The 57,671-nt window shown below is 41.4% G+C and carries 40 protein-coding genes, 1 tRNA gene and 6 pseudogenes (1 of these 47 running past the window's edge); 11 read left to right on the top strand and 36 right to left on the bottom strand.

What is annotated here, in order from left to right:
* Window positions 1–717 carry the 3' portion of an FAD-binding oxidoreductase gene (locus Q0Y52_RS07930; RefSeq protein WP_297820346.1) on the top strand. It extends 573 nt beyond the left edge of the window, so only the last 717 of its 1,290 coding nucleotides appear in the window; the start codon falls outside the window, past its left edge; its stop codon occupies window positions 715–717.
* 76 nt (window positions 718–793) lie between these two features.
* On the opposite strand, the gene Q0Y52_RS07925 is transcribed toward Q0Y52_RS07930, so the two are convergent.
* Window positions 794–997: a hypothetical protein gene (locus Q0Y52_RS07925; protein WP_297820343.1), complete on the bottom strand. Its 204-nt coding sequence runs from the start codon at window positions 995–997 to the stop codon at window positions 794–796.
* Window positions 998–1,163: 166 nt separating this feature from the next.
* Here Q0Y52_RS07925 and Q0Y52_RS07920 point away from each other — a divergent pair, with 166 nt between their 5' ends.
* Both Q0Y52_RS07920 and Q0Y52_RS07915 read left to right on the top strand, forming a co-directional pair.
* Entirely contained in the window at window positions 1,164–2,186 is a 1,023-nt protein-coding gene (locus tag Q0Y52_RS07920; RefSeq protein WP_297820340.1) for a Na+/H+ antiporter NhaC family protein, read from the top strand.
* A gap of 227 nt (window positions 2,187–2,413) precedes the next feature.
* Entirely contained in the window at window positions 2,414–3,277 is an 864-nt protein-coding gene (locus tag Q0Y52_RS07915) for a prohibitin family protein (RefSeq protein ID WP_297820337.1), read from the top strand.
* Window positions 3,278–3,859: 582 nt separating this feature from the next.
* Here Q0Y52_RS07915 and Q0Y52_RS07910 read toward each other — a convergent pair.
* The 8 genes and pseudogenes from Q0Y52_RS07910 to Q0Y52_RS07875 all read right to left on the bottom strand — a co-directional run.
* Window positions 3,860–6,994, bottom strand: coding sequence for an efflux RND transporter permease subunit (locus Q0Y52_RS07910; RefSeq protein ID WP_297820334.1), 3,135 nt, complete (start codon window positions 6,992–6,994; stop codon window positions 3,860–3,862).
* Window positions 6,991–8,115, bottom strand: a complete 1,125-nt coding sequence (locus Q0Y52_RS07905; protein WP_297820331.1) for an efflux RND transporter periplasmic adaptor subunit — start codon at window positions 8,113–8,115, stop codon at window positions 6,991–6,993. The genes Q0Y52_RS07910 and Q0Y52_RS07905 overlap by 4 nt, the downstream gene beginning before the upstream one ends.
* Window positions 8,116–8,579: 464 nt before the next feature.
* Window positions 8,580–9,836, bottom strand: coding sequence for an ABC transporter permease (locus Q0Y52_RS07900; RefSeq protein ID WP_297820328.1), 1,257 nt, complete (start codon window positions 9,834–9,836; stop codon window positions 8,580–8,582).
* Window positions 9,836–11,038, bottom strand: a complete 1,203-nt coding sequence (locus tag Q0Y52_RS07895; RefSeq protein WP_297820326.1) for an efflux RND transporter periplasmic adaptor subunit — start codon at window positions 11,036–11,038, stop codon at window positions 9,836–9,838. Before Q0Y52_RS07895 ends, Q0Y52_RS07900 begins: the two co-directional genes overlap by 1 nt.
* Complete coding sequence (locus Q0Y52_RS07890) at window positions 11,035–12,042, bottom strand: efflux RND transporter periplasmic adaptor subunit (protein WP_297820323.1); 1,008 nt, start codon at window positions 12,040–12,042, stop codon at window positions 11,035–11,037. Before Q0Y52_RS07890 ends, Q0Y52_RS07895 begins: the two co-directional genes overlap by 4 nt.
* Window positions 12,035–13,012, bottom strand: coding sequence for an HlyD family efflux transporter periplasmic adaptor subunit (locus Q0Y52_RS07885; protein WP_297820320.1), 978 nt, complete (start codon window positions 13,010–13,012; stop codon window positions 12,035–12,037). The genes Q0Y52_RS07890 and Q0Y52_RS07885 overlap by 8 nt, the downstream gene beginning before the upstream one ends.
* A complete protein-coding gene (locus tag Q0Y52_RS07880) occupies window positions 13,012–13,680 on the bottom strand; it encodes an ABC transporter ATP-binding protein (protein ID WP_297820318.1) in 669 nt (222 codons plus the stop codon). The genes Q0Y52_RS07885 and Q0Y52_RS07880 overlap by 1 nt, the downstream gene beginning before the upstream one ends.
* Window positions 13,681–14,106: 426 nt before the next feature.
* Window positions 14,107–14,694: pseudogene (locus Q0Y52_RS07875) on the bottom strand (Cys/Met metabolism pyridoxal-phosphate-dependent enzyme); the annotation flags it as partial.
* A 186-nt stretch (window positions 14,695–14,880) separates the two neighbouring features.
* On the opposite strand from Q0Y52_RS07875, the gene Q0Y52_RS07870 reads away from it, so the two are divergent.
* Window positions 14,881–15,813 (top strand): D-2-hydroxyacid dehydrogenase, encoded by a 933-nt coding sequence (locus tag Q0Y52_RS07870; RefSeq protein ID WP_297820315.1) that lies wholly within the window; start codon window positions 14,881–14,883, stop codon window positions 15,811–15,813.
* Between the two features lie 174 nt (window positions 15,814–15,987).
* On the opposite strand, the gene Q0Y52_RS07865 is transcribed toward Q0Y52_RS07870, so the two are convergent.
* Entirely contained in the window at window positions 15,988–16,782 is a 795-nt protein-coding gene (locus Q0Y52_RS07865) for a hypothetical protein (RefSeq protein WP_297820312.1), read from the bottom strand.
* A gap of 134 nt (window positions 16,783–16,916) precedes the next feature.
* On the opposite strand from Q0Y52_RS07865, the gene Q0Y52_RS07860 reads away from it, so the two are divergent.
* A complete protein-coding gene (locus Q0Y52_RS07860) occupies window positions 16,917–18,275 on the top strand; it encodes a glycoside hydrolase family 2 TIM barrel-domain containing protein (protein WP_297820309.1) in 1,359 nt (452 codons plus the stop codon).
* A 99-nt stretch (window positions 18,276–18,374) separates the two neighbouring features.
* Here Q0Y52_RS07860 and Q0Y52_RS07855 read toward each other — a convergent pair whose 3' ends face one another.
* Window positions 18,375–18,779 carry a DUF4826 family protein gene (locus tag Q0Y52_RS07855; protein ID WP_297820306.1) on the bottom strand — a complete coding sequence of 135 codons (405 nt, stop codon included), beginning with the start codon at window positions 18,777–18,779 and terminating at the stop codon, window positions 18,375–18,377.
* Between the two features lie 134 nt (window positions 18,780–18,913).
* Here Q0Y52_RS07855 and Q0Y52_RS07850 point away from each other — a divergent pair, with 134 nt between their 5' ends.
* Window positions 18,914–19,300 carry a DUF2750 domain-containing protein gene (locus tag Q0Y52_RS07850; protein WP_297820303.1) on the top strand — a complete coding sequence of 129 codons (387 nt, stop codon included), beginning with the start codon at window positions 18,914–18,916 and terminating at the stop codon, window positions 19,298–19,300.
* A 168-nt stretch (window positions 19,301–19,468) separates the two neighbouring features.
* Here Q0Y52_RS07850 and Q0Y52_RS07845 read toward each other — a convergent pair whose 3' ends face one another.
* On the bottom strand, window positions 19,469–19,981 hold the full coding sequence (locus Q0Y52_RS07845) for a UPF0149 family protein (protein ID WP_297820301.1): 513 nt from the start codon (window positions 19,979–19,981) through the stop codon (window positions 19,469–19,471).
* A 297-nt stretch (window positions 19,982–20,278) separates the two neighbouring features.
* On the opposite strand from Q0Y52_RS07845, the gene Q0Y52_RS07840 reads away from it, so the two are divergent.
* The gene (locus Q0Y52_RS07840) at window positions 20,279–22,519 is read left to right on the top strand and encodes a TonB-dependent receptor (protein ID WP_297820299.1); all 2,241 of its coding nucleotides are present in this window, start codon (window positions 20,279–20,281) and stop codon (window positions 22,517–22,519) included.
* Window positions 22,520–22,526: 7 nt separating this feature from the next.
* Here the strand turns inward: Q0Y52_RS07840 and Q0Y52_RS07835 are convergent, their stop codons facing one another.
* The 3 genes from Q0Y52_RS07835 to Q0Y52_RS07825 form a co-directional block, all read right to left on the bottom strand.
* Window positions 22,527–23,660 carry a MalY/PatB family protein gene (locus Q0Y52_RS07835; protein ID WP_297820297.1) on the bottom strand — a complete coding sequence of 378 codons (1,134 nt, stop codon included), beginning with the start codon at window positions 23,658–23,660 and terminating at the stop codon, window positions 22,527–22,529.
* 48 nt (window positions 23,661–23,708) lie between these two features.
* Window positions 23,709–24,095, bottom strand: coding sequence for a response regulator (locus Q0Y52_RS07830; RefSeq protein WP_297820294.1), 387 nt, complete (start codon window positions 24,093–24,095; stop codon window positions 23,709–23,711).
* A gap of 374 nt (window positions 24,096–24,469) precedes the next feature.
* On the bottom strand, window positions 24,470–25,090 hold the full coding sequence (locus tag Q0Y52_RS07825; RefSeq protein WP_297820291.1) for an FKBP-type peptidyl-prolyl cis-trans isomerase: 621 nt from the start codon (window positions 25,088–25,090) through the stop codon (window positions 24,470–24,472).
* Between the two features lie 195 nt (window positions 25,091–25,285).
* Between Q0Y52_RS07825 and ppc the strand changes: the two genes are divergently transcribed.
* Both ppc and Q0Y52_RS07815 read left to right on the top strand, forming a co-directional pair.
* Window positions 25,286–27,907, top strand: coding sequence for a phosphoenolpyruvate carboxylase (gene ppc / locus Q0Y52_RS07820; protein WP_297820289.1), 2,622 nt, complete (start codon window positions 25,286–25,288; stop codon window positions 27,905–27,907).
* A gap of 429 nt (window positions 27,908–28,336) precedes the next feature.
* Window positions 28,337–29,242, top strand: coding sequence for a family 16 glycosylhydrolase (locus Q0Y52_RS07815; protein WP_297820286.1), 906 nt, complete (start codon window positions 28,337–28,339; stop codon window positions 29,240–29,242).
* Window positions 29,243–29,833: 591 nt separating this feature from the next.
* Here the strand turns inward: Q0Y52_RS07815 and Q0Y52_RS07810 are convergent.
* The 15 genes and pseudogenes from Q0Y52_RS07810 to Q0Y52_RS07740 all read right to left on the bottom strand — a co-directional run bounded on the left by Q0Y52_RS07810 (window position 29,834) and on the right by Q0Y52_RS07740 (window position 48,518).
* Entirely contained in the window at window positions 29,834–30,214 is a 381-nt protein-coding gene (locus tag Q0Y52_RS07810) for a hotdog domain-containing protein (protein ID WP_297820284.1), read from the bottom strand.
* Window positions 30,215–30,316: 102 nt separating this feature from the next.
* Window positions 30,317–30,604: a DUF4277 domain-containing protein gene (locus Q0Y52_RS07805; protein ID WP_297821475.1), complete on the bottom strand. Its 288-nt coding sequence runs from the start codon at window positions 30,602–30,604 to the stop codon at window positions 30,317–30,319.
* Between the two features lie 848 nt (window positions 30,605–31,452).
* Window positions 31,453–32,633: pseudogene (tuf, locus tag Q0Y52_RS07800) on the bottom strand (elongation factor Tu).
* A gap of 66 nt (window positions 32,634–32,699) precedes the next feature.
* Window positions 32,700–34,802 (bottom strand): annotated as a pseudogene (gene fusA, locus Q0Y52_RS07795) (elongation factor G).
* Window positions 34,803–34,814: 12 nt separating this feature from the next.
* Entirely contained in the window at window positions 34,815–35,285 is a 471-nt protein-coding gene (gene rpsG, locus Q0Y52_RS07790) for a 30S ribosomal protein S7 (RefSeq protein ID WP_297820281.1), read from the bottom strand.
* Between the two features lie 79 nt (window positions 35,286–35,364).
* Window positions 35,365–35,739, bottom strand: a complete 375-nt coding sequence (gene rpsL / locus Q0Y52_RS07785) for a 30S ribosomal protein S12 (protein ID WP_007643204.1) — start codon at window positions 35,737–35,739, stop codon at window positions 35,365–35,367.
* A 223-nt stretch (window positions 35,740–35,962) separates the two neighbouring features.
* Window positions 35,963–40,147: pseudogene (gene rpoC / locus Q0Y52_RS07780) on the bottom strand (DNA-directed RNA polymerase subunit beta').
* Between the two features lie 87 nt (window positions 40,148–40,234).
* A complete protein-coding gene (gene rpoB, locus Q0Y52_RS07775) occupies window positions 40,235–44,263 on the bottom strand; it encodes a DNA-directed RNA polymerase subunit beta (protein ID WP_297820277.1) in 4,029 nt (1,342 codons plus the stop codon).
* Between the two features lie 294 nt (window positions 44,264–44,557).
* A complete protein-coding gene (gene rplL, locus Q0Y52_RS07770; RefSeq protein WP_297820274.1) occupies window positions 44,558–44,929 on the bottom strand; it encodes a 50S ribosomal protein L7/L12 in 372 nt (123 codons plus the stop codon).
* Between the two features lie 53 nt (window positions 44,930–44,982).
* Complete coding sequence (gene rplJ, locus Q0Y52_RS07765; RefSeq protein ID WP_297820272.1) at window positions 44,983–45,501, bottom strand: 50S ribosomal protein L10; 519 nt, start codon at window positions 45,499–45,501, stop codon at window positions 44,983–44,985.
* Between the two features lie 375 nt (window positions 45,502–45,876).
* A complete protein-coding gene (rplA, locus tag Q0Y52_RS07760) occupies window positions 45,877–46,575 on the bottom strand; it encodes a 50S ribosomal protein L1 (protein WP_297820270.1) in 699 nt (232 codons plus the stop codon).
* A 3-nt stretch (window positions 46,576–46,578) separates the two neighbouring features.
* The gene (gene rplK / locus Q0Y52_RS07755) at window positions 46,579–47,007 is read right to left on the bottom strand and encodes a 50S ribosomal protein L11 (RefSeq protein ID WP_297820267.1); all 429 of its coding nucleotides are present in this window, start codon (window positions 47,005–47,007) and stop codon (window positions 46,579–46,581) included.
* A 450-nt stretch (window positions 47,008–47,457) separates the two neighbouring features.
* Window positions 47,458–47,994, bottom strand: a complete 537-nt coding sequence (gene nusG / locus Q0Y52_RS07750; RefSeq protein WP_297820264.1) for a transcription termination/antitermination protein NusG — start codon at window positions 47,992–47,994, stop codon at window positions 47,458–47,460.
* 3 nt (window positions 47,995–47,997) lie between these two features.
* Window positions 47,998–48,375 carry a preprotein translocase subunit SecE gene (gene secE, locus Q0Y52_RS07745; RefSeq protein ID WP_297820261.1) on the bottom strand — a complete coding sequence of 126 codons (378 nt, stop codon included), beginning with the start codon at window positions 48,373–48,375 and terminating at the stop codon, window positions 47,998–48,000.
* Window positions 48,376–48,441: 66 nt separating this feature from the next.
* Window positions 48,442–48,518: transfer RNA gene (locus Q0Y52_RS07740), tRNA-Trp, on the bottom strand.
* 677 nt (window positions 48,519–49,195) lie between these two features.
* Between Q0Y52_RS07740 and Q0Y52_RS07735 the strand changes: the two are divergent.
* Window positions 49,196–49,901 (top strand): annotated as a pseudogene (locus tag Q0Y52_RS07735) (DUF445 domain-containing protein).
* A gap of 5 nt (window positions 49,902–49,906) precedes the next feature.
* Here the strand turns inward: Q0Y52_RS07735 and Q0Y52_RS07730 are convergent.
* The 5 genes and pseudogenes from Q0Y52_RS07730 to Q0Y52_RS07710 form a co-directional block, all read right to left on the bottom strand.
* Window positions 49,907–50,571: pseudogene (locus tag Q0Y52_RS07730) on the bottom strand (RluA family pseudouridine synthase).
* Between the two features lie 22 nt (window positions 50,572–50,593).
* The gene (locus tag Q0Y52_RS07725) at window positions 50,594–51,217 is read right to left on the bottom strand and encodes a LysE/ArgO family amino acid transporter (protein WP_297821473.1); all 624 of its coding nucleotides are present in this window, start codon (window positions 51,215–51,217) and stop codon (window positions 50,594–50,596) included.
* Window positions 51,218–51,256: 39 nt separating this feature from the next.
* Window positions 51,257–53,098, bottom strand: a complete 1,842-nt coding sequence (locus Q0Y52_RS07720; protein ID WP_297820258.1) for an ABC transporter ATP-binding protein — start codon at window positions 53,096–53,098, stop codon at window positions 51,257–51,259.
* A 72-nt stretch (window positions 53,099–53,170) separates the two neighbouring features.
* Complete coding sequence (locus tag Q0Y52_RS07715; protein ID WP_297820255.1) at window positions 53,171–53,797, bottom strand: RraA family protein; 627 nt, start codon at window positions 53,795–53,797, stop codon at window positions 53,171–53,173.
* Window positions 53,798–53,801: 4 nt separating this feature from the next.
* Complete coding sequence (locus Q0Y52_RS07710) at window positions 53,802–54,062, bottom strand: MAPEG family protein (protein ID WP_297821471.1); 261 nt, start codon at window positions 54,060–54,062, stop codon at window positions 53,802–53,804.
* Between the two features lie 771 nt (window positions 54,063–54,833).
* Between Q0Y52_RS07710 and Q0Y52_RS07705 the strand changes: the two genes are divergently transcribed.
* Window positions 54,834–55,715, top strand: coding sequence for a universal stress protein (locus tag Q0Y52_RS07705; RefSeq protein WP_297820253.1), 882 nt, complete (start codon window positions 54,834–54,836; stop codon window positions 55,713–55,715).
* Between the two features lie 275 nt (window positions 55,716–55,990).
* Here Q0Y52_RS07705 and dbpA read toward each other — a convergent pair whose 3' ends face one another.
* A complete protein-coding gene (gene dbpA, locus Q0Y52_RS07700; RefSeq protein WP_297820250.1) occupies window positions 55,991–57,370 on the bottom strand; it encodes an ATP-dependent RNA helicase DbpA in 1,380 nt (459 codons plus the stop codon).
* Window positions 57,371–57,671: the final 301 nt, after the last annotated feature.

Genomic DNA, 57,671 nt, shown 5'->3' with positions numbered 1-57,671 from the left:
CGGGCGATACACCAACAGTTGCCAGACTCTGTGACAGTTTATGAGAATACGCCAGCATTGGAAATCAACAAAACAGGAATCAACTGGGTGGTGAATACACCACAAGGCGAATTGACCTGTTCACAGTTAGTCTTAGCCAATAACTCCTTCGCAAAAAATCTGGGCATTAATCGTTCGCGTCTGGTTGGTGTGTATACCTATGCGGGGTTAACGCCCAGATTAAATGACTCTATGCTTGAAACTCTTGGTAGCAACCCTAACTGGGGCTTATTGCCTGCGCACCGGCTTGGCAGCACGTTGCGGCGCACGGCGGATGGCAGGCTATTAGTTAGGTCACTGCACAGCTATGAGCAAGAAATTACAGGTCAAAAAATTCGCCACGAACTACAGGACCGGATGTGGCGTCGTTTCCCCCAGCTTAGAGGTCAAGATTTCGAACATGTCTGGGGTGGTGCTGTAGGGGTTACCTACAATGGTGCCCCGGTTTGGGGTCAACAGGGCCCTGGACTCTTCGCTTCCACGGGTTGTAATGGCGGAGGCACGGTCAAAGGTACTATGTTAGGCGCTACCCTAGCGGATCTTGCCCATGGGAAAACTGTGCCTGACATTGCCTCGCTATTTGGTTCGCCATCGTGGATGCCACCGGATCCCTTGCGCAGTATTGGCTTTCATTTGACTGCAGCCCTAGAAAGTTGGCAGGGCAGACAAGAGCGATAGTTATACCTCTCAGTGGGATACCTCTGCTGTTAAATTCACGTCAGTTTTAAATGGGATATATTATGGAAGTTACAGACTATATTGGCCCTCTGTCATTAGTGCCTGCCGCTGTTGCAGTTATATTAGCTTTTACTACTCGCAATACGGTGTTTTCGTTGGCAGTAGCCTGTCTTGTAGGCGTTCTTGTGGCAGGCGAGGGTTTGTTGGGATTTCCCAAATTGTTAGTGGGGGCACTGGGTACCGAGAGCTTTTCGTGGATTTTATTGTTGGAGTTTTTCATTGGGATATTGCTTGCGTTTTTTCAGCGCACCGCTGCGATAGCCAATTTTTCCCAATTTATTGAACGCAGGAAGATGAATCGAAAGCGTGTTCAATTAATCTCGTGGTTTATGGGAATGTTTGTTTATTTCAGTGATTATTTCAGCCCGCTGTTTGTGGGTTCTACCATGCGAGGTCTATCGGATCGTTACAAAATCTCTCGAGAAAAGCTGGCCTATATTTGTGACTCTACTTCTGCCCCAATCAGCATTCTGGTGCCTTTTACGGGGTGGGCGGTGTTCGTTGCAGGCCTCACAATAGGCATGGGGCCAGTTGCTGATGCAGGTGACGGAATGATGTTTTTCATGGCCGCTATCCCTTTCAATATTTACCCAATACTCACCGTTATTATGGTGGGTCTGATAGCGTCAGGCACAATACCAGATTTTGGTCCGATGAAAACAGCTGAGCGTCGTGCCATGGAAGAGGGCAAGCCAGTGCGCGATGGCGGGCAGCCCCTTATGGCCGATGAGCTGACAGGCATCAAGCCGATAGAGGGGATCCGCACCAGTCTTTTTTGGAATTTTGTGTTACCCGTATTTCTGGTCATTGGTTTCGCATTAATTTCTGTCATATTGACTTCCAGTGCTAAACCTCTGGAGGCTTTTATGTTGGCAGTCTTTGTCTTGGCGATCATTATGCGTATACAGGGTGTGCCTCTGGAAGAGATCACATCCACGGCGATGTCGGGCATTAAGGGCATTATGCCAGCGGTGGTGATCCTCGCTTTTGCCTATGCTCTTAACGATCTTTCTGCTGCACTCAATACTGCGGATTATATAGTTTCGGTTACTGAAGCATGGTTAACTCCTTCAGTGTTACCGGTACTGGTATTTGTTATTTCTGCCATTGTGGCCTTTTCCACCGGCAGTTCATGGGGTACCTACGCTATTATGATCCCCATATCAGTGCCGCTGGCGTTTAGTTTTTCCTCAGACCAGCTTTCGACATTAGTCTACGCAACTTTGGCGGCAACCGCTGGCGGTGGCGTATTTGGGGACCACTGCTCCCCCTTGTCGGACACCTCAATCTTGGCATCCACTGGCGCCGCCTCGGATCATATCGATCACGTGAAGACTCAGCTCCCCTACTCGCTATTGGTGGGTGTGATAAGTGTACTGGCTTATCTTTGGATGGGCATGAGTCTCTAAATAAGGTCGTGGATTTTTAATTTTTACACACTGCCCTGATGAACCTCTTTCTAGCGCTATGGCAGGGGCCAAGGAAGTGAGCCAGCAGCCAATCTGTACTCTTATTTGGGTAGATAATTATTCTCTCTATGAAAATACAGATAGAAGTTGCTACCCTTATCGTGCGCCAAATAGAATGTTATGGTGATGACATGAATCATTTTTGATAAAAATTAAAAGGGAAATAAATGCAAATTTTTAAAACTCAAATTCCAATAAAAACTATTGTATCTGCAGCGGTAGGTCTTATTTTACTGATGGGGTCTATTTACACAGTAAATGAAGGTCATATAGGTATTGTTAAGCGCTTTAGTGAAGCTAAAGAACAGGTGAACCCGGGTCTTCATTTTAAAGTGCCGTTTATTGATAGCGTAGAAGAGATAGAAGTCAGGACGCGCAAAAACGAAGAAAAAATGGCATCAAGCACAAAAGAACAAATGCCTGTTACCGTTAGTGTCTCGGTTAACTGGACGGTCGATAAAACAGCTGCATTAGAATTGTTTAGGCAATATGGTGGCCTCACACAATTTGAAAGTAGGATTTTAGATCCTAGATTCAGATCAGCAACCAAAGACGTGATACCACAATTTGATGCTGAAAAATTAATCCAAGACCGTGCCAGCGCTATCCAAGCCATTGAAGCGAATTTAATTGAAGAGATGAAAGACTTCCCTGTAACTGTTGACAACATACAAATAGAAAACATTCAGCTACCAGCCAAATACCTCACATCGATTGAGACCAAGCAAACTGAAAAAAATCTAGCCGCGGCAGAAGAGCATAAATTGGCAAGGCAAAATCTTGAAGCTCAACGTGATGTCAATACCGCTAAAGCCAAAGCAGATGGTATTAAATTAGTGGCTATCGCAGAAGCTGAATCAATCAGAATCAAAGGCTTAGCAGAAGCTGAAGCCATTACAGCAAAAGCAAAAGCTTTGGGCGATAACCCGCTAATTGTGAAATTAACTGAAGCTCAAAATTGGGATGGAAAATTACCCACCACAATCTTAGGTGGTCAGAATATGCCTATCTTAGACATGCGCACGAAATAGTTAATTGACTCCTTACACTTTTCTGCGTCTATGCGTCAGTTAATTACGATGGGATCTTCAATAGGCAGAATGAAAATACACGTTGTAATTGAATAAATTATTTCACTTTTATACGGTACCATTCGATGACCACTACTTAAGTGGTCATCAAATGCTCTGATTTTGCCTCTATGCTTTACCTTACTGTCTTCAGTAAAGGTTTAGCATCGGCCGCAACCCTAAATTTACGATCAGTTAACCATACATTTACTCCATCTCAATACGCACGTGAAATAGCTTTTGAGTAAAAGACAATCTAAAACTGACAAGCATGCTTTTTCAAAGAAGTTGATGAATAAGAAAACAGTTCAAAATACATTGCTAAAAAAATATGGCTAAATTGCGACCCAGCATAAGTCGATAAAAAGTATCACTTAAAATACATAGCATGACGTATTATTTGTGTTTGACGTCAGCAAGAAAACACCACACATAACTGACTTTTTTCTATCAAAAAATTCCATTACGATAGTAAGTACGCACTTACTTCATGATGGCTATTCATATATAACATTACATTGTGATATCGCAGCAACCAGCAACCTATGGTGAATGCGCGGGGTGCAGGTTAAGCTTAGTCAGTGAGTTATTTTTACGTTCATCCCGCCTTGCCTTTAACGCCAACATACAAGGAGTAAGCACTAAGGTCAGGACGGTAGCAAAAGCTAAACCACCTGCAACCGCTGTCGCTAATTGTGACCACCACTCTGTGGATGGGCCACCTATATCTACATTGCGGCCGATAAAGTCGATATTGACCTCTGCGACCATAGGCAATAAACCTAAAATAGTCGTGACCGTGGTCATCAATACCGGGCGCAAACGCTGCGCACCAGTACGAAGAATGGCTTCCATGGCAGGCACACCCTCCTTGCGCAAAATATTGTAGGTGTCGATAAGCACAATATTGTTATTCACCACTATGCCCGCTAAAGCAATCACCCCGATACCTGACATCACAATACCAAAGGGTTTTTGAAAAATAAGTAAACCAAGAAATACACCAACAGTCGAAAACAACACTGCACTTAAAATTAAGAATGCCTGATAAAAACTATTAAACTGTGTAACCAGAATAATCGCCATGACAAAAAGAGCGATTAAAAATGCATTTTGAAGAAATGCTGTGGATTCATCTTGTTGTTCATTTTGCCCTTTAACGGATAGATTCACACGAGGATCTAATCCTAAACTGGGTAACATTGCCTGTAATCTTGGCAGCTCAATACTCAATAACTCACCAGGCACTATATTGGCTTCTACAATGATCACTCTTTGACTATCGATATGTCTGATAAGGTCGGTTTTAGGATTTGCGGTACGCTCTACAAAATTAGAGATAGGTACCATGCCTCCTGCCGTTTTCATTCTGAGTTCATCAAGCTTTCCAATAAACCTCGACTCAAGCGGGTAACGCACCAGAATATCTATTTCGTCATCCACATCGTCTGGCCGATAATCGCCAATGTTCAAACCGTTTGTAATTAATTGTACTGTGCTACCCACCAAAGTGGCATCTGCGCCAAACCGCGCTGCATCAGCGCGGTTTACTTTGAGTTGCCATTCAATACCGGGTTTAGATGCGGTGTCACTGACAGAGGTAAATTTTTCATTGTTATCTAATGCTGTACGTATTTTTAGCGCTGCCTCATCTAACAACTCAGGGAAACGGGATGACAACTGAATTTGTAAATCTTTACCTGATTGTGGGCCATTTTGGTCTGGAGTAATTTCGATATCCATACCTGCCATACCTTTGAGCCGAGCCTGCACGTCTTTAAGCACATCGTCAGAATGAGGCCGTAAATGCCAGTCCACCAAATTTAATCTCATATAACCTATTTTATCGCGCCCACCCGTGCGCACATAAAGGGTTTCAATCTCCTGCATATCCAGTAAACGATCTTCGACTGTACGCACCACTTGGTCTTTTTCATAAATCGACATATCACCAGCACTACGCACTGTGACATTGATACCCTGAACGTCAACATTCGGGAAAAATTGTGTACCTAAGCCAGATAATCCATAAGCAGTAAAAGATACAAAGGCGACAACAATTGCAGCTAATAAAATTTTCCATGGATGCTGAATGGCAGCGGCGAGCACACGAATATATTTACCCGTAAACCCATTTAAATTGCGTATATCACCATTTTCGGCTTCAAGCATTTGCTGTTTATCGAACTCAGAAACATACCTAGGCTTGCCAAATACCCCCCCTAACACAGGCACAAAAATCAGCGCCATCAACAATGATGCTGATAACACAGCAATCAAGGTGAATGGCAAATACTTCATAAATTCACCCATCATGCCTGGCCAAAACATCAGTGGCGCAAAAGCAGCTAACGTGGTGGCAGTAGAAGCGATAATAGGCCAAGCCATGCGTTGTGCAGCTTTACTGTAGGCCACTTTTTTGTCCATGCCTTCACTCATACAACGATCGGCATATTCGGTCACCACTATTGCTCCATCCACCAGCATACCCACAGCCATAATCAGTGAAAAAAGCACCACAGTATTTAAGGTGTAACCAAACAAAGAAACGATCAGAATACCTGTCAAAAAAGAACCGGGTATAGACACGCCAACTAAAAGTGCAGTACGTAGGCCTAAAATAGCCAATATCACAATCGCCACCAAAATAACCGCGCTGGATACGTTATTTTGTAAGTCGTTTAGCATCATGTTGACTTCGATGGTTTGATCGCCTGTATAACTTACCCTAATGCTGGCAGGCCAGATGGTTGACTGTTGCGCTGCAGTGACTAACGTTTTCACGTTAGCGACAGTTTCCAACATATTTTCGCCAGGGCGCTTCTTTACTTCGAGTGAAACTGATGGTTCGCCATTTAAACGTGCAAAACTAGTTGGGTCTTTATAAGAACGCCTGACTCGCGCCACATCCTGAAAGGTAATAACACTGTCGCCTTGAATCTTAACAGGTTGCTCCAAAACATCTTTCACTGATTCAAAAACAGAGGGAACTTTAACCGCAAAACTGCCTTTACCATTGTCCATAGTGCCGGCCGGAACCAGCCGGTTGTTAAGGGATAACAAATTCAAGATGTCACCTGAGTCGAGTCCATAAGACTCCATCAACAGTGGATCAACTTCAATCTCAACGATATCTTCGCGATCACCACCAATATCTACTTCCAGCACTTCACTAATGCCTTCGAGCCGACTTTTTAGCTCACGAGCCACTGTTACAAGGGCTCTTTCTGAAACAGGTCCTGATAACACCACCGTTACAGCAGCTTGTTGCCCTGCCATGGTGACTTCATTAATAGTTGGCTCTTCTGTTTCTGAGGGTAATTTTGCTCTGGCTACTGTGACTTTGTCTCTAACATCAGCAAGGGCTGCGTCAGAATCAAGACCAGCAATAAATTCTAATGTGATACTGGCAAAGCCTTCACCAGCCGTGGCTTTCATTTCTTTTACCCCATCAATAGAACGTAACTCGCGCTCCATGGGTTTGACCAACATACGCTCAGCATCTTCGGGGGAAATACCGTCGTGTACGATAGACACATAAATCACGGGGATCGGCACGTCGGGGTTAGACTCTTTGGGGATATTTGAATACGTCACCACACCAGAAACCAGTAACAATACAAATATCATAAGCACTGTTCGGCTGTGGCTTAAGGCCCCAGAAATCATATTGTTCATTGGTTAGCCTTTGAAGAAAGACTATTTGAGGAATTGCGGCCTTCATCAGTTCGCACCACCTCTACCTTGTCACCATCTCGTACAAAACCATGACCTAGGGTAATAATGTCTGCTTGTTGACCCATGCCAGACAACCACACACCTTGACTATCACTCTTAACAATATCGATTGGCACAAATTTCACATGTTCATCTATTACGGTTTTTACGCCTAGATTTCCTTGTTCATCCAGAGCCATCACAGCAGGTGAAATGCGCATGGCCCATGTTGTTTCTAGGGGTAAAGCTAACTCAGTACTCATGCCAGCCATTTGAGTGAAATCTGGATTAGGCACCTCCACTTCTATTTTGAAGGTGTTGGTACCGGGCTCTGAAACACTGGAGATATAACGAATTTTGCCTTGTAACCTATCACCAGACACCATACGCCCAGTTGCCAATTGCTGTGTTTTCAGCCCTTGTACATTTATCTCTGTTACATTAGCGGTGATCACTAAAGGGTCTAAATCGACTAATATGGCGATATTGTCACCTACTTTAAGAAAGTCGCCCACTTCAACAAATCGTTGATTTATGATGCCATCAAAAGGCGCAATTATTTGCGACTTGAATACAGCTAACTGGTACGACACCCTATCCGCTTTTGCCATCTCTAGATTAGCGGTCGCTTGGGCCAAAGCTGTTTGAGATTGATAACCTTGTGCTTTAAGCGATTCTGCGCCTTTGAGCTCCACTTCACGTTGCCTTAATGTCGCTTTTGCAGATTGCAATCGGCTCACAATATCACTTTTTTCAAGGCTAATAATTTTTTGACCTTTGCTAACACGTTCACCTTCTTGAACATGCACTTCTTCAACTAAACCTTTAACCTCGGAGCGTAACGTGGCGATCCTGTCTGGCTCTGTTCTCCCATATAAATTAATTTCTCGGGTAACCTCATCGGCATTAACATGTTCGACCGTGACTTTAACCAATGGTATTGCAGTCCTTTTGGGGTTATCTGAATCATTTTCGTTTTGTGCTTTCAGCATGCCAGAGGCAACCCATAAACAAAGAGCAATAAATATGATCAAGGCAATCCATGCAGGTTGCTGTTTTAGTTTGTTAATGGTGAACGCCATGATTTATCCGAGAAAATTTAATTGAGCGTAATTTAACTTTTTTTTATAGCAAGATCATGGCGAAAAACATCAATTAGGCAGGAAAATTGTTACTAGATGCTTAGAACGTTAAAACACCCCCCCTAAGTGCTACCAAATCATTAAAATTGCATGCCAAAGACTACTTTTTCCCCTAAATATGCTGGATTCTACCCATTTCTTTATAAATAAAATTTAAAAGAAAGTCTGTCTCAAGTTGTCCTTATTCGGCATCCATTTGCTTACGCAAATAAATATGTGATGTTTAATTGAGGGGGTCTTTTAGCTGTGCTGAGAATTCAACTTTAGATATCAAATGTTGTACTCAGAATAAAAAACCGAGTATGACTACAATCATACTCGGCTCATAAGTTGCTCAATAACAATAAAAAAATAGGTCGATAATAGCAGCGCTGATAGAACAGTCCTGTTACCTATTTTTAAGACTAGTCACTGTGCAAAGCATCGATGGGGTTGAGCTTACTGGCTTTTATAGCTGGGAATACCCCAAACCCGACACCCACCAACATGCAAATACTTAAAGACAATATGATAGCAGTACCAGACCAACTTACCGCCCAACCTGAATAAAACCCGATAATCTCAGATAACACCAACCCAAAGAAAATACCTAGTAATCCCCCCAGAACAGATATAGTAAAACTCTCAGCTATAAATTGTTGCCGAATATCGTCTTGAGTGGCCCCCACAGCACGTAGCAAACCAATTTCTTTTGTCCTTTCCATAACGTTTGCAAGCATAATATTCATTATCCCAATACCGCCAACGAGTAAGGAAATACCGGCAACGCAGGCCATGACAATATTAAAAATTTGTTGTGTTTGTTTTTGCTGTTCTAATAATGCAGCAGGAATAATTAAGCTGTAATCATCTAGTCCGCCGTGGCGTAATTTAATTAGGCTATCAATGGCTTTGGCAGCCACAACAGGATCGGTGCCTTTGGCAATATTTAACTTAATACTGTCTAATTCACTGGCGAGTATATCGCTTGAGAATTTTTGTGTACTGACGCTTAAGGGCACAAAAACACGGTAACGGTCACCGCCTATTTGCACACCTTGAAATTCGTTTTTATTACCTGCAGGTGCTTCTAAGACCCCTACAACTTCTAACCAAACATGATTGATTTTAACATACTGACCCAGCATTTCTTCAGCACTGAAATTAGTGCCTGTGAATAACTCATTGGCTGTGTTGGTACCTAAAACAGTCAATTGTGAAATTTTGTCATCATCTTGTTGTGTTAAAAATCTACCAGCGGACAATTGCATATTAGCATTCGTAAAATAACTCACGGTCACGCCCAATGCTTGCGCTTGGCTTTTATTGAAATCGCTGTACATATCATATACGTCAATATTTTTGGAGGCACTATAACCCTCTACAAAAGGTAACGTAGCTAAAGCGGCATTGACATCACCCAAATTCAATCCCAAACTTTCTTCCCGTATTTCAGACAGTTCTTCCTTCTCATAGTCTCTAGCATTCACAATGATGTTATTGACGCCCATAGAGTCTATAAGCTTTAAAGCCTCATTCTCTGCACCCTCGCCAATGTTTAGCATGGCGATGACTGAACCAACACCAAAAATCATGCCCAACATGGTTAAAAATGTACGTAACTTTTGCCCAAGTAACTCTGCAATAGCGTCTTTTATGAGTATTAAATATTTAGCCATCATTAGCTTCCCTGCACTTGTTGTTTTTGCGGCAAGCTTAAGGCGATTACATCGCCATTGCTTAAGCCTTCTGTGATTTCAACAAGATATAAATTTTTTCGTCCGCTAACAACAGCCTGTTTGCTAAATTCATTACCTTCTTGAAGGTATACATAGGTGCTTCCATCTTCAAAGTGCAGCGCTTGTAAAGGCACAACAAGTTGATCGGTAGGCGCCTTTACATGTATTTTGGCAGTTAGTTTTCTACCCGGCTGCATCATGCTTTTATCTTGCTCGAGTAGCGTCACTACAATTTCAAAATAAGTGACTGGATTACCGCGTTCAATGCTTCTTGGAAAACCCGACACATTAGAAATTTCACCGCTAAACACTTTATTTGGAAAAGCGTTTAAGCGGATATCAACTGCTAATCCTTTGGCTAAATCAATCGCATCGTTTGCTTGCACAAATAAAGACGCTTGCATATTGTCTAAATTGGGAATTTGAGCAATAGGTCGGCCCGGAAATACAGATTGTCCGATGGCCGGTTTTTCTCCGCGCCTGTCTTTTTCATATACTAACAAACCCGAAAAAGGCGAGACGACTTCTAAACTGGATAAAGCCTGCTGATGTCTATTAAACATTGTTTCCACACCGGTTTTTCGGATATCCAGCACCGCATTCTCATTTGAATGCTGTTCAACAATACTGGTTTCTTTCCATTCTAAGAAATCATCTTTTGCTTCTAAAAAGTCTCTATTAGCCAGCGTATCTATTATCTCTAGTTGTGAATAAACACGCAGGTCATCAATGGCAAAGCGATCTGTGAAATCAAACTCATATTTCACGAAGCTTTGGTCTGAGTCTATGTCTTGTTTGGTCTGGTTTTGTTGCGCGTTACTTTTAACAATGTCCTGCGCAAGTAACATTAATTGGAGCTCTTCATCGCGACTGTCTTTGAGTATTTGCTGGGCATCAAATCTGGCAATGACCTCGCCTTTTTCAACATAAGTATTTTCGTCTTTCAGCCAAGCAATTGTCATTGCTCTGCGCCCTGGTGTCATAATTTTTTGCGATTGCGCGGCTTCAATTTCACCAAATCCTTCTACTTCAATTGAAAAAGGGGTTTGAATGACCTTATAAAGTGGGATCGAGCTTTGTTCTTGTGAGCCGCATCCGCTTAGGAACATAACGGCTAATACCAAGCTCGGTGTTAAAAATTTCATATTGTTCCCTCTAAAGTATCAACGGTCGCTTTCATTCCCGGCCGCATAATACTAAGCTCGAGCTCATTAAGTGTTACCCAAGCGTCGAACACCCTTTTTTGGTTATTCGTTGACTTGGTGCGGTATGACTGTCCGAGCTCTGTGATTTTTCCGGTAAAAGGACGCTCAGGAAATGCATCTAAAGTAACGCGTACGGAAGCGCCCAGCACGATGTTAGATGTAAACGATTCGTCAAACTCGACCTTTACCGCTATCTTATCTAATGCCGGCAAAGACATTAAACGGCTGCCCCTGTAGACAGTGTCCCCCACTGCTGGCTTTTCATCGTCACCATTTGGTATTAACACGACCATACCTTCTTTGGGCGCCATAATTTTAAGCCTCTCCATACTAAGTTTGAGCTCGTCGACTTCAGATTTAGCTTTGGATATTTTAGCTTGTTGAACCTGCTCATTAATTTGCATGGATTTTTTGTGTTGTGCTAAGCGCTGAAGGGCTTGTTTATGAAGTTCTGTCGTAATACCGAATTCTGATTGTTGCTTTCGTCTTTCAATATCTGAGCGTGAAATATCTGTTATCTCCACTTTTCGTTCGGCGATATTCATGTTTTTTTTGGCTTCAGCTAAATCAAGGTTGAATTCTTCAAATTTTTCCTCATTCGCTAACTTCTTCTGTTCGGCCTCTTTGACTGCGGCATCAAAGTCACTTCGGCGAGTTACCATATTAGTGCGTAAGCTCTGGCCATCAAATTTTAGCAATACGTCACCTTTTTTTACCAGCGCATTTTCTCGGGCAATATATTCTATTTTATATTGCCACATACTTTGAATACTCGGCGCTGAAATAGAAATATTTTGTAATGAAACCAATTCAGCAGGGGCCGAAATAATATTACTATTTGGCTGTTGACTGCCTTGCACTTGAACATCACTGACTTGCTCACCACACGCGCTTAGTAAAAATACACCTGTTGCTAAGGCTAATAAACGTGCTGCTTTAAACATTGCTTGCACTCCCTTTAATTATCGACAGACGAACACTCATACCAGGTAGCAGGCTAATTTCTGGCGCTTTGTCAAAAGTGACGATGGCGGGGAAATATGCACTTTTACCCCACAACGCTTTACGTTCACTTTGCTTCGACAAGCTTGAAATGACACCGCTATATGTTTTATTTGGATAAGCATCTAACACAATTTCAACTTCTATGTTCTCATCTAGTCCAACTGCATCTATCTCATGCACCCAGGTTTCTATTTGAAAATCGCTGGTAGATTGCACGTCTAAGACTTTCCAACTGGCTCTAACATTCATACCAGCACTTAACTTGGTGCCAAACCAAGGATGGGTAGCATAGGTTACCGGACCTGTGACCTGCGCAATGACATTAAGATTGGCTAAAATATCTGTCAAGTAGACAAGCTCTTCTTTGACCCTTAGAATGTTGACTTCTTTTTTTGTGAGTTCAGCACGTCGCTCTTTTAACGCGCGCTGCAATGCTTCTTCTGCCTTAATTTCTTCTACTACATTACGTTGCAAAGCGAGTTCAAATTGGCCTTTTTCAAATGCGGCTACTTGGGCAATAGGCACTGACGCCTCAATCTTAGCTTTTTCTACGCGCATTTTAGCCACTTTTAAGCGGCCGCTTGCATCAATTACGCTTTGCTCTTGCTGAACTTTTAATTCTTCGAATTCAAGTAACAAACGGGCTAAATTTTCTTCATTTGCTATAAGTTGCGCTTGCGAAGCAGCACCGTCAAACAATACAACAGTTTCGCCTTTCTCTGCTGTCTTACCTTCTTCCTCCATCCACTGAATTTGCAACTGCCGGCTACCTGTTGGCGCATTGACAACTTGTTTAGCCGACGAACCTATTTGCCCGGTTAATAATAATTTTTCTGCATGAACCTTTGTGCTGATTAGTACACATGTGACCATCATGCCAAATATAACCATACCGAATATAGCCTTCATTATCTTTCTCCTACTACTTCGCCGTCTTTCATTATAATGACACGTTGTGCGTACTCTGCAATTTCGTCTTCGTGGGTTACCATGATTATGGTTTGTCCTTGCTGGTGTAATTCGGTCAGCAAATCCATGATTTCTTTGGAGGTTTTTGAATCTAAGTTACCGGTAGGTTCATCTGCTAAGATAACGCTCGGTTTGTTAATTAATGCTCTGGCAATCGCCACTCGCTGGCGTTGTCCGCCCGACATTTCAAACGGCTTATGGTTTTTACGATTAGTCAGGCCGACCCTTTCAATTAACTTTAGGGCGCGTTCTTCACCCTCTGCTTCACCTGTATCAGAATACCGCAGCGGGAGTTTGACGTTTTCCACAGCATCCAATTTGGACAATAAATGGAAAGTCTGAAAAATAAAACCAATATGTTTATTGCGTACTTGCGATAGTTCGTCATCGGTCATACTAGCTACGTCTTGACCGTTAAGCTTGTAAACACCGCTATTGGGCGTATCTAAGCAACCCAGTACGTTCATTAATGTTGATTTACCTGAACCCGAACTGCCCATAATAGCCACAAATTCATTTTCTTTTATTTCAATGCTAACGTCGTTTAGGGCGGTGACAACTTCTTCACCGTTTTGAAATGTTTTGTGGATATTAGTCAGTGATAGCATGTCTATTATATTTCTTTATTGATATTGCCCTTTTACGTTCTTTTTGGAGATAAAGATGTCTTTGAGCATGATTAAAAGTAAACGGTACGCAGTATTAAAAATGATAATAAACCATTGAACTTGAATTCAGTACATTAGTTAATTTAGTTTCGTTACAAATTGTTTAGGTTCCAATTTGACACAGCTTTGTTTAAAAAAGGTTAGCTAACTTCAGCCCATTTAAAATTTATCCTATCTTAGATACTCATGCCTCCTTAAAATAATTAGTCGATTAGCATACAGCTTGAAATTTATCTGGGTAACGTTGTGTCCATTGGAGCACCCAACGTGTTAAACAATCTGCGAAGAAAAGGTTATAAACCACATCGAAATGATAAAAACAAAGCTTCTAAAGCACAAGTAATGGCTTGTAATGCTCACTTATCTGGCCATGCCTGAATTAAAATTCCATGCTAAATAATCAGCAGCATAAGGCCCCGCTTCCAAGTCGACTATGGCATTAGCCAATGAAATATTAGTGGGGTTAAGTAAACGTGAATATATCTGATGGGTCGGTTCTTTGCCTTGAAAAGCATCATCCACCCATTCAGTGCATGCATAAACATAAGTCGCAGTTCTAAACACCACTGGCGTGGCTGAAAACAAAGCAGTGACATTATCAAACAAGGGATAATGACTTTTACTCACTTGGGAGCCTGATTGTTTACTTAAACTTTGATAAGTATCACGAAACGGGTTTTGTAAAGTATCAAGAATTTTAGCTATCTGAAAAGACAAAAACTTTTTAGCGTTAAAATAGGCCACTTTGTTTTCTTTACTCAGGCCTTCAAAGGTATCACTGGTGATCTGCCAAAGTTGCTGCATGTTGGCTTGTGTATAATACAAATATTGTGCCGTATTAAACAAAGCTTGACCATACTCACTCTCTTTTTCGATACCAAAGTGAGCCAATTGTTCGTCTGTTAGTTCATCGATTGTGGTAGCTTGTGTAGTGTTTCTTTTTGGCGATAGAATTTTTGCCTGTTACATGACTTCAAGGTCAGTTATATTTTTGGCACTCATGCCTATATCTCTATGGATAATAATCTGCAATAACCAAGAATAACCGAATTTAATTCAATCTTAACGCCTTATTGACAAATATAATTCATTTAAAAAACAAATCAGTAACTTAATCTTTACATGGTATCTATTTAACTTATGCATAACGTAGCCATTTTGAGTCGTGATTCAGCACTCTACCTTACATTACTGAAAGCTGAGCAGTTGCCGCACCTAAAACTAGTATTAGTTGATAATAACGCGGCTGATTTTGATTATTCACAGGTGGACATTTTATTGGGCGATCCTGATATAACTGCGCAAGTTATTAGCCAATGCACTGGATTAAAATGGCTACAATCTACTTGGGCTGGTAACACTCCCCTTTTTGCCTTAGATAAAATCGATTATCAACTGTGTGGGGTGAAAGATGTCTTTCAGCAAGCCATGCAAGAATATGTATTTGCTTACCTGCTGTATTTTTCTCGTAATGTGGCTGGTTTTAATCAGGCGCAGATAAACAAGACATGGGCAGCACCGACTTATGGTTCGTTAGCGGGGAAAACCTTAGGCATAATGGGTGTAGGCAACATTGGTCAAGCTGTTGCCAAGATGGCTAAACACTTTTCGATGAAGACCCGTGGTTATACTAGAACTAGCAATGGCTGTGAATATATTGATCAATATTACACTTGCAACGATGCACAAAATTTTGCTGCTAATCTAGATTACCTGGTGTGCCTGTTACCTCAAAGTAACGCGACGACAGGACTAATCGACAGCACATTTTTATCTTACTTACCCACACATTGTGTAATGATCAATGCTGGACGTGGTGCAACAATAGTGGATACCGCACTAATCGAAGCGCTAAAAAATAACACACTTCAAGGCGCGGTGTTAGATGTGTTTGAGCAAGAGCCATTGCCTCAACAGCATCCATACTGGGAGTTAGACAACCTCTTCGTCACACAACACACCGCTGCAGAGTCATTGCCTGAAGATATTTTTCCACTATTTAGTAACAATTATCGTAGATATATCAAGGGGGAAACACTTCAAAACGTTTTAGATTTTGCCAAAGGATATTAAAAAACTGCCTTCGAAGGACAAAATTATCATCACTATATTGACAAAATTTACAGCTTAGATGTTGGAGTGGAGTTAACTTATCGCCAACACATAGATGTCAGCGATATTCAAAGTACTGCAAACCAAAAGAAGCTAGTTGTAATTGAGGCTGTATTTCAGCTTAGTGCCGCTTGTCTAATCCAATAAGCTTGCTGAAAAATCTGCCATGTCGTCTGGCAACATAGGGTTAGTTAAAGTCAGTATCTGTCTATTTCGCAAGTTGAGTCGCTGAGCAACATTACCATGATGCTGACTAAAGAGTGTTGCATGTTCGCCACTCAAGCTTATCAATTTAAGCCCCTTGCCTATGCGTTCTGCCAAGACAGGTTTGCGGGGGTTAACATAAAAAACCAATGGAAAAGGGTAATAGAACATCAGAGATGGCTCAATACTAATACCACCGATGGGAACAGCGCGATGCTTAAATATCTCCTCGATTTCATTCACCCCTAAGGCCACATAATCGAACGTACCATTGTGTAATAACGTAAATAAATTCTCTAGGGATCCCTGTTCAATAACCTTGTATCGATTGTGACGAAACAGGTCAGCATCAGCCCAAGTGTGAGGAATACCGATAGATAAGGCTTGGAGCTGTTGGGGTTGTTTAATCCGAGCGAACTTAGCTAGAGACTCGTCTTTAACTAAAAGCAATCGGTAACCCAGTAATCCCTTGGTAAGCGGTTGATGGATCACTAACTTTTTTTTATCTTTAAATTTCACATTTCCGGCTACAGTGACCAGAATATCGGCGCCCTCATTAAAAATATTAGCTTCGTCATCAGCGCTAGGATAATCCGTGTTATGCACTTGCACGTCCACTGAACCATATTCTTGCTCAGTAGCTTTTAGACATGCTTGAAGCAAAGCTGTTTCGTAACTCTGCCTTGCTGGGGATTTATTACCATTCCAAAAAACTACGTTTTGCATCCGCTTAGTCCTAACAATGACCCGATTGGCCGATTTACGCTTTGTTTGTCTACGCAATGCTCAAGACGTAGAATACAATTTATTCATCAAAAAAATTTATTTAATAATATTTTTTATCAATTTATGGACACATTATGCAACTTCATGTCGTTATGATCTCACGTTTACTTTCTTCAATGTTATTTTTGGCCCTGAGCAGTTTACTATTATCATGTACCAATGCTACTAAAACCCCTTCAGTGGTAAAAATAGTCAAACACAACAATCAATATTCTATTACTGTAAATGGCCAACCTTATGATGTAAAAGGAGTGGGGCTGGGCTACAAAGATGATGAAACAGTCATAGCCTTAAAAGATGCAGGAGGTAATTCTTTTAGAACTTGGGAATTAACTCATATCGAGCAAGAATTAGCCATAGCAGAAAAACTGGGGCTGATGGTTGCAGTAGGCATACCAACAGGTAAAGAATTACTAGGCTTTGATTACAACGACAAAGAAGCTGTGGAAAAGCAGTTTCGACGTGTTATCACTGCCGTCGAAAAATACAAAAATCACCCCAACATATTGTTGTGGGTGATTAACAACGAGCCTAATTTATTATATGACGAACAAGGACAATTAAAAAACGTTAACCCTAAGGTTTATGCTGCTATGGGTGACATCATTGATCATATTCATAAAATTGATCCCAATCATCCTGTTACTTTTAGTCTAGCGGGAAACAATCCAAAAGATATCGCGCTGGTACTAAAGCATGCACCAAATATCGATATTTTGTCTGTGCAGAGTTATGGCTCCTTAGTCACATTACCTGACAGTATCGTCCAAAGTAACGTAGATAAACCTTATATGGTGACCGAGTTTGGCCCTATGGGACATTGGGAATTACCCTCCACACAATGGGGTCGAGAAATTGAAGAACCTAGTGCAGTCAAAGCTGCAGGTATGGCCAAACGGATGCAAGATGTCATCCTTGATGATAAAACAGGTAAAATCATTGGTTCATTCGTATTTTTCTGGGGGCAAAAGCAAGAGCGTACACCTACTTGGTATGGCATGTTTAATGAGTCGGGTGAACAAACTGCAAGCATAGATGAACTGACTCGTATCTGGACTGGGCAATACCCAGCCAATCGCGCGCCACAATCTAAGTCTATCACCATCAATAATATTCAAGCTGTTGAAAGTATTAAATTAAAACCTGAACAACCTGCCACAGTCAAAGTACAAGTTTCCGATACACAAGGCGACCTACTAACGCATCAATGGGTATTGATGAATGAAGTAGAAACTCGCAGCCAAGGGGGGCACTTTGAAGCAAAACCTGCAGCATTGTCATTGCAAATACTCGCATCTGACGTTCAACCAGATCATGTTGAAATGACATTTAATCCACCAAGTGAAAATGGGGAATATCGTTTATTCCACTACGCTTATGACGGAAAAAATAAAGTGGGTAATGCAAACATTCCGTTTATGGTTGAAAATTAGTTAAATAACCTGAACTCATGATGAATAACTGTCCCTTGTAATATACATCCTATCAAGGGACTGGCTATTAAATTACCGCCAATTCAGGACAGTCATCACTTATTGCCAATTTTTGGGGTTCGCAAAAAGGGCATATATCATTTCTGCTTTGGTTATTAATAAGGCTGCAAAATCTTTGCGTAACGGGTCGTTAGTATTGTTTTGCAAAATTTGTTCAGCTTGAAGCTGCCAACGCATTGAAAACGCTCTAAGCGTATCTTTAGCATTTTTTTCTGATGCATAAGGTATGGCGTCAGCAGGCAGATCACCACTTATTACCCAATAATATTTTCCTTCAGTGGATTTTATTTTCCAAACAGCAACATAGGGAGCCAAGTAGCGACTTTCCTCTGTCACAACACTGTCGAACAACACACCTTGTTCTGCCAAGTGTTTATTAGCTCTTTGATATTGCTCTCTAACCCATTCGGATAATTGCTCTTGGCTGAGTTCTTCTGACGCCATAAATACTAAACCTTTGATAATAAAGCTTAGATTTTATCATATACTCAGAGGTTGGGTTAATAAGTCAAAGATTAATTGGAAACTTTCCATTATCCTTGAATAAACCAACACCACTTTACTATTTTGGATCTCATATGTCAGACTCTCAGGGGATGAATACCCCAAACGATATTGCTCAGTTCACGCCAGAACAACGTCTTTCTTATCTAGTAAAAGAATGCATCTCACATAAACAAGTATGGATACTAACCGACCAAGACGGTTGCGTGATGCTGAATACAGAAGATGAAGATTGCACCCCCGTATGGCCAAGTGAAACATTTGCCCAAGCTTGGGCTACCGGAGAGTGGTCAGCATGCGAACCTAAGGCGATTGATTTAAAAACATGGCATAGTCGCTGGACCCAAGGGTTAGAAGACGATGATGTGGCCATTGCGGTTTTCCCTAGCGAAAATGAAGAAGGATTAGTGATTTCTGCCCAAGAATTTGATTTTGAATTAAAGACAAAAGCAAAAAATTAACCCGTTCTTTGCTTATTACTATGCTTCAAGAAAAAGCCACAGTCTAGACAAAAATATCCACCACAGAGTGCCCACTTTCACAAAGAAATAGAAATTTCATTAGGTTATTTTTTTTTGTGTCCTTTTTCCTCTGTGGTTCAGATCTTTCGCTGTTTTACTTTAGCTACTTTATTTTTGCTCAAACGTCTCAAACTGGTTGGGTAAATAGTCAACCAATCTGCCAGACAACCCAACGTAGATTTTTAGCGTTTGTGGGAAAGATAAAAATATTTTTGGCAGTATATTAAGCAACTGGTCATTACCTCTATTTTCAGCTTGCTTTACCGCTAGTGGGATATCTGCGAAAGTAGAAAACATATATAAGCAATGGCTTAAATCTTTTTGAAGTGGCTGCATCTGTGTTGCGTCACTCACTTGCATTTTATTCCAAGCATGTTGCCAGACTGATTCAAGTTGACTGTGCCCAAATAGCATACCTTGGCACCATGTGGCTACTGAACTTTGCTTTTGACCGTCCTGATTAAATGTCACCCCCATGGGTAAGAATATCTTTTCTTCACTCATACTTTTCAGCTGTATTTGCAATATTTTCATCAAGATATCGGTGAGGTTATCTGCTTGTTCAATGCTAGTCAGTTGATGACTCGTTTTCATCACCCAAGGTAACCATTTTTCGGGCATAGGAATTTCAGGTGCTGCCGCGACCGCGAAAACAACGCCTTGAATAAAGGCATAAGGATGCAGTACACCGAGTAATTCTTCGGACTCACATAATTAATGCAGAGAGGCATGTGTGGATGATTCATATTTTTGCATAATCTAAAATGATTAACCTTTTGCCTTGTTGTGCTCAAAATATATTGATCTCGTTCTATGGGTCCAGATTAACAATTGATACTATTTATTCAAAAAAATGATTGCATACCGCTTTAATTGTTATAATATAACATTACTTTATAATTTTACCTTTAGTGACATATGCCGTTTAATCTATCAAAAATCTCCCTACTTGTTTTAGCCGTTATAGCCAGTCGACCTGCTTTGTCAGAAGATAAACTAACTCAAAAAGATGAAAATGATATTGAAAAATTGATTATCACGTCCTCTCCACTTGGACGTTCAATTTTACAGTCCTCCACCCCTGTTTCTATTTTAAGTGGCGATGAATTAGAAAAAAATCAAAGCGCCACCTTAGGCGAAACACTCAAGTCTGTGCCGGGAGTAAATAGTACTTACTTTGGCCCTGTGGCTAGCAGCCCAATTATTCGTGGTTTGGATGGACCAAGGGTAAAGGTCCTTCAAAACGGCATGGACAGTTCTGATGCATCCCGTGTTGGCCCTGATCACATAGCCACAACAGAAACCTCTACTGCCACTCAAATAGAAGTATTACGCGGCCCTTCAACATTATTGTATGGTAGCGGTGCAATTGGTGGCGTAGTCAATGTGGTAGATAATCGCTTACCTAAAACTCGTCAAGAAGGACTAAGCGGAAGAGTCAGTGCTTTGCATGACACCGTTTCAAACGAACGCACAATATCGACAGATCTCAACAGCGGAAAAGACAATTTCGCATGGCATCTAGATGCATATAGCCGTAAGACGGATGATTATGATGTACCTGAGTTCACACTTGATGACGGTGATGTAGTGGACACATTAGAAAACTCTGACATAGACTCCCAAGGCTTTACCATAGGCGCAGGCTGGATTGGTGATGATGTATCCTTATCATTTGCATATGGAAGATTAGAGACAGATTACGGTATTCCAGGTCATGCTCATGGAGACCATGAGGAAGAAGAAGAGGAGCACCATGATGATGAAGAACACACAGAAGAAGAACATGATGAAGAAGAATCAGTCTTTGCTCGCATGCAACAAGACCGCTTCCAGTCAATAGTTGATTGGAAAAATCTAACTGGCTGGTTCACAGAAGCTCACTGGCATAACGCCTATACGGATTATCAACACAGCGAAATCGAAGAGGGAGAAATAGGTACAACCTTCGAGAATGACTCCTTAGAATCACGTCTGTGGGCAAAACATGCACCTATTAACGGATGGGCAGGGGTGGTAGGTTTACACTACACAAACGCAGATTTTTCTGCAGTAGGTGAAGAAGCTTTTACTCCCTCAACCGAAAGCACCAGCAGCGCATTATTCGTATTGGAAGAAAAAACAATTGGCAACTTCTTGTGGCAATTGGGAGCAAGGTTAGAGCATGTTACACATAATCCTGACAATGTCTTTTTCAGCGATAGTGAAGTGGACGCTAATTTTGAGGACTTAAGTTATACCGCAAATAGCCTCTCGGCAGGTTTTGTTTACCAACTAGCAGAGAATCAATCTTTGGCGGTTAATCTAGCTCACTCTGAACGTGCACCTTCATCGGCTGAAATATTTTCAAATGGCATTCATATAAGCACCTCAACCTATGAAGTGGGTGCGGGTTTTAATTTAGTCATCGATGACTCAGATCCTGATGATATAGAGTTTAGCCTTGTTCAATCAAATCAGTCGGTAAAGAAGGAAGTATCTAACAATCTAGATATTACTTACCGTATACAAACTGAACACCTGCATGCCAACGTGAGTGTGTTCTATAACCAAATTGATGACTATTTGTTTCAGCAAAACACCGGCTTAGAATTTCACGACGAACATGATGAGCATGACGAAGACCATGATGATGATGACCATGGTGACGAGCACGAAGAGGAAGAACATGAGTCTGACGAACACGAAGAGGAAGGTTTGCCCGTATATGTTTTTAATCAACAAGATGCTGACCTATATGGTTTTGAAGCAGATATCGATTGGCACTTAAATGATAACCTGCGTGTTAGTGCTTTTACTGACTATATCCGAGCAAAATTAAGTCATAGTGATGATAAAAATACTAACTTACCTAGAATTCCATCTATGCGTTTTGGTGCAGAGTTGCATTGGGAACAAGACAACTGGCATGCTGAGCTTGGCGCCACACATTATTCAAAGCAAAGTAAAATTGCCGAATTTGAGACACAAACCGATGGTTACACCTTAATCTCAGCAGCGTTTAATTATTATATAAGCTTGAATAGTGCAGACATGACGTTATACCTCAGGGCTAATAATCTAACCAACGAACTAGCAAGAGTACACAGCTCGTTTCTTAAAGATGATGCTCCCTTGCCTGCTCGTTCGTTCATACTAGGTGCTAAAGTGAGTTTTTAATATCGGGCTAGCACCCAGCTTTAATTAATTCAATGGCGCGCTCTAGTTCTGAGCGCGGGCAACCAAAATTAATACGCACACAGTTTTTATCGCCAAAATCTGCCCCAGGAGACGGGCCGACACCTAAATCCTCAAAGTGTTTTTGAGGATTTTCAACGCCTAAACCACTGGCATCAATCCAAGCTAAGAATGTTGCTTGTGGGGGGAGTAACTTCAGTGCACTAATTTTAGCGATTTCAGTAGCCAGATAATCTCTATTACCACGCAGGTAACGTAAAAAGGCCTGATGCCAATCATCACATTGTGTAAAAGCTGCTTGAGTGGCGGTTAAACCTAACACGGTTACCCATGGCACCATCGCTTTAGCAGCAAGGTTAAATTTATGCCTAGTAGCGGGATCCTCAATAATCGCAAAAGACGTGCCTAAACCTGCCACATTAAACGTTTTGCTAGCTGCCATAAGTGTAATGGCTTCACCTTTAAAGCCTGCTAATTTCCCAGCTGGAATATGTTTAGCATTCTCGTCTAAAATGATATCGCAATGAATTTCGTCTGAACACAACATCACATTATTGCTAATACAAATATCAGCGATACGTTCTAGTTCTTGTGACGTGAGGACTGAACCAATCGGATTCATTGGGTTACACATTATAAACAACTTGCATGCAGGATCGGCAGCTTGTTTTTCAAGCTCATCAAGGTCGATTGTCCAACGACCATCGACCTCCACTGAACCAATGTCGACCTTAATCAAATTATTGAGTTTAGGCGCAGCAATAAGTGGTGGATAGTTTGGCGTTTGAATCAATACTTTATCACCCGGCTGGCAAAGTGCTTTGCAGGCCACATTAAATGCTGGCACCACACCCGGTGTCCAAACAATCCAGTCAGGTGAAATACTCCAATCATATTGGCGCCCTAACCAATCTACTACGGCTTGATTTGCCATTACATGGTCATTGGGCAGTGTATACCCCATCAAACCATGCTCGGTACGCTCTTTAAGGGCATCTAAAATAGGCTCCGCACACCTAAATTCTGTATCCGCTATCCACATGGGCAAAATATCGCGGCCTTTATATCTTTCCCACTTGAGTGAATAACTGGGTGTTCTATCAATAATATTGTCAAACTGCATGTAAGATGTCACTTAAATTGAAAAAGTTAAAAATGAAAAGTAACTTTATTAGCCGTTAGCGTCACGGATAAGTCGCTCGACTTTAGTTAGTAGTTGATGAGTATGAAAAGGCTTTACAATAAAGTCGGTTGCGCCCAACCGCATAGAATCAACCACTAACTGTTTTGTAGCATTAGCAGTGATCATCAAAAATGGGCATTGTGAATTGATCTTGCGAAGCGCTGCGAGTATCTCTAAACCACTGACTTGAGGCATTAACCAGTCACATATCACCAGTGAAATATTTTCTATACTGGCACTTTTCACATACTCTAACGCATGTTTGCTGTCAGAAAAAACGTAAATTTCTCCCGATGTCACTTCTTCAAGAATGGTCTGAACCAATTCTAGCGTTATCTTGTCATCGTCGATGACTAAGATGTCAAAGTCGTACATCGATTACTCCTTAATAAAATAACTTCCATGTAATAATCCCTTAACGTAACAAACAACATTCTGCTTAATAAAAAATTAATACTAAACCAATACTTAAACGCTTTCCAGAAGAAGCTTTATCTGAGCAATATCAAGCCAATAAAACTGAAGTAGATAATAAACTTACCCTAGTATAGTCAATGACCTTGGTTTGTTCACTAAGGGCAAAAAATCTTAAATGAATTTAAATATCTACTGAGCTTGCTTGCAAACATTTGTCGTAGTTTACCCCTCATAACAAAATTAAAATTTAATTATTAAAGGTTAATTAGGCATAAAAAAGGCCGGAAAACCGGCCTTAATACTTATAAACTTATAAACTTATAAACTTATAGCTAAGAAATGATATCGAGTAACTCAACGTCAAAAATTAATGTACTGTGGGGGCTAATAGCACCGCCTGCACCTTGTTCGCCATAGGCTAGCTCGGCTGGAACATGTAGTTTTAACTTAGTCCCTGCTTTCATAAACTGAAGTGCTTCAGTCCAACCTTTAATCACGCCATTTACGGGGAATTCAGCTGGCTGACCGCGGTCGTAAGAACTATCAAACACGCTTCCGTCTAACAAAGTACCGTGATAATGAACCCGTACTGTTGAATTCAAGGTTGGTACTTCGCCGTCGCCTTGAGTGTGCACTTCATACTGAAGACCACTTTCGGTAACTGTAATTTCTTCACGCTTAGCATTATCAGCTAAATACGCTTCACCTTGGGCAATCACGTCTGCAAATTCAGCTGATTTAGCTGCTTGCATAATCTCATGAATTTCATTAAACGCAACACGTAAGGTATCGTTATCAACTTGAGCGGGTTGATTATTATATGCATCAGCAAGACCTTCTTGCACTGCTTCAACGTCCAATCCCTCAAATGGGTTGGCGCGTAATTGCTCGCCCATTTGTAGACCAATACCGTAACTTGCTTGTGTTTCTATGCTGGAAAATTTATCTGACACTTTGGCTCCTAACTTGCCTCCTTCTTTTATATTTAAAAAAAGGTTCTAGGCACTATTGCTTTAAAAGTGCGCATTATATAGATAAACGTTGCCAAAAAACACATTTAGGAATGATTAATAGCTCTTATTACTTAGACAAATAGTTTACATAAAAGTATCGTACATTTAGATTATTACTAATTTTGGAGAGCGTATATGTCACAAGTTTTGGATTCCCAGTTAACAGGGACGGTACGTAATTTGGGAGCCGTATTAGGTGACACCATACGAGATCAGTTGGGCGAACAATGGTTACAGAGAATTGAAGCAGTCAGAAAAGATGGGCGAAAGGCACATCAAGGTGACGAAGATTGCGCAAAGCGCGTAAAGTTACTTTTTTCTGAATTAAAAAACGATGAATTACTCACTGTAGGTAGAGCGTTCTCACAATTTCTAAATTTGGCCAATATTGCCGAGCAGGAATTTAATAGCAATAACGATCAAGACGATCCTATCGATACATTATTTAATCATTTGGATGAAGCGGGTATAAAAGCAGACACGTTTGAAAAGGCTTTAGAGCACCTTAATATTGAACTGGTCTTAACCGCTCACCCAACAGAAGTGACACGTAGAACACTTATTCATAAACACAGCGAGCTTGCTAAATGCCTGAGCAAAGCACATGCCTCGGACATTAATGAATCAGATCGAGACAAAATTGAAACTCGTATTGCTGAAATCATCAGTCAAGCATGGCACACCGAAGAAATTCGTACTATACGCCCTACCCCGGTTGACGAAGCCCGTTGGGGATTTTCTGTCATTGAAAACTCACTGTGGGAAGCCGTCCCTGAGTTTATTCGTGAATTAGATAAACGTTTCGTAGACAAATTTGGTTTGTCTATCCCTTTAGATGTCTCACCTGTGAAATTTGGTTCATGGATGGGCGGCGATAGAGACGGCAATCCTTTTGTTACCTCAAAGGTAACAGAACAAGTATTGCTATTAGCACGTAAACGCGCAGCAAAATTATTTGCAAAAGATATTGATATTTTGCAAACCGAATTATCCATGAGCGATTGCGACGATACTCTTAGACAGCAAGTAGGCGATGTACTAGAGCCCTATCGTGCTGTTCTAAGACCTCTTTTAGATAAATTAGTTAAAACCCAAAAAGGTATCGTCGAAAAGCTCAAAGGTGTACCTGTAGATATGACCGATTGGGTAGACGATAAAGAACAATTACTTGATCCTTTGATGACGTGTTACCACTCATTACAATCATGCGGCATGTCTGTTATCGCCAAAGGACATCTTCAAAACACGATCCGCAGAGTCCACTGCTTTGGTGTGCACTTACTTAAATTAGATGTACGTCAAGACTCAGAACGACATGCAGATGTATTTTCTGAACTGACCCGTTACTTAGGATTAGGTGATTATGGGCATTGGAGTGAAGATGACAAACAAGCTTTTTTACTTAAAGAGTTAGGCTCAAAACGTCCATTGTTTCCGCCAGCATGGCAGCCCAGTCAAGATGTACAGGAAGTTTTAGACACCTGTAAAGTAATTGCTCAAAACGGCAAAGACGGATTTGGTATCTATATCATCTCCATGGCTAGCCTCCCTTCAGACGTATTAAGTGTGAATTTATTACTTAAAGAACTGGGCGTCACTTGGCCGATGCCAGTGGCACCTCTGTTTGAGACATTAGACGATTTAAACGCAGCGGCAAGTGTGACTGAAAAACTGTTTTCTATTGATTGGTATCGCGGTTATATCCAAGGCCATCAACATGTGATGATTGGATATTCAGACTCAGCGAAGGACGCAGGTGCCATGGCCGCTGGTTGGGCGCAGTATGAATCTCAAGAAGCCTTAGTCGCCTTGGCCAAAGAAAACGATATTGGACTCACTTTATTTCACGGACGTGGTGGCACCATTGGCCGCGGCGGTTTACCCGCTCACGCAGCGATACTGTCACAACCACCGGGTTCGTTAACCGGTGGTTTCAGAGTCACCGAACAAGGCGAAACCATCCGTTATAAATTTGGTATGCCTATTTTAGCGCAGCGCAGCTTAGCGATGTACGCCAGTGCAATACTTGAAGCATTAATTTTACCCCCACCGGCACCCAAACAAGCATGGCGCGAAGCAATGATAAAAATGGCGGCAGACGGACGAGACAACTATCGCCAAATCGTCAGACATGATGAAAACTTTGTACCTTACTTCCGCGTAGCCACGCCAGAACAAGAACTCGGTAAACTACCATTAGGCAGTCGCCCCGCTAAACGCAAACCCACAGGGGGCATTGAAAGTTTACGTGCTATTCCATGGATTTTTGCATGGGCACAAACTCGCATGGTGTTACCTTCTTGGTTAGGTGTAATGAAGGCAGTACAAAGCTCGTTGGACGCAGGCAAAGAAGACACCATTCAAGACATGTTAGCTAATTGGCCATTTTTCTATTCACGCTTATCTATGTTAGACATGGTTTTCGCCAAGGCCGACCCAAAAATAAGCCAAGAATACGACCAAAGCTTAGTACCTGAACAGCTTAGGCACTTCGGTGATGCATTGCGCACGGAACTACAACAAAGTATAGACTTGTTGCTCAAATTGCTTAACCAAAAAACAGTAATGGAAAGCGATCCAAAAGGCACAACATCAATGAATATAAGGGCAAGTTACCTTCAACCACTGCACTACCTGCAAATCGAATTGCTTAAAAGAATAAGGCAGCTAGATGATAATGAGCACGATGCAACACTAGAACGCGCCATGATGGTCACTATTGCAGGGATAGCTGTCGGAATGAGGAATACAGGCTAGATATACTCGGCTATTCTAATACCCGCCAAGGAAGGCAATATTGTGTACGGAACATGGTTTCAGTCTGCTTAACAGTCCAGCTCGAATATTGAGCATTGGTGTTGGATATACTGGTTGAACATATCGATTTCTCAAATAAATGCAGAGACACGTTTTTTCTGTTTCAACACCTTATGGTTACCTGAATATACACACAATATCGATAAGCCTCTGTCTTGGATAATGATGTTCGCTGAATTTTTATTCCAGTAACATGCTCTTTATTTCACCACAAGACATTGAAAAATAACTATTATTTGTACATGGTTGGCAGATATAATCTTTATTCTTAATTAATAATATTACCTAAGCAGGCTAGCCAAATGCCCAAGTTACTCAATGAGGTCAAATGTGACATCTGTTAGACAAAGAATAAACCTAGTTATCGTTATGATGATACTAAGCAGTGGTGTCGGTGATGCTCTAGCTCAAGATCTCAAAAGTATGCATAATTTACCTACAGCCTATGCAGGTTATACTGGTAATTACAGCGATTTCACTCTGGTTTTAGATGAACGTTTTAACGTCTTCGATACACAGATGTGGGAAATAGGCGACGGGGCTGTAGGCGGTGAAGCAGCCTGTCGTTTTCAACCACAAGGAGTAAAAGTTGACAATGGACTGCTCAATTTAATTATTCGAAAAGAGCCAATAGCACCAGGATGGTCTAATGATCATCAGATGCAAAAATCAGCCTATGAGTTTTCTTGTGGGGAGCTAAGGACGACTGAAAGCAAAAAAATAAGATATGGCCGCTATGAAACCCGCATGAAAGCCCCTGCTAGGACTGTCGCATCCGGTTATATATCGTCTCTGTTCACCTATACCAATGAAGGTGAGCCCCGTGAATGGGAAGAAATCGATGTGGAGTTGGAGGGAGGGAGACCTGACAAATTTCAAGCCAATTTAATATATGGAAGGAATACGTGGCAATGGTGGGCGACACGAAAATGGGGCGCGTGGGAGGATAAAATTAATATTGCCCCCGTTGATGAGTGGCGAGTTTATGCAATCGAATGGATACCCACAGAAATCAACTGGTATGTCGATGGTGTATTAACAAAATCCCTTAAACAGGAAGCGTTGAATTGTGAACCTAACTGCGTCCCCCCTCAGATTCACCCCACCCCTATCCCTAATAATCTCAGTCAATTAATGATTAATTTTTGGATACCGAAGGATGAAATTCAAAATGATTTTGGTGGTAACAAAAAACGCAATGTTTACCCTATGTATACGCAATACGACTGGATCCGATTTTATGAGTTGGATGCAGAACCTCTTGCACAATGGTAAAAATCTAACTGAATATTAATACAATAATCTACATCTTAAGAACGCTTGGTAATTAAGATACGACAAAGTCACTAGGTGTTAACACTCTCAAGTCTGGTATTAAATCTCCGACTTACGGTTTGAGCTGATGGAGACCGCTCTATCCTGTCAGTCGGCTTAGAGCGAATTGCAGACGGTGGCGCAATTAGCTTTTCAATCGGTTAAATACCTCTTATACGCTGGAAGCAGGTATCTAACGGCGAAAATCGAGCACCGCCTCAGATAAGTCTGCTTGAATAAAAGAAGTTCATCATCATAAACAAAAGCAATATACAAAACTGGTTTGCACAACAGTGGGAGAGGCTTGTTTTGAATTCTGAATTACGTGAAAACAGTTGATTAATAGACGATAAATAACCGACTTCCACTCCTTCAAGAATATAAAAAAGACGTAAATATGGAAAAGATGAGGCATCATATATTTTCATCTAATGAAAAATGACGTCTTATCTTACCTATAAACATTCTACAGAGTTCCAACACTGGTCTTTTTTTAATCAGATTTTAAGTCTCGGTCGGTCAAAAAAAGTTCTATTTTTCTCCCACGATTGCTTAAGGATCTAGTTCCTCAATACGAGTTACGCCATGCGGGTTTGGTTTGCCGTCAGCACCGAGGCTGACAAAAACCATACTATCAATAGAGATAATAGTGGCCTTATTGAGCTTGTTTCGTACTTTGGCACATAAGGTAATTGAGCTGCGTCCTAAGGACACTAATTCAACACCCATTTCAATAACATCGCCCTGTTTAGCAGAGCTTACAAAATTAATTTCAGACATGAATTTCGTAACGAGGTGTTTATCTTTCCCCAGCTGGCACATGGCAAAAATGGCGGCTTCTTCGTCGATCCAGCTAAGCAGTTTGCCGCCGAATAAGCTGCCGTTTGGGTTTAAGTCCTCAGGTTTGATCCATTTACGGGAGTAGAATTGCATAGTGTTTTCTGTCGGCCTGTGATTTAGAAAATGTGGATTTATGAATATTAGGTTTACGAAATGCGAAAAGTTAGCAGTTCTAAATTATATCATGCAAGCAGGTTAGCGAGCAATATTCAAAGCTGGTTTGCACAACAGCGCAAGCGCTTGTTTTAAATTCTGAATTATGATGAACAGTCGATTAATAGACGATAAGTAACGGACATCATCATTCAAATGTTGCGCAGTCCCTTCACCAAGCAGTGCATAAACATCTTTACCTTCAAAGAAGGTCAGTGACAAATAAATAGAATTTTGAGTAAAGCCAATTCTATTAGTGTTCATGGCTTTAATGCTCTGGCCATAGGTGACTACTGTATCGTGCGTTCTAGAATTGGCATTGTGGCGTATATTCTCTCTAATAGCTTGGGCTTATCGACCAGCTCGGCAACTATCCCTAAACACACAAAATTACAACCTGAACAACGTCAATTATTTCTTTTTGTTCGATGATTTTAGCTTGTAGCAAAGGGAAAGCCTTGGTTATGAGAAACTATTAGCAGCCATTTTTCACAATGAAATTGCAAAATCTGTAAGCTATCGGCTTATATACTGTGATCTATCGACCCTTAAAGTTCGATTAGGTGTTTCTGTGATTAATAAATGATTTGCTAGGGATTGGAGCTGAATGTCGGTAATACGCATCAACTTCTCTGTTTAGACCCATTAAAGCATCCTTTTTCTTATATACCCACAGCCTAATGGTCCGTCCAAATCTGCGTGGTCGTAGCCGATGAACAGACCTCAGTAGCATCAGAACATCTTCAGCAACGAACCGCTACATTCAACTAGTGATGGCATTACCAAAATAACATTTGTGTAATGTTCCTTTTTGAGCAAGTTTATTATTTACAATAGTAAACCGTGTCGTTCCAATTTTTGCTACTGATGCCGGTCAATGTATAAATGGCAAAGGACCGGTTGTGGCACATGGCTCTCTATCAGGTTTGGTTAGACACAAATCAATGGGGCCTGAGACGTTGAAACGGTAAACAGAAAGAACCACAGATAAATGTGGTTAAGAAGCTTTTGCAGTTATCTATTTATTATACAATCGGCTGGTGCTTTCTGAGTGGGCAATTACTTATGGTGATTGGTATTAGTTTATGTCTACTGTTTTTAATGTTGAAGCCATAATTTTCTACAGCTAATAAAAAAGGCCACCTAAGTGACCTTTTTTGCATAAGTAAACGGGTTACTTATATGATTTTAGACACCACACCAGCACCTACAGTACGGCCACCTTCACGGATTGCGAAGCGTAAACCTTCGTCCATCGCGATGGGGTGAATCAAATCAACTACGAATTTCAAGTTGTCACCAGGCATAACCATTTCTACGCCTTCAGGAAGCTCTACAGCCCCTGTTACGTCAGTTGTACGGAAGTAAAACTGTGGACGGTATCCTTTGAAGAATGGAGTATGACGGCCACCTTCGTCTTTACTGAGTACGTATACTTCAGCTTCAAACTTAGTGTGTGGATTAATTGAACCAGGCTTAGCCAATACTTGACCACGCTCTACGTCTTCACGCTTAGTACCACGTAATAAGGCACCCACGTTCTCGCCAGCACGACCTTCGTCAAGAACTTACGGAACATCTCAACACCCGTACAAGTAGACTTGGTAGTATCTTTGATACCAACGATTTCTACTTCATCACCCGTCTTAACGATACCGCGCTCAACACGACCTGTAACAACTGTTCCACGACCTGAAATTGAGAAAACATCTTCAATTGGAAGAGGAAAGGCTTATCAATATCACGCTCTGGAAGAGGGATATAGGTGTCTAGTGCTTCAGCTAGCTCTATGATTTTTGCTTCCCAAGCTGGGTCGCCTTCAAGCGCTTTAAGGGCTGAGCCTTGGATTACCGGTAAATCATCACCTGGGAATTCGTATTCTGTTAGAAGTTCACGCACTTCCATTTCAACCAATTCTAGTAATTCTTCATCATCAACCATATCGCATTTGTTCATGAATACAACCATGAAAGGTACGCCAACCTGACGACCCAACAAGATGTGCTCACGTGTTTGCGGCATAGGACCATCTGTTGCAGCAACTACTAAAATAGCACCATCCATTTGAGCAGCACCGGTGATCATGTTTTTGACATAATCGGCGTGACCAGGACAATCTACGTGTGCATAGTGACGTGTAGGTGTGTCATATTCAACGTGAGACGTTGAAATAGTGATACCACGCTCGCGCTCTTCTGGAGCGTTATCGATTTGATCGAATGCTTGATGCATCGCCACCGTAAGTCTTTGCTAATACAGTAGTGATTGCGGCTGTTAATGTTGTTTTACCGTGGTCAACGTGGCCGATAGTACCGACGTTTACATGCGGTTTAGTACGTTCAAACTTTGCTTTTGCCATTTTACTGGTTTCCTAAGTTAAAAATCCGCCCTCTATTTAGAGTGCCGATAAGACCTTCATTAAAATTTAAGTGCGCGCGTTGGTTATGATTTTAGTGACATTACTAGGCGCTTCTGTGTATTTAAAAAATTCCATTGAATATGACGCTCGCCCTTGGGTTGCACTGCGCAAGTCAGTAGCGTAGCCAAACATTTCTGATAACGGTACTTTAGCATGTATTATTTTAATACCTGCCACACCGTCATCCATGCCTTCAATCATACCCCGACGCCGGTTAAGGTCGCCGACTACGTCACCCATCCAGTCTTCTGGAGTGGTAACTTCAACTTTCATAGTTGGCTCAAGTAAAACGGGATTTGCTTCTGCAGCCCCTTTTCTGAAGCCCATTGACCCAGCAATTTTAAACGCCATTTCTGAAGAGTCAACATCATGATAAGAACCATCAAACAAGGTCACTTTTACATCAAGCACCGGGTATCCAGCTACTACACCATTTTGCATCTGTTCTTCGATACCTTTATCAACTGAAGAGATAAATTCTTTTGGAACAGACCCCCTACAATTTTGTTGATAAATTCGTATCCAGCGCCTTCTTCATTGGGTTCGATAGTTAACCAAACGTGACCATACTGGCCTTTACCGCCTGATTGACGAACAAACTTACCTTCAACATCAACTTTATTGCGGATAGTTTCGCGATAAGCAACCTGTGGTTTACCTACATTACACTCAACACTAAACTCACGTTTCATTCGATCAACAATAATATCAAGATGTAATTCACCCATACCCGATATAATAGTTTGACCAGACTCTGCGTCAGTATGTACCTTAAAAGACGGGTCTTCTGCTGCTAGTTTCCCTAAAGCAACGCCCATTTTTACTTGGTCCGGTTGAGACCGTGGCTCTACCGCGATAGAAATAACCGGTTCCGGAAACTCCATTTTCTCAAGGGTAATGATGTGGTTAGGGTCACACAATGTATCACCTGTAGTCACGTCTTTTAGCCCTATTGCCGCAGCAATATCGCCAGCACGTACTTGTTTAAGTTCTTCTCGATCCTTGGCATGCATTTGAACAATTCGTCCAAATCGCTCACGCTTAGCTTTTACTGGGTTGTAAACAGCGTCGCCGGTGTTCACTACACCAGAATAACAACGGAAGAAAGTTAACGTCCCAACAAAGGGGTCAGTAGCAATTTTAAATGCCAATGCAGCAAAGGGCGCAGCATCATCTGCTGGACGCTCTGCTTCTGTCTCATCTTTGTCGCTGAGTACACCTTTTATCGCAGGTACATCAATAGGTGCAGGTAGATATTCGATAACTGAATCGAGCACAGCCTGTACACCTTTATTCTTGAATGCTGAACCGCATGTCGCGAGTACGATTTCATTCGCCAATGTGCGTTTACGCAAACCAAATTTAATTTCGTCTTCGGTAAGGTCAATGCCTTCCAAATATTTATTCATCAATTCATCAGTAGCTTCCGCCGCTGCTTCGATGAGATCTGTACGCAATGCTTGCGCTCGGACCATCAAATCAGCTGGAACCTCTTCATAAGTGAAGGTCATGCCTAAGTCAGAATCATTCCAATTAATGGCTTTCATCTTGAGAAGGTCAACCACACCTTTAAAAGTTTCTTCAGCACCGATATTTAAATGAATAGGAACACAATTGGCACCTAAACGAGTTTCAATTTGTTGAATAACACGTTCAAAGTCTGCTCCAGTTCTGTCCATCTTATTGACAAATACTATACGTGGAACGCTAGTATTTATCAGCTTGACGCCAAACTGTTTCAGATTGAGGCTCTACACCTGACGAACCGCAAAACACAACGACTGCACCATCAAGCACACGCAGAGAACGCTCGACTTCAATGGTGAAGTCAACATGCCCAGGGGTGTCGATGATATTAATTCGATGTTGTTCGAATTGTTTGTCCATGCCCGACCAAAAACAAGTCGTCGCTGCCGAAGTAATCGTAATGCCGCGCTCTTGCTCTTGCTCCATCCAGTCCATGGTAGCTGCGCCATCATGGACTTCACCGATCTTGTGTGACAAGCCAGTGTAGAAAAGAACACGCTCAGTGGTCGTGGTTTTACCCGCGTCCACATGGGCGACAATACCAATATTCCGATAACGCTCAAGGGGCGTTGTTCGAGCCATAACTTTCTCTTATTACCAGCGGTAGTGAGCGAAAGCTTTGTTAGCTTCGGCCATACGGTGAACGTCTTCACGTTTCTTAACCGCAGATCCTTTATTTTCAGCAGCGTCGAGCATTTCAGCTGCAAGGCGTTGAGCCATTGATTTTTCGCCACGTTTACGAGCAGCGTCCACTAACCAACGCATACCTAGAGCATTTCGACGAACAGGACGAACTTCTACTGGAACTTGATAAGTAGAACCACCAACACGACGAGATTTAACCTCGACCGTAGGGCGAATATTGTCCAATGCGCTTTCAAATATTTCTAAGTGCGTTTTGTCAGCTTTAGTAGCAACAATTTCTAGTGCACCGTAAACGATTTTTTCTGCAGTCGATTTTTTGCCGTCTAACATGACGACATTCATAAATTTAGCAAGTAACTCTGATCCGAACTTAGGATCGGGTAGGATTTTACGTTGACCTACGACTCTTCTTCTTGGCATTTCAAATTCTCCGTAGAATTTTCAGGGTATTCCCAAAACTCAATTAATACTTTAGTTTGGCCTTACTAACGGAGAACCGTTAAGACTTAGGCCTTTTTGTACCGTATTTAGAACGGCCAGCTCTTCGATCACTTACGCCTGCACAATCTAATGTACCGCGAACAGTGTGATAACGAACACCTGGTAAATCTTTAACACGACCACCACGAATTAGAACAACACTGTGCTCTTGTAAGTTGTGACCTTCACCACCGATATATGAAGAAACTTCAAAACCATTGGTCAAACGAACACGACATACTTTACGTAATGCAGAGTTCGGCTTTTTGGGTGTGGTGGTATATACACGTGTACATACTCCACGACGTTGTGGACAGGCTTGCAAAGCCGCGACGTTGCTCTTCGTCGCAGGTTGTTTGCGTGGCTTGCGCACTAACTGGTTAACTGTTGCCATTAACTAGCTCCTGTTTAAGTTACGACTGATTGCCCTTATTTAAGGGCGTAAAACGCGAAAAATCCGCGAGCCCTAAATTAATGACGATAAAGCCATCAATTTTCGGGTCGCGGAAGTCTAATGATCAATGTGTGAACTGTCAAGTAAGACTGCTGCTAAACTGCATTAAATATGGGTTTAGTCAGCAATCGTTAAAATCCAGATCACGTTGCGATCTTATTTTTTACTCGTCAGCAGGTGTTTCACTTACTTCGGCATTGAGTGCCTCTGAAAGTGCCAATTCTGCTTCAGATGCAGAAACGGAAGGTTCTTCCCGTTCCTGATGTTCTGCCAATTTCCTAGCAGTACGTTTTTGGTGATGTGTAAAGCCTGTTCCAGCTGGTATCAATCGTCCAACAATAACGTTTTCTTTCAAGCCACGTAACTCATCTTCTTTACCTTGCACTGCTGCTTCAGTAAGAACACGGGTTGTTTCTTGGAAAGATGCCGCCGAGATAAATGACTCAGTAGACAATGACGCCTTAGTGATACCCAGTAACACGGTTTGGTATTCAGCAGGGATTTTACCCTGTCTTTCCAACTCACGATTAGCGATTTTCACGTTAGACACTTCAACCTGCTCGCCTTCTAAGAACCGACTGTCACCTGAATAAGTGATCAAACACTTACGCAACATCTGACGAATCACTACTTCGATGTGCTTATCATTAATTTTCACCCCTTGCAGGCGGTAAACTTCTTGTACTTCATTAACGATATAGTTTGAAACAGCGCTGATACCACGCAATCTAAGAATATCATGAGGAGACTCAGCACCATCCGCAATCACTTCACCTTTTTCAACGTTTTCACCTTCAAAGACATTCAGGTTACGCCATTTGGGGATCATCTCTTCGTAATGATCTGCACCTTTAGGGGTAATAGTTAAGCGTTTCTTGCCTTTAGTCTCTTTACCAAATCCAATCATACCTGATACTTCAGCTAGGATGGCTGGCTCTTTAGGCTTACGAGCTTCGAACAAGTCAGCTACGCGAGGAAGACCACCGGTAATATCTCGAGTCTTCGAACTTTCTTGTGGTATACGAGCAAGCACATCACCAGGCTTAGCTTCCATACCATCAGTTGCTTCGATAGTAGTAAAGCTTGGAAGACGAATTTCTTGTATACCAAACTCTTCACTTTCAAGTATAAGCTTAGGTTCTTTTGCATTTGCTTTAGACAAGTCGTTAACAACGATACGAGTTAGACCCGTCAAGTCATCTTGCTGCATCTCAGTGTTACTGTCATCAACGTCAGAGAAGCTGATTTTCGCTGCTCGTTCAGTCACGATGGGATGTGAATGCGGGTCCCAATTGGCGACAACTTCACCAGAGGACACTTTAGCACCATCATCAACCGTTAATATTGCACCGTAAGGTACTTTATAACGTTCTTTCTCACGACCTTGATCATCAATAATAGTGATTTCAGTTGAACGAGAAACAATGACCACTTTATCGTCAGAATTACGTACAAATTTGGCATTATGTAATTTCAGGCTACCAGCAGTTTTCAACTGAACGTTGTTTTCTGCTGATGCTCGTGATGCCGCACCACCGATGTGGAATGTACGCATCGTAAGCTGTGTACCAGGTTCACCGATTGACTGAGCGGCAATAACACCAACAGCTTCACCATGACCAACCATATGTCCACGAGCCAAATCACGACCGTAACATCTAGCACATACACCAAAGTCATTTTCACAGGTAATTACAGAACGTACTTGAATTTGGTCAACTGAGTTGAGCCTCAAGCATGTCTACTAAGGCTTCGTCTAGAAGAACGTTACGCTCAACTAAGACTTCCTTAGTACCTGGTTTAATACATCTTCAGCAACAGTACGACCTAGTACACGTTCACGAAGTGGCTCAACAACGTCACCACCTTCGATTAGAGGTGTCATTTTAACACCTTCAAACGTGCCACAGTCATCGTTGTTGATGATCAAATCCTGCGCAACATCAACTAAACGTCGTGTTAGATAACCTGAGTTAGCAGTTTTAAGAGCTGTATCGGCCAAACCTTTCCGGGCTCCGTGAGTAGAGATGAAGTACTGAAGTACGTTCAAACCTTCACGGAAGTTAGCGGTAATAGGTGTTTCGATGATTGAACCATCTGGTTTCGCCATCAGACCACGCATACCAGCTAGCTGACGTATTTGCGCGGGGCTACCACGAGCACCAGAATCAGCCATCATAAATACTGAATTGAAAGACTTTTGTTCTTCCATCTCACCATCACGATTTTTAACTGTTTCAATCGACAAATTATCCATCATGGCTTTCGCCACTTTTTCGTTGGCATTTGACCAAATATCGATAACTTTGTTGTAACGTTCACCGGCGGTGACGAGACCAGATTGGAATTGCTCCTGGATTTCACGGACTTCTGCTTCAGCATCTTCGATGATATCTTTCTTAGCATCTGGGATAACCATGTCATCTATACCAACAGATGCACCAGCGATCATCGCGTAGTGGAAACCTGTATACATGATTTGGTCAGCAGCTATTACTGTATCTTTCAAACCTAAGGTACGGTAACAAACATTCAACAATTTAGAGATTTGCTTTTTACCCATCGCTATATTGATGATTTCAAAAGGTATACCTTTTGGCAAAACTGAAGATAAAATCGCTCGACCAACCGTAGTGTCAGTTAAAGTGACCTTTTCAGTCTTATTGCCTTGTGCATCTGTTTCGTATTCTGTGATGCGTACTTTTACACGTGCATGTAATTCTGCTGTGTCAGTACGATAAGCTTTTTCAGCTTCCAGGGGGCTGGTAAACATCATGCCTTCACCTTTACCATTAACACGTTCTCGCGTCATATAGTACAAGCCCATTACCACATCCTGTGAAGGTACAATAATTGGCTCACCATTGGCTGGTGAAAGGATGTTGTTGGTAGACATCATCAATGCGCGAGATTCAAGCTGAGCTTCAATCGTCAACGGCACGTGAACAGCCATTTGGTCACCATCGAAATCGGCATTGTATGCAGCACACACCAATGGGTGTAACTGAATCGCTTTACCTTCGATTAGGATGGGTTCAAATGCTTGAATACCTAGTCTATGCAGTGTGGGTGCACGGTTAAGTAGCACTGGGTGTTCACGAATAACTTCGTCTAACACATCCCATACTTCTGGATCTTCACGCTCTACTAATTTCTTAGCGGCTTTGATGGTAGTAGCTAGACCACGACCTTCTAATTTTCCATAAATAAATGGTTTAAATAACTCAAGCGCCATTTTTTTAGGTAAACCACATTGGTGCAAACGTAATGTAGGACCAACTGTAATGACAGAACGGCCAGAATAGTCAACGCGTTTACCCAGTAAGTTCTGACGAAAACGACCTTGCTTACCTTTGATCATATCAGCCAAAGATTTAAGAGGACGTTTATTAGATCCTGTAATTGCACGACCACGACGACCATTGTCTAACAAGGCATCAACTGCTTCTTGCAACATACGCTTTTCGTTACGAACAATTATATCTGGGGCGGCTAGATCTAGAAGGCGCTTTAATCGGTTGTTACGGTTGATAACACGACGATATAAATCGTTCAGATCAGACGTCGCAAAACGACCACCGTCTAGTGGCACCAAAGGACGTAAGTCAGGTGGTAACACAGGTAGTATTGTTAAAATCATCCATTCAGGTTTGTTACCTGACAATTGGAAAGATTCCAATAACTTCAAACGTTTAGTGATTTTTTTACGCTTTGTTTCAGAGTTAATAGTGGGTAACTCTTCACGCATTGCAACAACATCGGCATCAACGTCCAGCGCTTTAAGCAATTCAAATACTGCTTCGGCACCCATTTTTGCTTCAAATTCGTCGCCATGTTCTTCAAGGGCATCCAAATATTCTTCTTCGGTTAGAAGTTGGCTACGCTCAAGCGTTGTCATACCTGGCTCTGATACCACATATGATTCAAAATAAAGTACACGTTCGATATCACGTAAAGTCATATCTAACATTAAACCAATACGAGATGGTAATGATTTTAAGAACCAAATGTGTGCAACTGGACTAGCCAAATCAATGTGACCCATACGCTCACGACGTACTTTAGTTAAGGTAACTTCTACCCCACATTTTTCACAAATTACACCACGGTGTTTAAGGCGCTTGTATTTACCACACAAACATTCGTAATCTTTTACCGGACCAAAAATACGTGCACAGAACAAACCGTCACGTTCTGGCTTAAAGGTACGGTAGTTAATTGTTTCTGGTTTCTTAACTTCACCAAATGACCACGAGCGGATCATATCCGGCGAGGCTAGACCAATTCGTATATTATCGAATTCTTCGGTCTTATGTTGTTGCTTAAGAAACTTTAATAAATCTTTCACATTTCTCTCCCAGCGGAGTCAATTGCAAAGGTGTAACACTTGCACTGACAAGTGTTACACCATCCTGTCATAAGCTCTAAGAGCAGCTTACTGCTCTTCTAGTTCGATGTTGATACCTAGCGAACGGATTTCTTTCAACAATACGTTGAAGGATTCCGGCATACCAGGTTCCATACGATGATCACCATCCACAATGTTTTTATACATTTTGGTACGGCCATTCACGTCATCAGACTTAACGGTTAACATTTCTTGCAAGGTGTAGGCAGCACCATAAGCTTCTAGTGCCCATACTTCCATCTCTCCGAAACGCTGACCACCGAACTGTGCTTTACCACCTAACGGTTGCTGTGTAACCAAGCTGTATGAACCAGTTGAACGAGCGTGCATTTTATCGTCGACTAAATGGTTCAGTTTCAACATGTACATATAACCCACGGTGACAGGGCGCTCAAATGGGCGTCCGGTACGACCGTCGAACAATGTAATTTGTCCGCTTTCTGGGATATCTGCCAAGGTCAACATATGCTTGATTTCAGCTTCAGTTGCACCATCGAAAACAGGTGTTGCCATAGGCAAACCTTTACGAAGGTTGCCGGCTAAACGTGTCACTTCATCGTCACTGAAGGTACTTAAATCAACTGCCTGATGAGATTTACCGGCGCTGTATACTTCTTTTAGGAAGCTTCGCAGTTTGGCCATCTCTTCGTGTTCTTTAAGCATACGATCGATTTTGTCACCGATACCGCTAGCAGCCATACCCAAGTGGGTTTCAAGTACCTGACCGATGTTCATACGCGAAGGTACGCCCAATGGATTCAGTACGATGTCGACCGGCGTGCCATGTTCATCATAAGGCATGTCTTCAACTGGCTTGATAGTCGATATAACACCCTTGTTACCATGACGACCGGCCATTTTATCACCAGGCTGTATATGACGTTTAACTGCAAGGTAAACCTTAACAATTTTAAGCACGCCTGGTGCTAGGTCATCACCTTGAGTGATTTTACGACGTTTAACTTCAAACTTAGTATCAAAGTCAGCTTTGATTTCGACGTGCTGATCAGCAATTTGATCTAGCTCTGATTGCGCATCTTCATCATCGAGTGTTAAATCAAACCACTTATCACGTGGCATGCTGTCAAGTCTTGCTTGCTCAACTCCAGACTTAAGCAACAAATTTCCTGCACGAGCAAAGATGCCGTCAGCTAAAATGTTGAATTCGTCAGATAAGTCTTTTTTCACTTCACGTAATTGCATATCCTCAATTTCGCGAGCACGTTTGTCTTTTTCAACACCATCACGAGTGAAGACCTGAACGTCAATAACTGTTCCATGTACGCTGTTAGGTACTCGTAACGACGTATCTTTAACGTCAGACGCTTTTTCACCGAAAATAGCCCTTAGAAGTTTCTCTTCTGGAGTCAGCTGAGTTTCACCTTTAGGTGTGACTTTACCTACCAGAATATCGCCGCCTTTTACTTCAGCCCCGATATAAACCACACCAGATTCATCTAGTTTACCTAGCGCAGACTCACCCACATTAGGGATATCAGCACTGATTTCTTCTGGACCAAGCTTTGTATCACGAGCAATACAGCTTAATTCTTGAATGTGGATTGAAGTGAATCTGTCTTCCATCGCTACGCGCTCTGAAATCAAGATTGAATCTTCGAAGTTGTAACCGTTCCATGGCATGAACGCGATACGCATATTTTGGCCTAACGCCAATTCACCCATATCAGTTGATGGTCCATCTGCCAAAACATCACCCGCTACAACCGGTTCGCCAACATTACAAGTAGGCTTTTGGTTGATACACGTGTTTTGGTTAGAACGCGTATATTTAGTCAAGTTGTAGATATCGATCCCAGCTTCACCCGCTGTCATCTCGTCTTCATTTACTTTGATAACAATTCGACTTGCATCAACGTAATCAACTGAACCACTGCGTTTAGCGATAATGGTTACACCAGAATCTACAGCAACTGTTTTCTCCATTCCTGTACCAACTAATGGCTTTTCAGCTATTAATGTAGGAACGGCTTGACGTTGCATGTTGGCACCCATTAGGGCTCGGTTAGCATCATCATGCTCTAGGAAGGGGATAATACTCGCTGCAACAGAAACGATTTGTTGCGGTGACACATCCATATAAGTGATATCAGAAACCGACATTAACGTGGTTTCACCACGGAAACGACAAGGGATCAAATCTTCAGTCAACTTACCTTTTGCATCCAGTACTACGTTTGCTTGCGCAATCGCGTATTGCCCCTCTTCAATCGCAGATAAGTAATCAATTTCGTCAGTCACGACGCCGTCAGCTATTTTACGATAAGGGGTTTCTAAGAAACCGTAATCGTTAGTTCGGGCATAGCTTGCAAGCGAGTTGATCAAACCAATGTTTGGGCCTTCAGGTGTTTCAATAGGACATACACGACCATAGTGAGTCGGATGTACATCTCGTACTTCAAAGCCTGCACGTTCACGTGTCAAACCACCCGGACCTAAGGCAGAAATACGACGTTTGTGCGTCACTTCAGACAATGGATTGTTTTGATCCATAAACTGAGATAATTGACTTGAACCAAAGAATTCTTTAACGGCAGCAGAGATCGGTTTAGCATTGATTAAGTCTTGAGGCATGATTGCATCAAGGTCACCTAGGCTCAAACGTTCTTTAACTGCACGTTCAACACGCACAAGACCAACTCGGAATTGGTTTTCAGCCATTTCACCAACAGAACGAATACGTCTGTTACCTAAATGGTCGATATCATCCACTTCATCTTTACCGTCACGGATAGTGATCAGCTGTTTCATTACAGCTACGATATCGTCTTTATCTAATACACCTTTACCAGTTGATACGTCACGACCTAAACGGCGATTGAACTTCATTCGTCCAACAGCAGATAAATCATAACGGTCTTCAGAGAAGAACAAGTTATTAAACAAAGTCTCAGCCGCGTCTTTAGTCGGTGGCTCACCTGGACGCATCATGCGATAAATTTCAACCAAAGCTTCTAGCTTATTAGTTGAACCATCGATACGTAAGGTATCTGAGATGTAAGCACCATGATCAAGTTCATTGATATAAAGCGTATCAAATGCTTTGATACCTGCTGCAGTGATTTCAACAAGGTTTTCTAGGGTTAATTCATCATTGGCAGCAACGATAACTTCACCAGTTTCTTCATTGACATAATCACGAGCAAATACACGACCCACTAAATATTCTGCAGGTACTTCGAGCTCTGTTATTTTTGCTTTTTCTAGCGCGCGAGTATGACGTGCTGAAATACGACGACCTGTTTCAACAACCACTTTGCCTTTATTATCAAGGATATCGAACTGTGCTGTTTCACCACGAAGGCGATCCGGCACAATATCTGACAAATATTTCTCACCGTCGATGCGTACTTGGTTTGTTTCAAAGAACAAAGCAAGGATCTCTTCGGTTGGCATTTCCAATGCACGTAACATAATAGTAGCCGGCAATTTACGGCGTCTATCTATACGTACAAATAAATTATCTTTAGGGTCAAATTCAAAGTCTAACCACGAACCACGGTAAGGAATAACACGTGCGTTATATAACACTTTACCAGATGAGTGAGTTTTCCCTTTGTCGTGATCGAAGAACACGCCTGGTGAACGGTGTAATTGTGACACAATGACACGCTCAGTCCCGTTGATAACAAATGTACCGTTATCAGTCATGAGTGGAATTTCACCCATGTAGACTTCTTGCTCTTTTATGTCTTTTACTGTGCCAGGTGCTGCTTCTCTATCGAACAACACCAAACGCAATTTCACACGTAATGGAGCAGAATATGTCACACCACGGATTTGACATTCTTTCACATCAAATACTGGCGCACCTAAACGGTAACTAACATATTGCAACTCAGCGTTACCAGAGTAACTTTTTATTGGGAAAACTGATCGAAATGCTGCTTCCAGTCCATGTTGACCATCTACATCTAGGTCAATAAATTTCTTAAAAGAATCTAACTGGATTGAAAGTAGATACGGTATTTCCAATACCTGTGGACGTTTGCCAAAATCCTTACGGATACGTTTCTTTTCGCTATAAGAGTAAACCATGGGTTCCTCAGCCTGCCGATTTTTGACCCAACTTGCTTAACTAGACGTCATGACAGACATAAAGTAAAACAAACTTCCGCTACCCTTTAAGTTGTAGAAAAACGTTTACCAAAGTCATTAAGAGGCTTACTTAACTTATTGGTTTTATTTAGTTTTATCTACAATTTGCACTTCTTAAACTAGGACTAATATCAAAGGATGAAAATAGTAAATCCTACAGCGCAAAAAGGCTGGTGACTAAAAAGTCACCAGCCTATGCCATTTCAGGCTAACAATCTGTGTTTAGACAGATTATTATTTAAGCTCAACTTCAGCGCCAGCTTCTTCAAGCGTCTTCTTAAGTTCTTCAGCATCTTCTTTAGAAACGCCTTCTTTTACAGGTGTTGGAGCAGCTTCAACTAAAGTTTTCGCTTCTTTCAATCCAAGACCTGTAGCAGTACGTACCGCTTTGATTACTGAAACTTTATTTGCACCAAAAGATGTCATAACCACATCAAATTCAGTCTGCTCTTCTACAGCTTCAGCAGCTGCAGCAGGACCAGCAACAGCAACAGCTGCTGCAGCAGAAACGTTGAATTTTTCTTCAGCCGCTTCAATAAGTTCCACAAGTTCCATTACTGGCATTTCAGCAATAGCATTTAATATATCATCTTTAGTTAGAGCCATTTCTCTAAACTCCTGGGTTTAATGTTAAAAATTTATAATGCCAAAGACGAAAACTATTTTTCGTCTTTGATCGCCGCCAATACACGCACAAACTTGCCTGGAACTTCGTTGATAGTACGAACGAATTTCTCGACAGGTGCTTTGAAGGTAGCAAGTAATCTTGCCAACGCTTCGTCGCGGGTAGGAAGTGACGCTACTGCATCCAGTTTTTCTGGACCCAACAAACCACTACCAATAGAAAGTGCAGTTACGTTTAACTTGTTGTTCGTTTTTGCATAGTCTTTAAAAAGACGTGCAGCACTACCAGGTGCTTCTATGGAAAAACCATAGATTAACGGACCAGTTAAAGCACTGTCCATGTCAGAAAACTTACTTTCAGCTAAAGCACGTTTTGCAAGTGTGTTACGAACTACTCGTAAGTAAACACCTTGTTCACGGGCTTTAATTCGAAGGTCAGTTAACTCTGCCACTTCCATCCCACGGTATTCAGCGACGGCAACAGATAGAGCTCGAGACGCAACATCGTTTATCTCTGCTACGATCTCTTTTTTTGCTGCTAAGCCTAATGCCACTGAGTTCACCTCTTAAAGTCTGAAACATCATTTCTTTTGAAATATCCGTTTCAGGATTCACAGATTGATATCATTGCTTCTAATCTTTGGGAAAAGAATACAAATCCACCGCTCTACGGTGTTCGTTAATCCCAGAGAGTCTGAGTCGAAACCACCGTCTGCGCAGGCTCGCTTTTTAAGTAAGTTGTTTGCGACAAGTGATATTTATGACCACTGTCTAGGCGAATGCTCTCTTACTTCATTCACCAACTTACGCCTGCGGTCTTGGACGGGAGTCTGTCGTTTAGCTAATTTTACAAAAAGTTAAACTCAGACTCCAACCCACAACCTTTATAGAGAAACAGGTAACCTACTCGCTACCTGCTAAAACCAAACTTACTTAGCGTCTAAGCTAGCTTGATCTAGAGAAACACCCGCACCCATTGTTGTACTAAGGCTAATTTTCTTAATGAAAGTGCCTTTTGCTGAAGAAGGCTTAGCTTTGTTAAGCGCTTCTAGCAATGCTGCCAAGTTTTCTTTAATCTGGTTTGCTTCAAAAGCGATTTTACCAATGCTTGCATGGATAATACCGTTTTTATCGTTACGATAACGTACCTGACCTGCTTTAGCATTCTTAACTGCCGTAGCAACATCGGGTGTAACCGTACCGGTTTTAGGATTAGGCATAAGACCACGTGGACCCAATATTTGTCCTAACTGACCAACAACGCGCATCGCATCTGGTGATGCAACAACAACGTCAAAATTCATTTCGCCTTTTTTCACTAGTTCTGCTAAATCTTCCATACCAACAATGTCAGCACCGGCAGCTTTTGCAGCTTCAACGTTTGCACCCTGTGTAAACACTGCAACACGTACGTCTTTACCTGTGCCATTTGGTAATACAGTGGCGCCACGAACATTTTGGTCAGATTTACGTGCATCTATGCCAAGGTTAACGGCGACATCAACACTTTCTGCAAATTTAGCAGTAGCTAATTCTTTTAATAAAGTAACCGCTTCGTTAAATTCGTATTCTTTAGTCGCATCAACTTTTTCTGAAACTAAGCGAGCGCGTTTTGATAATTTAGCCATGTCTTATCCCTCTACCACTAAGCCCATGCTGCGTGCAGAGCCAGCGATGGTGTTTACTGCTGCATCTAAACTTGCTGCAGTCAAATCAGGTTCTTTGGTTTTAGCAATTTCTTCTAATTGCTCGCGCGTCACTTGACCCACTTTTTCAGTGTTAGGACGGCCAGAACCACTTTTTATGCCAGCAGCTTTCTTTAGTAAGAAAGAAGCAGGAGGTGTTTTAGTTAGGAATGTGAAAGAACGATCTTCGTAAACAGTAATTTCTACTGGTACAGGAGAGCCTTTTTCAAGAGATTCTGTTTTTGCGTTAAACGCTTTACAGAACTCCATGATGTTTACACCATGTTGACCTAGTGCAGGACCAACTGGAGGACTAGGGTTCGCAGCACCAGCCGCAACCTGTAGCTTAATTAAGCCTGTGACTTTCTTCGCCATGATAATACTCTCTAATTTGGGTATAACGCCTTGTAAACACTGAGAATGCTTACTCTATAGGCTTCCCGTTCTAATAAAAATCGGTCGCGAATTGTAGATTAAACGGCGTCTTCGCACAAGTCTTATTGTTAACAATCTTTAATTTTATGCACTAAATATTACATTACGAGCATCTATGAGCACATTATCCACCATAAAGTAACAATAAACATTGCTGCATTCACAAATTCATTAATCTGACCATGAAGATATTCAAGATATTAACTGTTTTAAGCTAATTCACTTATTGTTTAATTACCTCAGCATTATCTTTTTTAATGGATATGCAGGTTGGGTAAAACAGCAATTTAGTTGGTGGCGGTTGTCTAAGCTGATATAGAAACGTGTGTTTTTCAGTAATAAAAAAAGATGCAATTTGCATCTTTTTTTATTACTGATTTGTAGCTAAATTTAGCCTTTTTCTACCTGACCAAACTCTAGCTCTACCGGTGTAGAACGACCAAAGATTAATACTGATACTTTTAAGCGGCTCTTTTCGTAATCGACTTCCTCGACAACACCATTGAAATCTGCAAACGGTCCATCGGTAACACGTACTACTTCGCCTGGTTCGAACAACGTTTTTGGTTTAGGTTTATCAACGCCTTCTTGAAGTCGGTTTAAAATAGCATCGGCTTCTTTATTGGTAATAGGTGCTGGGCGGTCTGACGTACCACCAATGAATCCTAGGACACGAGGCACACTTTTAACCAAATGCCATGAATCTTCATTCATATCCATTTGAACTAATACGTAACCTGGAAAGAATTTACGTTCACTTTTTCTTTGTTGCCCTGCACGCATTTCGACCACTTCTTCGGTTGGCACTAAGATTTCGCCAAAGTAGTCTTCCATCTCGTTCATTTTAATATGTTCTAACAATGTTTTTTGAACACGGCCTTCATAACCAGAAAAAGCTTGAACTACGTACCATTTTTTATCAGACATACCTTAAATCCCTAATCCAGTTATAAACGAGACAATCTCAACGATGATCCCGTCTAGTCCCCACAAAATAAGTGCCACCACAACAGTCGCGGCTAAGACGATCATAGTCGTCGTCGTCGTTTCTTGACGAGTGGGCCATACGACCTTGCGTACTTCAATACGTGATTCTTTTGCAAAAGTAATGAAAGTGCTGCCTTTCACTGTGGTAGAAGCTATAAAACCTGACATTCCCACAACAGCGACGGCTATTAGGGCAATATACAGAACGGAAAGTTCTGGAAAAAAGTGATTAACAGCAACTACGCCCCCTAACAAACCAAATATAACCAGCCACTTCAACATGTCTAAAGGGTTGGAATTGTTTTCTGTATTTTCACTCATGCTAAACCCTAACTCTCTTATTCGTTATGTCGTCACCTGAAAATGGGACATTTTTTGCCAATAAAATGGCAGGGGTGGAGGGATTCGAACCCCCAACCATCGGTTTTGGAGACCGCTGTTCTACCAATTGGAACTACACCCCTAAAACTCATAGCGATTATCGGATACTAAATTTCTACCCAACAACGCAAATTTTAGTTACATCAACCTTGTAGAATCATTTATTTTTCGGGAAAAATTCTGAATCACTATCAAGGAGGGAGCCGTATTATACTTATTGACATCGGGTATTCAAGAAGAAAGATGAAAGAAGACAAGTGAGCAGTATATAAATCTAGTTAATAAATATTATATTCATTAACTTTTCTGTTTCTTAAATGCTTATATTTTAGCTTTAAATAAGCTCTTAAGGGTACCGGGAAGTTTTATTGATATTATTTACCTTGCTCTTAGATTTTATATGCAAAGTAACTTTATTAATATTCAAACCACGTAATATTGTTGTTTAAAATTCTCATTTACACAAATTATTTGAATATAACTTTAAGTTTCAAAATGAGTATTTTTGACTGCTTATATAATGATTTTAAAGAAAAAGAGAACCGAATATGATGCTCAATGTTGATGGCAACAATATTAGTTTAACCTCAATTATTGAGAGCATCTTTTAATTTGTAAATTGGCAAATAATTTGCAAGTTATATGCAAATTATTCTAAGAATAACCAATCTAAAGTTGAGTATTCCAGTTTAACTATGTTGACAGGTTCCATATTACTGATATAACCCCTTTCTAATTTAAACGTCTTGGAGTCATTTCTTTGAACAAGAGCATTATCACCAATGGGTTAGCCCTCGCCATAGTTTTGCTGGGTTTTATGTTAGACAACGTCATCATTAAAACTGTCGGGCTATTTGCTATATCAGGTGCGTTAACCAATTGGATCGCAGTACATATGTTATTTGAAAAAGTACCCGGATTGTATGGCTCCGGGGTAATACCAGAACGCTTCGAAGATTTTAAAAGCGGGATCCGCACGCTGGTGATGGCGCAGTTTTTTAGTAAAGAAAACATACAACGTTTTTTAACTGACAACAAACAACCTGTACACGTGGACTTTGCGCCTATTATTAAAAAGGTGGATTTGGCACCCACATTTGATTCATTGGTTGAAGTTATCAAAGATTCTTCATTTGGACAGATGCTCGGAATGTTTGGGGGTGTTGAAGCCTTAGAGCCGATGCGACAACCTTTTGTGAATAAAATGGGCGCGGCCCTTAGAAGATATTACTCAAGATCCTAAATTCACATTACTATTGCAACAAGAATTAACACAGCCAGATATACAGCAAGACCTGCACGAAAAAATCAATACAATTGTTGAACAACGACTGGACGAACTGACGCCCAAAATGGTCAAAGACATTATTCAGAGTATGATCAGGGAACATTTGGGTTGGCTAGTGGTGTGGGGCGGAGTTTTTGGGGGATTAATTGGGCTGTTGGCTGCCTCGCTCAATATATAGATAGTCTAAAACGGACAAGGGCTGGTCAAGGTCATCCGCTTTTGAGATTGCGGGTGGCTGAAAGGTGAAGTCGAGGGCGTGCAACAACAGCCTAGCTTGCCATGGCTTGGGTAGCTTGCTGTGCCATACAAGATCACACCCTATAGATGGGATGCCCAATGGCCTGGCTGTGAAGTCGCAACTGATGTGTTCTCCCAGTCAAAGGCGTAAAAATCACTCTAGTACGAACAGGATCATTCAACCTTTCAATGACTTGAAAGTGACTCTGAGCAGACTTGCCATCTTGATGGCAAATTTTAAGCCGTGGGAATAACAATTTGTCCTTGGCTATGGGTAAATCAATCAGCCCTTCATCATCTAACACTTCGCCAGCCAAAATACTCAGATACCGTTTTATCACACTGCGAGCTTGGAATTGCTTGGTCAGGTTTGCATTAACCACTTTATTTTTAGCTAATAACATCACACCTGAAGTACCAAAATCCAAGCGATGGGCCAAAGTAATGTCGCCATATTGTTGTGTTAAACGATAGTGTACCGAATCTTTATTCAGCGGGTTTTTACCGGACAAACTCAATAATCCACTGGGCTTGTTGATAGCCAACAGATATTCATCCTCAAACAATATTTCGATTTTCTCGAGACAAATAGGAGCAATAAAATCGTCTATAGGACCTGACTTAAAATCGAAGTTATGCAAGTTGATTCTGATAAAAAAACATGATTAAACCTGTGGCTATCCAGCACATTATTATGCCAATTATAAAGTCTAACACCACCCATGTTCTGCTACTTTCAAAAAATGGGATGAGCTTTTTCGATGCGTAACCTAAACCAAAGAACCAAATAAAGGAAGCCATCACTGAACCCAGTAAGAACCAAGGTTTTTCTTCGCTACTCAAGGTGCCACCAATCCCACCGATGATCACTAAAGTGTCTATATACACGTGAGGATTAAGCAAGGTAATGGCCAGTGTAGTTAACATTAATTTGCCAATTGACTGCTGTTTGCTGGCTGTATCTTCAATACGTAAGTGGCTATTTCCTCGATAGGCTTTTATAAATGAATTCAGACCATACCAATACAAAAATGACGCCCCGAGTATTGCTAGTATATTCAAGAAAAAAGGCCATTTTTGTAATACAGTTCCTACTCCAAGTATGCCTAGGGTGATTAAAATCGCATCACAGAGAAAACACACTGCACAGGCATAAAACACTCTTTGTTTGAGTAAACCTTGGCGCAAAACAAAGGCGTTTTGAGCACCTATTGCGATAATTAGCCCGCCAGAAATCAGAACACCCTGTACTACCATGTCTATCAATCGAAATTCCTAGCCATTGCGTTTATGCCTCTATTCCAACCCTATAAACCCACCGGTTTGATGCTCCCACAACTTGGCATAAATCCCGTGTTTGCGAATTAATTCCGCATGTGTACCCGATTCAACTATCTTTCCTTCGTCGAGCACCAACAACCTATCCATTTGCGCAATAGTTGAAAGTCTGTGGGCAATAGCAAGTACTGTTTTATTCTCCATGACTTTATCTAAACAATGTTGAATTGCCGCCTCCACTTCAGAGTCCAGTGCCGACGTGGCTTCATCTAAAATTAAAATCGGCGCGTCTTTTAACATCACACGGGCTATGGCAATACGCTGACGTTGACCACCGGAGAGTTTCACACCACGTTCACCTACATGGGCGTCATACCCTACTCGTCCTTTTAAGTCAGACAATGTCTGGATGAACTCATGAGATTCAGCTTGACTGGCCGCCAGAAGCATATCTTCTTCACTGGCGTCTAACTTGCCGTATAAAATATTGTCTCTTACTGAGCGATGTAACAAAGACGTGTCTTGAGTGACCATACTAATATTGGCCCGCAACGAACTTTGTTGAACCTGGCTGATATCCTGGCCATCAATCTTGATTGTGCCACTTTGAATATCATAAAAACGTAATAATAAATTAACCAAAGTAGATTTCCCGGCACCTGAGCGCCCAACTAAACCCACTTTTTCACCCGCTTTTATGTTGATATCTAAGTCTCTAAATACTGAAATAGGGATATCATTAGCGCCCTTGTAGCCAAAATTCACCTTATTAAAGTGAATGGCACCGCCGTTCATTTTAAGTATTTTCGCTTCATCAATATCCTTGATATCAACAGGCACAGACAAGCTATTAATGCCATCTTGCACCGTACCTATATTTTCAAATAATGATGATACTTCCCACATGATCCATTGAGACATACCGTTGAGACGCAGACTTAAACTGATAGTAATGGCTATTTCGCCAGGCGTTACCAATTCAAGCGTCCATAAATAAATGGCCAGGGCACTAATACTGAACACTAATAGTGCATTACTAAACCACACACAACCATAAAGCACGGTAACCAAACGCATTTGTGGATAGACACTTTTTAGAAAACCAGACATGCCCTCTTTTGCATACTCTTCTTCTCTGCTGGTGTGGGCAAAAAGTTTTACTGTGGCAATGTTCGTATAACTATCCACAATGCGCCCTGTCATCATAGAACGGGCATCAGCCTGTTTTTGTGACACGCGTTTCAACTTAGGTATCAAAGTGCTTAGTATCACCACATAGACAACAAACCATATAATAAGTGGCATACTCAAACGCCAGTCTGCCGACATAACTAAATATAAGATACTGAAAAAATACACACCTACATAGACAAAAATATCTAAGGTTTTCATCACGGCTTCACGCACTGACAAAGCCGTTTGCATGACCTTGGTTGCTATTCGTCCAGCAAACTCATTTTGAAAAAAACCTAAGCTTTGACCAATAATATATCTGTGAGCTTGCCAACGAATTTGCATAGGGTAATTTCCCATCAAACCTTGGTGCGACAAAAAAGATTGGGTGATAACTAATATTGGTAAAATAACTAAAATCAGTACCCCCATCCAAATCAAACTGCCCGCTTCTCTTTCAAGAAAAGTGTCAGGATCACTTTCAGCCAACCAATCAACTAGTTGACCAAGAAATCCAAATAAAGACACTTCTAATATGGCGATGGCTGCCGACAGCAATGACACAGCAAAGATCACCGGCCACATTCCTTTAGTGTAATAACAACAAAAAGCAAAAATGGTATTTGGTGGTTGTGAAGGATGTTCAACAGGAAACGGATTGGTTAACCGTTCAAAAAATGAAAACATGGAGATTATTGACCTTGGAATAACATGGCTTGATGGCGTTAAAAACTCAGCAAACCTTAATCTTAAATTAGGCTAATCAGAATACCCTAATTGTTGCAGCTTCGATTCAATTTTTTTCGAATGTTGCGCTTTCCATTCAGCTAAATCCATCGCCGCATCTTTATCGGTTCGAGCTTTAGCAAGGTTATAAACCTCTGCTAGCTTAACTTGCGGAATAACCGCAATACCATCTTCATCGGCCACAATGTAATCACCGGCATTTACTGTGACACCACCACATTGAATAGGTTGATTAAGAGGAAATATTTGTTCTTTAGCCCCGGGCTTAGGCATCAAGCCACGGGCGTAAACCGGAAACTGCGCATCACGTATTTCGCCAATATCACGAATAAATCCATCAATAATCATAGCCACAATGCCTCGCTGCTTAGCGATTGCGCAAACATTGCCACCGGTATTAGCATAATCAGGGCCTGCTTCAACTACAATCACATCACCTGCTTTAGCACGGTAAATTGCTGCATGTAAGCTTAGGTGATCACCCTTTGCACACTTCACAGTAAAAGCAGGGCCAGCAATGCGAGGCATTGGCGACCACATTTGATGAATGCCAGGCTGGATAAACTGCTCTATTGGTAAACCTTCCGCATATTCGCAAGGGGAGACCCCAAGCAACTGTTCAATTGTCGGTTTTGACATACTGCTAGGCTCCAATAAATTTTGTGGCAAATAGCACCACCCAATAAAAACAAATACCAATCTGTGCCAAGAAAAAAAGAAAACGAATTTGCACCGCCAATACACTAGTCGATATCAAGTGCGTAATAGACTGCCCTAAACGCGCTACCAACAACGGTAACGCTAATCCATTGGTGATTGCAGCCGAATCAGTCGCCAGTGCCAACAACATCAAACCACCCATAAACGCAAAACTCTCAACACAATTACTTTGAGCTCTGGTTATCCGTTCACCAAAGGCTGGTGAGTCAGAACCATCAGGCTTAAAGCCATAATTGCCTGCTTTTTTTTAGCAACTAGCAGAGTACGGTAAGTGGCTAAGCAAACTAATAAAATCAGTATCCAAGTGATATATCCTAAAAGTGAAATAATCGTGTCGTTCAGGAATGTTCAATTTATAAATTAAAATGTTGAAACACTTTATCCCACACTTTGATTTAGACCAACATCAAATTTTCATCAACAAGTTAGTTAAACTCAGTCAACAGCCCGCAGACTGAAAAAAAGAATGAAAATAAAACGATCCTAATAATTTATTCACTACAGCCACATTGTCTTGCAAGTTTTTGTATGCTGGATATTTATTGGGGATGTGAAACAAGATGTCACAGCTTATAAATAATATGACTATCAAGTCCAGCCTCTTATTGCTAATGGTGATATGTCACCGATTAAATATAAATATATTTAAAGAAAAGGTCTGACTGGAGTGGACCGGAACACCTCATCATTTCTCTAATATACTTATTTAGCCCAGATTTTATTACTTAATGGCGCTGTGGGGCAGCGGCTGCCTTAATTGTTATCTGCGACGAATGACGAGGGTGTAACTTAGGATAAAGTAAACTTGTGCATCGAAAGTAACACCGTCGTTGATTTCCCCAATCAAAAAGAGTTTGTTTTTTTGTGGCTTCACCACTGCTATTTATTGTTGTAGATCAAATACATTTCTGCTTAAAAGGATAAAATACATTTGAGTAACGTTAAGGAAACACAGATGAAAATTGATAATATCTTAGTCATTTCAGATCAACAAGACAAGCAACAAAGTGCGCTAGCGCATGCAAAGTCATTGGTTGACCGCTATGGGGCGAAACTTCATATTGTGGCTTTTAATTATGAGCATTTTGCTACCCTAGAAACCAAATTAAACAATGAACAGCAGCTCGAGGTTCAGAATAAAATTCTTTCATCAGGTAAAAATTGGCTTGATGGCCAAATGACTAAATTAAGTCTGCAAGCAAAATCAACAAGTGAAGTGTTATGGGCAAAAGATATTGTAGGTTGGGTTAAAAAGCATTGTGCCTCCCAATCCTACGATTTAATCATTAAGACAGGACACCGCAGCGAAGGTTTGTTTTATGTGCCTACAGATTGGCACTTGATCCGTAATAACCTTGTGCCCACTTTACTTGTAGCAGAAAAAAAGTGGCGCAAGAAACAAACGATTATGGTGTCACTTGATTTAGGTACTCACTTCAAAGCAAAACAAGCACTCAATCAAAAATTGGTTGATGCAGGGATCAGCTTTGCCACAAGCACAAATATGCCATTGCATATTTGCTACAGTTTACCTATCTCAAATGTACTTAAAGACTTAGGTGTAATAGATACCAAAACGGCTGTTAAAGAAGCCAAAATTAAATATATTCCACTTATTCAAAGAATGTTGGGAGATCACAACATTCCAGTGGAAAATATTCATATTAAGGCCGGCTCAGCCGCAAAGGTGATCCCAAGTCTCGCCTCAAAACACGCTGCGGGACTGGTGGTTATTGGCAGCATTGGACGCAAAGGCTTAAAAGCCAAACTAATGGGCAATACCGCTGAAGGTGTATTAGCGTTATTAAAGACAGATATCTTAGTGATGCAGCCTTAAATAATTAAGCAAAAATTTAGGCCAGGCAACATATCTTTATATTTTGCCGTGCCTATATTTTGCTGCGGTATCGAACTTAGTAACCGTAGTAGTTTATCCCTAATAGCATTGTCAAAAGCTAGGGTGTATTGCATTTTTGAAATAGAAACGGTTTTTATTGTATACTCATCTATCGCCCCGTTTCTATTTTTGCTGACTTTGTATGACATCAGTTTTAACATCGTCAAGTATTTAGCTTCTGCTAGAACTTAGTAGTTCATGGCTCGCTGCTGCTCTTAGCTTAGCTTTCTAGCTTTAAACTTACGCCCTTTCAATTTGCCTTCATTAAACTGTTTAAGGGCTCGTTTAATGCTGCGAGTTTTAACTGCCACATAAGTATGAGTGGCTGTCACGTTGATTTTGCCTATGTCATCACCGGCAATATCAGCGTCTTTTGTTAAGGCGCCCAAAATATCTCCTGGTCGGATTTTACTCTTTTTGCCGCCATCGATACATATTGTGGAATATTCGGGCTCGATAAGACGGTTAGCATGAAAACGTAGCGCTTGGATACCGGTCCATTTTATCTTAGCTTTTTGATAATCTTCAATCGCATTGGCGCGAGGGATTTCTTTTTTGGTACACAGGGTTAGTGCTAAACCTTTGGCATCCGCACGACCTGTTCGACCAATACGGTGAATATGTACTTCAGGGTCTGGAGTGATTTGGTAACTGATGACCGCATTCACTGCTTTAATATCCAACCCCCGCGAAGCAACATCTGTAGCGACCAACACAGATACACTACGGTTCGAGAACCGGGTTAACACTTCAGTTCTGTCACGCTGCTCTAAATCACCGTGCAAGGCTAATACAGACACGCCCAATTTAGTCAGTTCCTCTGCTACTTCTTGACAGGCAATTTTAGTATTACAAAATACGATAGCCGATTCTGTTTGATAGTGACTTAACATTGCTGCTACCGCTTTAATGCGATGAGGCTCTTCTACTTCAAAAAACAGTTGTTCAATACTGGTAGGTTCATGAGTGGCTTCAACACTGACTTCTAGTGGGTTGCGCTGTACATCTCTGCTTATCTGCGCAATAGAATCAGGAAAAGTGGCAGAAAACAGCAAGGTTTGGCGATCCAGAGGCACTGCATCAATCACTTTGGCCATTTCTACTTCAAAGCCCATATCTAACATACGATCGGCTTCGTCGAGCACTAAAATATTCACCTCACTTAAATCTAGGCGTTGGCGAAACAAATGGTCCATGAGGCGCCCTGGCGTACCCACAATTATATGTGCACCATGCTCCAATGAACCGATTTGCGGACCCAAAGGCGTGCCACCACATAAAGTTAATACTTTAATATTATGAATACCACGGCCTAACTTACGAATTTCTAACGCCACTTGTTCTGCCAGCTCTCGAGTAGGGCACATGACCAATGCTTGAACTCGAAATCGCTTCACCTTGAGATTATGTAATAAACCTAAACCAAAAGCAGCTGTTTTACCGCTACCTGTTTTGGCTTGGCCAACGACATCTTTGCCTTCAATAATGGCTGGCAAGCTAATAGCTTGAATGTCGGTCATTTCTTTGAAACCCATAGATTCCAGGTTGTCGAGCAAAGCGTTGTTTAAACCCAGTGAAGCAAATTCTTTATTCAAAATATTCTCATTTATGATAATCGATATACACGCAACTAAAGGCTGCTATGTCGGTCTTTTTCGTTACACACTTCGAGCACTTGCGATGATTCAGCGGGTGCTTTTAGCTTAGTCTAGTGATGGGCTTTCATATCTAGTTTTGTCATCGCCTAAGCAATCGATTGTCACACTAGGTGCAAATTCTGCTTCGCTAACGACCTTATCTAAAAATCCAGCGGTGACCGCTTATTGTGGTGAGACCATTTCAGCTAAAATTACCGAACGGTTAAAATACTGGAGCCAATCTACCTTTTAGTAATTC

This window comes from uncultured Paraglaciecola sp., from assembly GCF_943787955.1.
Taxonomy (GTDB): domain Bacteria; phylum Pseudomonadota; class Gammaproteobacteria; order Enterobacterales; family Alteromonadaceae; genus Paraglaciecola.
This window is presented reverse-complemented; position numbering and strand designations above follow the sequence as displayed.

Coding starts and splice junctions, on each gene's coding strand:
- rpsG (WP_297820281.1), bottom strand. CDS start 35,285: ATGCCAAGAAGAAGAGTCGTAGGTCAACGTAAAATCCTACCCGATCCT.
- Q0Y52_RS07860 (WP_297820309.1), top strand. CDS start 16,917: ATGCAACTTCATGTCGTTATGATCTCACGTTTACTTTCTTCAATGTTA.
- Q0Y52_RS07925 (WP_297820343.1), bottom strand. CDS start 997: ATGAAAAACTCCAACAATAAAATCCACGAAAAGCTCTCGGTACCCAGT.
- nusG (WP_297820264.1), bottom strand. CDS start 47,994: ATGTCTGATAAAAAATGGTACGTAGTTCAAGCTTTTTCTGGTTATGAA.
- Q0Y52_RS07915 (WP_297820337.1), top strand. CDS start 2,414: ATGCAAATTTTTAAAACTCAAATTCCAATAAAAACTATTGTATCTGCA.
- rpoB (WP_297820277.1), bottom strand. CDS start 44,263: ATGGTTTACTCTTATAGCGAAAAGAAACGTATCCGTAAGGATTTTGGC.
- Q0Y52_RS07890 (WP_297820323.1), bottom strand. CDS start 12,042: ATGTTTAAAGCAGCACGTTTATTAGCCTTAGCAACAGGTGTATTTTTA.
- Q0Y52_RS07705 (WP_297820253.1), top strand. CDS start 54,834: ATGAAAATTGATAATATCTTAGTCATTTCAGATCAACAAGACAAGCAA.
- secE (WP_297820261.1), bottom strand. CDS start 48,375: ATGAGTGAAAATACAGAAAACAATTCCAACCCTTTAGACATGTTGAAG.
- Q0Y52_RS07850 (WP_297820303.1), top strand. CDS start 18,914: ATGTCAGACTCTCAGGGGATGAATACCCCAAACGATATTGCTCAGTTC.
- Q0Y52_RS07810 (WP_297820284.1), bottom strand. CDS start 30,214: ATGCAATTCTACTCCCGTAAATGGATCAAACCTGAGGACTTAAACCCA.
- rpsL (WP_007643204.1), bottom strand. CDS start 35,739: ATGGCAACAGTTAACCAGTTAGTGCGCAAGCCACGCAAACAACCTGCG.
- Q0Y52_RS07835 (WP_297820297.1), bottom strand. CDS start 23,660: ATGCAGTTTGACAATATTATTGATAGAACACCCAGTTATTCACTCAAG.
- Q0Y52_RS07865 (WP_297820312.1), bottom strand. CDS start 16,782: ATGCAAAACGTAGTTTTTTGGAATGGTAATAAATCCCCAGCAAGGCAG.
- ppc (WP_297820289.1), top strand. CDS start 25,286: ATGTCACAAGTTTTGGATTCCCAGTTAACAGGGACGGTACGTAATTTG.
- Q0Y52_RS07845 (WP_297820301.1), bottom strand. CDS start 19,981: ATGCCCGAAAAATGGTTACCTTGGGTGATGAAAACGAGTCATCAACTG.
- Q0Y52_RS07870 (WP_297820315.1), top strand. CDS start 14,881: ATGCATAACGTAGCCATTTTGAGTCGTGATTCAGCACTCTACCTTACA.
- Q0Y52_RS07855 (WP_297820306.1), bottom strand. CDS start 18,779: ATGGCGTCAGAAGAACTCAGCCAAGAGCAATTATCCGAATGGGTTAGA.
- Q0Y52_RS07905 (WP_297820331.1), bottom strand. CDS start 8,115: ATGGCGTTCACCATTAACAAACTAAAACAGCAACCTGCATGGATTGCC.
- Q0Y52_RS07885 (WP_297820320.1), bottom strand. CDS start 13,012: ATGAAGGCTATATTCGGTATGGTTATATTTGGCATGATGGTCACATGT.
- Q0Y52_RS07720 (WP_297820258.1), bottom strand. CDS start 53,098: ATGTTTTCATTTTTTGAACGGTTAACCAATCCGTTTCCTGTTGAACAT.
- Q0Y52_RS07880 (WP_297820318.1), bottom strand. CDS start 13,680: ATGCTATCACTGACTAATATCCACAAAACATTTCAAAACGGTGAAGAA.
- rplL (WP_297820274.1), bottom strand. CDS start 44,929: ATGGCTCTAACTAAAGATGATATATTAAATGCTATTGCTGAAATGCCA.
- Q0Y52_RS07895 (WP_297820326.1), bottom strand. CDS start 11,038: ATGAAATTTTTAACACCGAGCTTGGTATTAGCCGTTATGTTCCTAAGC.
- Q0Y52_RS07830 (WP_297820294.1), bottom strand. CDS start 24,095: ATGTACGACTTTGACATCTTAGTCATCGACGATGACAAGATAACGCTA.
- Q0Y52_RS07910 (WP_297820334.1), bottom strand. CDS start 6,994: ATGAACAATATGATTTCTGGGGCCTTAAGCCACAGCCGAACAGTGCTT.
- rplA (WP_297820270.1), bottom strand. CDS start 46,575: ATGGCTAAATTATCAAAACGCGCTCGCTTAGTTTCAGAAAAAGTTGAT.
- Q0Y52_RS07920 (WP_297820340.1), top strand. CDS start 1,164: ATGCGAGGTCTATCGGATCGTTACAAAATCTCTCGAGAAAAGCTGGCC.
- Q0Y52_RS07725 (WP_297821473.1), bottom strand. CDS start 51,217: ATGGTAGTACAGGGTGTTCTGATTTCTGGCGGGCTAATTATCGCAATA.
- Q0Y52_RS07900 (WP_297820328.1), bottom strand. CDS start 9,836: ATGATGGCTAAATATTTAATACTCATAAAAGACGCTATTGCAGAGTTA.
- Q0Y52_RS07715 (WP_297820255.1), bottom strand. CDS start 53,797: ATGTCAAAACCGACAATTGAACAGTTGCTTGGGGTCTCCCCTTGCGAA.
- Q0Y52_RS07840 (WP_297820299.1), top strand. CDS start 20,279: ATGCCGTTTAATCTATCAAAAATCTCCCTACTTGTTTTAGCCGTTATA.
- rplK (WP_297820267.1), bottom strand. CDS start 47,007: ATGGCGAAGAAAGTCACAGGCTTAATTAAGCTACAGGTTGCGGCTGGT.
- Q0Y52_RS07815 (WP_297820286.1), top strand. CDS start 28,337: ATGATGATACTAAGCAGTGGTGTCGGTGATGCTCTAGCTCAAGATCTC.